Below are 47381 nucleotides of genomic sequence, written 5' to 3'. Positions count from 1 at the left end.
TTTCGCTTTAAATTGATTTTAACCGCTCTTTAACAAAAAGAGCGATAATTATACTAACTTTAGCTAAAGATTGATTGTAGCCCATTTTACGCCTTGTAGTTTAGGTAAGATTTAATCAAATCTTTAGCAAACGCTTTTAATTCATTAAGAGAATGATAGTCTCTCTTTTGACAATACCAATTCACTTTAGATTGTGTGGTTGCAATTTTTAGCGTTGTTTTTTTATGAAGAATGACTTTTACCTCCCTCTTTCAAAAGAGGGGGTTTTAAATTTAGCGGATCTTTAGCGGGTTTCAGTTGAGCTTTTGATGATTACGGTGTTGTAGTCAGGCTGGACGGGGCGTTGGTTGGGCGAATTTTTCATGCGTTTTTTGATTTCAGCTAATTGTTTGGCAGAGACTTCCAAAGGCTCTTCTATCACAAACCATGCCACTCCTTCTGTGCAAGGGGGAGCGGTGAGAGAGCCGTTAAAATGGTAGTAATTGATGGTTTTAGGCAAGAAAGCGTCTAAAGCCACGGCTTTAAGATCCTGTTTCTTTTGAATGCCTTCTAAAATCGGATCAAGGTTGGGGTTTTCTTTCCCTTCTTCAAAGCCAATCGCTAACACTAGCAAACGCCCTTTAGCGTCTTTATGTACGAAATGCGCGCTCAAAGGCCTGGTTTTACCATTAATTAAAAACTCCATAGGGGCGTGGAAATGCACATTATCCAGCACATAGTCATGCCCTCTATAATTGATATGATTAGTCGGCTCAAACGAAGCTTTTAAGGTGTGATGGGTGAAAAAGACCGCTTTAGGTTTGGAAGCGGCGTATTTGAATTGCAAATCAGCTTTATCTTGCGTGTGGTAATAATGCTCAATATTGATAGGAGACTGGCTCTTACCGCTTTTGCACACTTCAAAATCTTTGTGCAATTTGTCCCAGCGGTGCGGGCCATTTTCTTTATTTTTATAATCCCAATGGGCTTTTTCAGCGCCTATAAGAGAAGTTGCAAGCGCTAGAGCGATCAAAAAAGTTTTTTTCATTTTAATTATCCTTTGTTTTAAAATTCTATTAAAAAGCAATGATCTAATTTTAGCGCTTAATCAATAACGATTGCAGTTATAAAAAATAGATTGGTTAAAAGTTGAAAATGATTTTAAATTTTGTTTTACATGGTAACAATTCTATGAAATTAACGCGCCTACAATAGCGAATATAAAATATTTGTTTTTATTAGCCCGCAATTTACAAGCGATTAAAATTTTTGTCTTATGCTTTAAGTTTTCAAATTGAATGAAAATTTAACCCCTTAAGATTTAAATGATGATAACCAAACAATCGTATCAAAAATTCGCCTTAATGCGGGTTTTTGTGTTTTCACTTTCGGCGTTTATTTTTAACACCACGGAGTTTGTCCCTGTCGCGCTCTTATCAGACATTGCGAAAAGCTTTGAAATGGAGAGCGCAACAGTGGGGCTTATGATCACTGCTTATGCATGGGTGGTGTCTATTGGCTCATTGCCCTTGATGCTGCTTAGCGCTAAAATTGAAAGGAAACGCTTATTACTCTTTCTTTTTGCTCTTTTTATCGCTAGCCATATCCTTTCAGCGTTAGCGTGGGATTTTTGGGTGCTGCTAATTTCTCGCATGGGCATCGCTTTTGCCCATTCTATTTTTTGGTCCATCACGGCCTCTTTAGTCATTCGTGTCGCGCCAAGAAACAAAAAACAACAAGCCTTAGGGTTATTAGCGTTAGGGAGTTCGCTAGCGATGATTTTAGGGTTACCGCTTGGGAGGATCATCGGGCAAATCCTGGATTGGCGCTCCACTTTTGGCGTGATTGGAGGCGTTGCTTTGTTGATCATGCTGCTTATGTGGAGATTACTCCCGTCTTTACCGAGTAGAAACGCCGGCACGCTCGCAAGTGTCCCTATACTAATGAAACGCCCGCTTTTGGTGGGGATTTATTTGCTTGTGATTTTGGTTATTTCTGGACATTTCACCACTTATAGCTATATTGAGCCTTTTATCATTCAAATCAGCCAATTTTCTCCTGACATTACGACGCTAATGCTGTTTGTGTTTGGGTTAGCAGGCGTGGCAGGGAGTTTTTTATTCAGCCGTTTGTACGCGAAAAATTCAAGAAAATTTATCGCTTTTGCAATGGTTTTAGTCATTTGCCCGCAACTCTTGTTGTTTGTGTTTAAAAACTTAGAATGGGTGATCTTTTTACAGATTTTTTTATGGGGGGTGGGGATCACTTCGCTCACTATTGCGTTACAAATGAGGGTGTTGCAATTAGCGCCTGATGCTACGGATGTTGCAAGCGCGATTTTTTCAGGGAGCTATAATGTGGGGATTGGGGCTGGAGCGTTGTTTGGCAGTATTGTGATCCACCAATTAGGGCTAGGGTATATTGGCTTTGTGGGTGGGGCGTTAGGTTTGTTGGCGCTCTTTTGGCTTAGGTTTATTACGATAAAGTTTAAAAAAACATGAAAGGCGGATTGGCTAGAAAAAATCCTTTTTTGCGCTAAAAGATATTTTTTAAAATTTAACGATGCTGTTTAAATCCAAATGTGCAAGCCGATAAATTGTCTCTTTCTTTATGTTAAAATAACAAAATTTGTCTCAAATTTTTAAGCGGTGTGTGGTTTAAATGCTCAAAAAAAAGATTGATTTGCATAAAGATTCTATCAGGAAGCTCTTTTTTTATTACTTTATCCCTTTAGCTTTTTCTATGATTTCACTTTCCACTTATTCTATGATAGACGGCATGTTTGTGGGCAAGAAACTGGGTAAAGAAGCTATTGCAGCCGTCAATATCGCATGGCCTATTTTCCCGGCTTTAATAGCGTATGAATTGCTTTTTGGTTTTGGGGCAGCGAGCATTGTAGGGTATTTTTTAGGCCAAAATAAAACCCATAGAGCCAGGCTTGTGTTTAGCAGCGTGTTTTATTTTGTCGCTATAAGCGCCTTTATTTTGAGCATGATTTTACTGCCTTTTAGTGAAAATATCGCGCGTTTTTTTGGGAGTAATGACGCTTTATTAGGCATGTCCAAACGCTACATTGAAATCATTTTAATGGGCGCGGTTTTTATGGTTTTGCACCCTTTAGCGGATGTTTTTGTGGTGAATGACAAACGACCCATTTTAGCGATGGTGGCGATGTTGGTTGGCTCGTTAGCGAATATTTTTTTCAATTATTTGTTTATTTTTGTTTTGGAAGTGGGGGTTCAAGGCAGCGCGATAGCCACCGTGATAGGGCATGCGATAGGGGTTTTAGTCTTAGTGCAGCATTTTTGGTGCAAAAAAGGGCAATTGTATTTCATCAAACGATTTTCTTTGTCTTCGGTCATTTCTTCAGCTAAAAGCGGTGTGCCTCAAAGCACGGCGGAATTTAGCGCTTCTATTATGATTTTATTGTTTAATACCGCTATCATGCACACGGCTGGGGAAAGGTTTGTGAGCATGTATGGGATCGTTATGTATAATGCGATTATCTTTTTTACGACTTTATTTGCGATTTCTCAAGGCATCCAACCGATCGCGAGTTTTAGCTATGGGGCTAGAAATTTAGAGCGTGTGAAAGAGGTGTTTATTTTTGGTTTGAAAGCAGCGTTTTGTATAGGGATTGTTTTCTATGGCGTTTATTATTTCTTAGATGAATTTTTAATCAAGCTTTATTTGCAGCCAAGCGAACAAGACCCCCTTTTTATGCAAGAGACTAAAAGAGCGATGAATATTTATTATGTTGGCTATGTTTTTTTAGGCATGACTTTGTTGTGCGCGGTGTTTTTCCAATCCATCCAACGCACTAAAAGTTCGTTTATCATCACCCTTTCGCACACGCTGGGGTTTATAGTTATTCTATTGCCGATTTTAAGTCATTTCTATGGGATTAATGGCGTTTGGGTAACTTACCCTATCGCGCAATTTTTAGCGTTTTTAGTAGCGTTAGGGGTAACTTATTATGAAATCAAAAAAGGGGTTTTTACCGCTTATAAAGAGAAAAACCCTATCGCTTTGAAAACTTAACCAATAAATAAGGTAAAATTAAGACATGCATGCAGAATTTTTCACTTTCGCGCTCATCATGCTTTTAATTGTGATGGCTCCTTATATGTCTAGAATCTCTCGTTTGCCTATCACGGTTGTGGAGATTTTATTTGGATCTGTTGGGGCGTATGTGGGTTTTATTGAGTCAACTAAAGGCTTTGAAATCATGTCCGAAATTGGCTTTTTGTTTTTAATGTTTTTATGCGGTTTGGAAGTAGAGATTTACTTGTTTAAAAAATTAGGGGTTTCTCTTTTAAAACGCATTTTTGCTTATCTGTTGATTTTATACACGCTTTCATTCATCCTTACTTTTAGCCTTAATTTAGAGCCTATTTTTATGGTGATTTTCCCTATTATCAGTTTGGGCATGATCATGACTTTAGTCAAAGATTATCGTAAAGAGATTTTGTGGCTTGATTTGGTTTTAAAAGTGGGCGTTATTGGGGAATTGTTAAGCATTTTTGGTTTGGTGGTCGTGGATGGGGTGTATTCGCATGGTTTGGGCATGGATTTGATTAAAGATTTAGGCATTCTCATTGTTTTTTTAATCTTAATTATCGTGGCGTTTCAAATCTTTAAAACTTTGTTTTGGTGGTTCCCGCATTTAAAGCTTTTTGTGATGCCTAAAAGCAGTCAGTTTAACCAAGATGTGCGTTTTTCGCTCATGCTCTTTTTTTCCTTGGTTGCGATCGTGGTGTGGCTCAAAATAGAAATGGTTTTAGGGGCGTTTCTAGCGGGGTTAGTCGTTTCTACTTTTTTCCCCCATAAATCAGAATTGATCCACAAGCTCAATGATGTGGGTTTTGGGTTTTTTGTGCCTTTGTTTTTCATCCATGTAGGCTCTACTTTAGACTTAAAATTAGTATTTTTAAACCCGCATTTGATTCTCCAAGGGATATTGATTGTCATAGCGATGTTGAGTTTGCACTTAATCACTTCAACCTTATTGTGGCGCAAATACTTTAAAGAAGCTAAGCATTTATTTTCATTCGCCTTAGGGGCTTCTATGCCTTTAACTTTTTTAGTAACCACTGCAGCGGTAGGCTTAAAAGCGCAAGCGATCTCGCAAAACACCTACTACGCGTTGCTCATGGCGGCTATTTTTGAAGGGGTATTGTTCACGATTGCGATCAAAATACTCAACAAAAAAGCTTAAATGAAAGCTTTAAGCGTCTAAATATTTAGAATCGCTAAAGCTGTTCGCTTGGACATTATTAAACGCGTTTTCTAAGCTATCAAAGAAACGAGGGTGCAAGTTTTGCATTTCTTTTAAGAAATTTTTAGTGGCTAATCGCGCGATAGGGGGTTTATCAGAGGTGGGCTGTTTGGCCGGGCAATTGCAATCAGGGGCAACCGGAATATTTTGAGAAGTGACAAAATGAATGCTGCTGGCTTCTCGAACTTTAATCAAAGGGCGGATCACCAACAAGCCGTTTTCAGCCCTATAAATGGGGGGCATGCTCCTCAAACTCCCGTTATAAGTGAAATTCATAAAAAAGCTCTCCACCGCATCATCTAAATGATGCGCGATAGCGACTTTATTATAGCCTTCTTCTAAAGCCTTAGAATACAAAGTCCCTCGCCTCAAACGAGAACAAAACGAACAAAACGAGCTTTTTTCACGGCGTTTTTCGTTGATCGTGGCAGCGATTTGGGTGTAAATGATCTCATGCTCAATGCCTTGCTCTTGGCACAAATCGCTCAACCATTTCAAATCTTCGCCCAAACCATAATGCACGGTAACCGCTTTAAAATCAAATTTGAAAGGGGCATGTTTTTGCATCCTGGCTAAGATGCAAGCGAGCATGATAGAATCCTTGCCTCCACTCAATCCTAATAAGATTTTATCGCCTTCTTCTATGAGTTTGTAAGTGGCGTTGGTCTTGCCTACAATGTGTAAGACTTTTTTAGAAATTTCATAGGCCATTTTTGATCCTTAATTGTTTTATTTTCTAAAGTTTCGCGCTAAGCGAATGATTTCTTCTTCGCTAATGTGATCGGAATTATATTTCACAATAATGATTTCTTCGCTAATATTAACATACCATTCAATGATTTTGTCCCCTAAAATTTCAAATTGTTCCTCATTATAAGCGTCTAAGGGGAAATAGACATTTTTTTGCTTGGAAGGGTTATGGAGTAAAAAGAGCGATAGCCCCCAAATAAGCCCTAAAGCTACAACGATTAAGCTTGTGTTAGAAACGCCTAAATGATGATAGCTTAACCCCCCGCTCACGCCCCCAACAAAGCTCCCTAAATAGCCAAAAGTAGTGAATTGCCCTAAAACCTTGCCTTTTTCGTTTGCTTTAGCAAATTTAGACGCTAAAGATTGCATGATAGGCTCTAAGGTAGCAAAGCCAATAAAGAAAAACGCCACCCCAACAATAAAGAGCCATAAATATTTCCCCAAAAAGCTAGAGTCGGCTAAAAACAAGCACAAATAACTCATAATAAACAACAACACGCCAGAAAGCATCACCCCTTTAGGCTTGTTGTATTTTTCAGCCATAACGCTCGCTATCCCCATGCTTAAAACCCCTAATAAGGCTCCAGGCACATACACCAAGATCAAAAAACTTTCATCTTTATGGAATTCATTCACTAAGGCTAAAGGGATCAGCACAAAAATAAGCGTCATGAACGCTTTTTCAAAAAAAGAACTTAGATACAAAAGATACAAGGCTTTAGAGTTGGGTTGGTAAGCTTTTATGTTTTTGATTTGGTAAGAAATTTTGGGGGCATCTTTGACTTTTAAAAGCATCAACAAACTCAATAAAGTTAAGATCGCCGTGAGCAAGAAGAGCCATTTTGCCCCCCCAAAGAACGCCACAACCCCAGGGCCAATCGCCATGCTTATAGTGAAGCTAATGAAAATAAACGCCCCCATGATCGCCATGGCTTTGGTGCGCTCTTCTTCTTTCACTTCATCAGCCACCATCGCGCTAATAACCCCCCCTAAAGCCCCCATGCCTTGAATGAAGCGCCCGATAACGAGCGTAATAATATCATTCGCCATAAAGCACACTAACGAGCCAGCTAAAAACAATAATAAGCACACCATAACCACCACTTTACGGCCTATCTTATCGCTAAGAATGCCCATGGGGGTTTGAAAAACAATTTGCGTAAGATACGCTCCGCCCACAGCCAACCCCACGAGTAAGGGGCTGCTTGAATGGAAACTATCCGCATACAAACTGATGACCGGCAAAACAATAAAAAGCCCTAAAAACCGCAACGACGACACTAACGCTAATGGAAAAATTTTCTTAAACATGCGGGTTATTTTACAAGAAAATGCCCAACTTTTGTCATCAATTTGAGGAAGTAGGATTGATAATAAAAGTTTAATTTTAATGGATTTTTAAGAAAATTTTTTGTATAATCTTACTCTTTATTTTTTATAAAATCGCTTGTGTCAAGGTAGCTCAGCTGGTTTAGAGCGCTGGTCTCATAAGCCGGAGGTCGGGGGTTCAAGTCCCCCTCTTGACACCATGATTTTGATTTAAACTTCATTTAATATTCATTTAATCTTTTTTTTAGCAAACCTAAACTACAATAGCGTTGCATCTTTTAATTTCTTACATTAGGGATTTGACGATGATTTTTAGCTCTCTTTTTAGTGTTGTAGGGATGGCGGTGCTTTTTCTTATTGCTTGGGTGTTTTCTAGCAATAAAAGGGCTATTAATTATCGCACGATTGTCAGCACCTTTGTGATTCAAGTGGCTTTAGGGGCGTTGGCTTTATATGTGCCTTTGGGTAGGGAAATGCTGCAAGGTTTAGCCAGTGGCATACAAAGCGTGATTTCTTACGGCTATGAGGGGGTGCGTTTTTTATTTGGCAATCTCGCTCCAAACGCTAAAGGCGATCAAGGGATAGGAGGCTTTATCTTTGCGATCAATGTTTTAGCGATCATTATCTTTTTTGCTAGCTTGATTTCACTTCTATATTATTTAAAAATCATGCCTTTATTTATCAATCTCATCGGTGGGGCGTTGCAAAAATGCTTAGGCACTTCTAAAGCAGAAAGCATGAGTGCAGCGGCTAATATTTTTGTAGCGCACACCGAAGCACCCCTAGTCATTAAACCTTATTTGAAAAGCATGAGCGATTCAGAGATTTTTGCGGTCATGTGCGTGGGCATGGCTAGCGTTGCGGGGCCTGTGTTAGCCGGGTATGCGAGCATGGGCATTCCTTTGCCTTATTTGATCGCTGCTTCGTTTATGTCCGCTCCTGGGGGTTTGTTGTTCGCTAAAATCATTTACCCGCAAAACGAAACCATTTCTAGCCATGCAGATGTTTCTGCAGAAAAGCATGTCAATGCCATAGAAGCTATCGCTAATGGGGCAAGCACAGGGCTAAATTTAGCCTTGCATGTGGGAGCGATGCTTTTAGCCTTTGTGGGGATGCTCGCACTCATTAACGGGCTTTTAGGGGTTGTAGGGGGGTTTTTAGGCATGGAGCATTTGTCTTTAGGGTTAATTTTAGGTACGCTCTTAAAACCCTTAGCCTTTATGCTAGGCATTCCGTGGAGCCAGGCTGGGATTGCCGGAGAAATCATAGGCATTAAAATCGCGCTCAATGAATTTGTGGGTTATATGCAATTTTTGCCTTATTTGGGCGATAACCCTCCTTTAATCTTGAGCGAGAAAACTAAAGCTATCATCACTTTTGCGTTGTGCGGGTTTGCTAACTTAAGTTCAGTCGCTATGCTCATTGGAGGGCTTGGCAGTTTAGTGCCTAAAAAGAAGGATCTCATTATAAGGTTTGCTTTAAAAGCGGTGCTTGTAGGCACGCTTTCTAATTTCATGAGCGCGACTATTGCCGGGTTATTCATAGGACTAAACGCTCATTAAAAGGACAAAACATGCAAAAAAGAGTGGTAATCTTATTATTGGATTCTTTTGGTATAGGGGCTAGCGAAGACGCTAAAGATTTTGGCGATTTGGGGGCGAACACTTTAGGCAATATCGCTAAGGCTTGTTTCAATAACCTGGCTGATTCTAACGATCGCAATGGGGCTTTGAAACTGCCTTATTTAGAGAGTTTGGGTTTAGGTTTGAGTGCTTTAAAAGCCGCAAACGAATTGCCCTTAGGCTTTCAATCCCAACCTAATTTAATAGGGGCTTACGCTTACGCCAAAGAACTTTCTAGTGCTAAGGATACGATTTCTGGGCATTGGGAGATGATGGGCGCGCCCGTTCTTTTTGAGTGGGGGTATTTTAAAGACAAAAATGATTCGTTTCCTAAAGAAATTTTAGATGAAATCATGCACAAAACTAAGATTAAGGGCTATTTAGGGAATTGCCATGCATCAGGGACTGAAATCATTAAAGATTTAGGCGAAAAGCATTTAGAAACTTTATACCCCATTTTTTACACTTCAGCAGATTCAGTGTTTCAAATCGCTGCACATGAAGAAAAATTTGGGCTGGATAACTTATACGCTCTTTGTGAAGAAGTGTTTCAAATTCTAGAGCCGTTAAAGATTGCCAGAGTGATCGCGCGCCCCTTTATTGGCACAAATAAAGACAATTTCAAACGCACCGCTAAGCGCAAAGACTATGCGATAAAGCCCCATAAAAAATTGCTTTTTGAAACATTCATTGAAGAAAAGCAGGGCGAAGTCATTAGTATTGGAAAAATCGCTGATATTTACGCTCATGTGGGGATCACTCAAAAGTTCAAAGCCGGTAGTTTAATGGAGCTATGCGATGTTACTTTAGAGCGAGTCAAAAACGCCCCAAACAACAGCTTGATTTTTACGAATTTTGTGCATTTTGATAGCGATTATGGGCATCGGCGCGATATTAGCGGGTATGCTAACGCTTTAGAGTATTTTGATGCGCGCTTAAAAGAGATTTTAGAAAATTTAAGGGAAAACGATTTGCTCATTCTTTGCGCCGATCATGGGTGCGATCCCAGCTTTAAAGGCACCGATCACACACGAGAATACATTCCTGTTTTGTTCTACCACAAAGATTTACAACCAGCTTTTTTAGGCAAGAGCGAGTCGTTTGCGGATATTGGGCAGAGCATCGCTTATTTTTTGGGATTAAGCCCCCTAGATTATGGCAAAAACTTATTAAACTTTAAAGGACAACCATGACCCCTCACATTAACGCCAAAATCGGCGATTTTTATCCTCAATGCCTTTTATGCGGCGATCCCTTAAGGGTGAGCTACATTGCAAAAAAATTTTTACAAGACGCCAAAGAGATCACGAATGTGCGTAACATGCTAGGCTTTAGCGGGAAGTATAAGGGTAAGGGGATTTCTTTAATGGGGCATGGCATGGGTATTGCGTCATGCACGATTTATGTAACGGAGCTCATTAAAACCTATCAGGTTAAAGAGCTTTTAAGGATTGGCACTTGCGGGGCGATTAGCCCAAAAGTTGGCCTGAAAGACATTATCATGGCGATTGGAGCTTCAACGGATTCTAAAACCAATCGGATGCGTTTTTTAAACCACGATTTGAGCGCAACGCCTGATTTTGAATTGAGTTTAAGAGCGTATCAAACAGCAAAGCGTTTGGGTATTGATTTGAAAGTGGGTAATATTTTTTCAAGCGATTTTTTCTATTCTTTTGAAACGCATGCCTTTGATTTGATGGCCCAATACAACCATTTGGCTATTGAAATGGAAGCGGCAGGGTTATACGCCACGGCGATGGAATTGAACGCTAAAGCTTTATGCTTGTGCTCGGTTTCGGATCACTTGATCACTAAAGAAGCCTTAAGCCCTAAAGAAAGGGTAGAAAGCTTTGATAACATGATAATTTTGGCTTTAGAGATGATGAGTTAGCCTTTTTTGTTGCCCCCATAAGTTAAGGATAAAATTTTAAGGAAAACCCTTAAAGCTAAAAGCCTTAAGGGAACTTTGGAAAAACTAAAGCTATCGTTTTACAGAAACTTCGTTTTACAAAACTACCGCTTCAATAAAACAACAACTTTACACCCCAAAAACGAAATTTCAAGGTATAATGTTTTCCAAGAGTTTTTACCATTTTCTGTTTTCATGGCAAACTCCCATTAAAAATTATCCCCATAATTGCACTTATGGGGGTGTTTGTTTTACAACAATCTTTCTAAAACCAAATCCCAATCAATTAAAAACACTCTTAAAAGCTTGATTGAGTGCATCAAAACACCCTAAAACTTTTTTTTGAAATTCAATAAATTTGTGGTAAAATTAAACGCATTGTAAATAAGTTCTCATTTTGATACATTTTTACAATAAAACATTACTTTAAGGAACATCTTATGAAAAAAACGAAAAAAACAATTTTGCTTTCTCTAACTCTTGCGGCATCACTCTTGCATGCTGAAGACAACGGCGTTTTTTTAAGCGTGGGCTATCAAATCGGTGAAGCGGTTCAAAAAGTGAAAAACGCCGACAAGGTGCAAAAACTTTCAGACGCTTATGAAAACTTGAACAAGCTTTTAGCTAATCACAGCCATTCCAATCCAGAAGCGATTAACGCAAACAGCGCCACAGCGATCAATCAAGCGATTGGTAATTTAAACAAAAGCGCGCAAAGTTTAATTGATACAACAGACAATTCCCCTGCCTATCAAGCCACGCTTTTAGCGCTAAAATCCACGGTGGGGTTATGGAATAGCATAGCTTATGCGGTTATATGCGGAGGCTATACGGATAAACCCAATCACAACACCACAGAAACTTTTTACAACCAGCCAGGACAAGGTTCAGATTCGATCACTTGCGGTAGTAATGGTTTAGGGACTCTTCCAGCGGGCAAAAATTCTCATCTGTCCATTGAACAATTTGCAACGCTCAATAAAGCGTATCAAATCATCCAAGCCGCTTTGAAACAAGGTCTCCCTGCTTTAAGCGATACAAAAAAAACGGTGGAAGTAACCATTAAAACAGCAACCAACGCTCAAAACATTAATGTCAATAATAACAATAATAATGCTGCTGATGCTACAGTTAGCATCACTGATACTTATATTAACGATGCACAAAATCTTTTAACCCAAGCACAAACCATCATCAACACCCTTCAAGACAATTGCCCGATGTTGAAAGGGAAGTCTAGTAGCAATGGTGGGACTAATGGCGCAAACACCCCTTCATGGCAAACAAGCGCTAACCAAAATTCGTGTAGCGTTTTTGGCACGGAATTTAGCGCTATTTCAGACATGATCAGTAACGCTCAAAACATCGTTCAAGAAACCCAACAGCTTAATACTGCCCCACTAAAAAGCATCGCGCAACCCAATAACTTTAACCTTAACTCCCCTAATAGTATCGCTTTGGCTCAAAGCATGCTCAAAAACGCTCAATCTCAAGCAGCGGTTTTAAAACTGGCCAATCAAGTGGGGAGCGATTTCAATAGGATTTCTACAGGAGTTCTTAAAAATTATATAGAAGAATGCAATGCGAATGCTTCAAGTGAAAGCGTTTCTAGTAACACTTGGGGGAAAGGCTGCGCGGGCGTGAAACAAACCCTAACTTCGCTAGAAAGTAGCAACGCTTCTTTTTCTAGCCAAACGCCTCAAATCAATCAAGCTGAAACCCTAGCCAACACCATTGTTCAAGAACTCGGTCATAACCCTTTCAAACGGGTGGGCATCATTAGTTCTCAAACCAATAACGGGGCGATGAATGGCCTTGGGGTGCAAGTGGGTTATAAGCAATTTTTTGGAGAAAAGAAAAGATGGGGGTTAAGGTATTATGGTTTCTTTGATTACAACCACGCTTATATCAAATCCAGCTTTTTTAATTCGGCTTCTGATGTGTGGACTTATGGGGTGGGTAGCGATTTGTTGTTTAATTTCATCAATGATAAAAACACCAACTTTTTAGGCAAGAATAACCAGATTTCAGTGGGCGTTTTTGGAGGCATCGCCTTAGCAGGGACTTCATGGCTTAATTCTCAATTCGTGAATTTAAAAACCATCAGCAATGTCTATAGCGCTAAAGTGAATACGGCTAACTTCCAATTTTTATTCAATTTAGGCTTGAGAACCAATCTCGCTAGACCTAAGAAAAAAGATAGTCATCATGCGGCTCAACATGGCATGGAATTGGGCGTGAAAATCCCTACCATTAACACGAATTACTATTCTTTTCTAGACACCAAACTAGAATACCGAAGGCTTTATAGCGTGTATCTCAATTATGTGTTTGCGTATTAAAAACCCTCTTTTTAAAAAAGGGGGGGTTAAACTTCTAAAAAACCTCTAAAGCTAAAAATTTTCAAAAAAATAGTTATTAAACCTAAAAAAAGAAATTTTAAGGTATAATGTTTCCGCCATTTTTATTTTTCGTTTTTAGTTTTCCATGGCAAACTCCTTTTTAGAATTTATCCCCATAATCGCTCTTATGGGGCGTTTGTTTTGCAACAATCTTTTCAAATTTAAAAAACGCTCTCAAAAACCATTAAAGAGTGAAATTGCCTTACAAGATGAGCTTTTTTGCGGTTTTTATTAAAAAATTTTTTAGCGGAGTTTTTCTAAAAAAAGGGTTTTTTACTCACTTCTTTTGATTGAAACAACACAATCAAGCATCTTAAGGCAATTTAAAATAAAATAGCGCTAGCATGACCCCAAAGCCCCTTATTAAATTAATCTATACCAAATAGTAAGGAGTTATCTAACATGGGGTTTTTCAAGCTTAAAGAACACAACACGAACATTGCCACCGAGTTTAGAGCGGGTTTAACGACTTTTATCACCATGATTTACATCGTGCCCTTAAACGCTCTTATCCTTTCTCACGCCAACATGCCTTATGAAGCCCTTTTGAGTGCGACTGCCATTATCACTATCTTATCGAGCGTGTTTAACGGGTTATGGGCAAATACCCCCATCGCTATGAGCGTGGGCTTAGGGCTGTCAGCTTATTTTAGCTTTGGGTTGGTTCAGGGGCTAAAACTCCCTTGGCAGAGCGCTTTAGGCATCGTAGCGCTCTCTGGAGCGATTTTTGTGATTTTGTCTTTCACCAAATTTAGAAGTTGGGTCATGCGAAGCATTCCTAGCGATTTAAGGCGTGCGGTGAGCGCGGGGATAGGGGCTTTTATCGCATTTATTGGCCTTAAAGAAATGCATATCGTCGTTACCCATAAGGCTACGCTTGTAACTTTAGGCGATTTTGGCGATCCGCATGTGTTATTGGGGGTTGTGGGGATCGTTTTAACTTTTGCGCTCTACACGCTCAAAATCAAGGGTTCTTTTATTATAGCGGTCTTAATCACTTCCATTCTCGCATGGGTTTTAAAGCTGGCTCCTTACCCTAGCGAATTTTTTTCCATGCCCGCTAGCATTAGCCCTATCGCCTTTCAATTAGACTTTAAGGGCATTTTTTTTGATGCGAGTGGGGCTTTCACTTTAGCGTTAGTGCCAGTCATCATCACTTTTTTTGTAACCGATTTGTTTGATTCTTTAGGCACGCTTGCAGGGATTGGCCACAAGACTGATTTTTTCAATGATGAAGAAAAAAATAAGGAATTGGAAAAGACTTTGGAAGCGGATGCGGTGGCTTCTTTAGGGAGCGCGGTGGTGGGCGTTTCTACCACGACCGCTTTTATAGAGAGCGCGAGTGGGGTTGAAGAGGGGGGCCGCACAGGGCTTACAGCGGTTTTTACCGGATTATTTTTTGTTTTAACGCTCTTTTGCTTGCCTCTTTTAAAAGCCATTCCCAGCAATGCGATTTATCCGGTGCTAGTGGTAGTAGGGGTTTTGATGTTTAGCGTGTTAGAGGGGGTGAATTTTAAAGACATGGCCATTAGCGTTTCCACTTTTTTAACCGTGGTGATGATGCCCTTAACCTTCTCTATTGCCGATGGCTTAGCCTTTGGCTTTTTGTCTTATAGTATCATCAAATTGGTTCAAAAAGACTTCAAAGCGCTCAATTCAGGCATCATCATTCTCTGCATCATTTCTGTTTCTGTATTTATCTTTCGTTAAGCTCTTTTTAAGGGGCTTTGCATTTTTTACCCATTTCATGCCTCTTTTTCTTTATTTAGACAGATTATTATCTTAAAATAATTGTAATATCATTATTATTATATCAACTCAATAAAAAAGGAGAAGGTATGCAAAAAACTTCTAACACTTTGGCGCTGGGGAGTTTGACAGCGCTATTCTTTCTAATGGGTTTTATCACGGTTTTAAACGACATTTTAATCCCACACTTAAAGCCCATTTTTGACTTGACCTATTTTGAAGCTTCACTCATTCAATTTTGCTTTTTTGGGGCGTATTTTATCATGGGAGGAGTTTTTGGGAATGTGATCAGTAAAATCGGCTACCCTTTTGGCGTGGTGCTTGGTTTTGTGATCACAGCGACGGGGTGCGCGTTGTTTTATCCGGCGGCGCATTTTGGATCCTATGGGTTTTTTTTAGGAGCGTTGTTTATTTTAGCGAGCGGGATTGTGTGCTTGCAAACCGCTGGTAATCCCTTTGTAACCTTGCTTTCTAAAGGTAAAGAAGCCAGAAACCTGGTTTTAGTCCAGGCGTTCAATTCGCTTGGCACGACTTTAGGGCCTATTTTTGGGAGCTTGTTGATTTTTAGCACGACTAAAATGGGCGATAATGCAAGTTTGATAGACAAACTAGCGGACGCTAAAAGCGTTCAAATGCCTTATTTGGGCTTGGCGGTGTTTTCGCTTCTTTTAGCGCTCATCATGTATCTTTTGAAATTGCCTGATGTGGAAAAAGAAATGCCTAAAGAGACGACGCAAAAAAGCTTGTTTTCGCACAAACACTTTGTTTTTGGGGCTTTGGGGATCTTTTTCTATGTGGGAGGAGAAGTGGCGATTGGCTCATTCTTGGTGCTAAGCTTTGAAAAGCTTTTGAATTTAGACCCTCAATCAACTGCGCATTACTTGGTGTATTATTGGGGAGGCGCGATGGTGGGCCGTTTCTTAGGCAGTGTGTTGATGAATAAAATTGCCCCTAATAAATACCTGGCTTTCAACGCCTTAAGCTCTATCGTGCTTATCGCTTTGGCTATTCTCATTGGAGGCAAGATCGCTTTATTCGCTCTGACTTTTGTGGGCTTTTTCAACTCTATCATGTTCCCTACCATCTTTTCTTTGGCTACGCTCAATTTAGGGCATCTCACTTCTAAGGCTTCTGGGGTGATTAGCATGGCGATTGTGGGAGGGGCGTTAATCCCCCCCATTCAAGGTGCGGTTACAGACATGCTAGCAGCAACCGAATCAAATTTACTCTACGCTTATGGTGTGCCGTTGTTGTGCTATTTTTATATCCTCTTCTTTGCGCTTAAAGGGTATAAGCAAGAAGAAAACTCCTAAAAAAAAGGGGGGGGTTTCTTTCTTTTTTCCTTTCTTTTATCTTGTTTTAAAAATCAGTAATAAAGAACTTGACTTTAATCAAGCAAGCGCTCCATAAAAGGTTTTATTTGTCAGTATTTGATGAGAACAGAGCTTTTTTAACAACTTGAGACAAAAACACAAACAGGGTTTTTAAAATTTTTAAGATGCGATCAAAAACACTGCCAATGAATAAAAAAATCCCCTAACCACAAAAGATTAAGAGATTTTAAGAATGAAGCGAAGAATAAAGACTAGTAAATGGGTTTAGCGTCTTTGAATTTATATTCCGTAAGAAACCCAGTGCCATCAAAATTACCCACCAAAGAGATTTTTGCAATATCACCCACTTGACAATCCGTCTCTAAAATAAGATAAGGCACTTCATCTTTACCGATTAAAGTGATCACACGACCCTTTTTTTCACGACTTTGCTTGGGGAACTCTTTAGAATCAAGGCCTGTGGTATTATCGCCGGTTTGGAGCATTCTAAAAGCATAGCACATGCCATCATTGATTTGAGCGCTATAAATTTTGCCTTTTTTAACTTCTTTTTTAACCCCCGGTTTAAGCGCGATGCGTATTTCTGAGTGGATTTCAGCTTCTTGCATTTTGCCTTTATAATCTCGCACCTGCACCTTATGCACGCCATTAGGGTCTCCCTTTTTAAGCAGAGAATCTTCATAGCTGAATTTTTGAATGTCTAAATCCCCATCAACAAAACTCCTAGCGTCAAGCTGAACGCTCAAAAGCCCTAGCAACCCAACCAATGAAAATTTCAAACAACGCTTATGAAAATGACTCATCAACAAATCCTTTCAATGTAAAATCAAACAAATATATCTCAAAATGAAAAACAAAAAGATCACAAAACCGCTAATTTAGCAACAAAAACATGCTCTGTCAAGAAAACAAAGCCTAAAGAAATCATTCAAAAATAATTTCTTCCGGTTTGATTTCATCGCCATAAACAGGCTCTAAAGTTTCCTTGTAAGCTTCTTTTAAAAAGTCGCTAGAAATGAGGGAATCAATCTCGTTATTCAACCATTCTAAAAGCTTAGGGTTGCCCTTTTTAATCGCTGGAGCGATCACATCCTTATCGCCAAGGCTTGTAATGCCTAATTTAAACTCAGGGTGTTGTTTTATCCAAGCGAGCAATAAAGTGTTGTCATGGGCTAGAGCGGTAGCCTTATTGTTTAAAAGGGCTAAAAAAGTCTCTGTGTTTTGCTCAAATTTCAAAAGTTTGATATTGGGGTAATTTTTAGTGAAATAAAAATCCGCTGTCGTGCCTTTATTCACAATCAACTCTTTATCTTTCAACTCTTCTATATTTTTAATGACCCCATCTTTAGAAATTACCCCCAAAGCGACTTTCATATACGGCTTAGCGAAATCCACGACTTTTTCTCTTTCTTTAGTGCGCGTGAAATTAGCCATGATAATATCCACCTTATTGGCTTTTAAAAATTCCACCCTAGCTGAAGCTTCTACAGGAATAAACTCAATCTTATTTTCATCGCCCAATAAATCAAGGGCCATGCGTTTAGCGATGACTACATCATAGCCTTGATATTTCCCTTTAGAATCCACAGAGCCAAAAGGAGGCTTATCGCTAAAAACCCCCACTTTTAAAACCCCTCTTTGTTTAATGACTTCTAAAGCGTCCTTTTTTTCTTTATGGCTGTCAGAACATGCACTAAAGACTAAAGCGATTAACACTAAAAACAGCCCCCATACCTTAAAAAGCCCGTTTGTTTTCATAAAAACACCTTTTTTTGGAATTGAAATCATCTTTTTAGCAAACTTTATTTAACAGCTCCCTAAAAAATGGAAAGTTTCTAAAAATTTTTGTGCTCTTTGAGATTTAGGGTTATTAAAAAATTCTTTGGCGCTGTTTTCTTCAGCGATTTTACCGCTATCAAAAAACACGATTTTATGAGCGATTTTTTGCGCGAATTTCATTTCATGCGTTACAATCACCATGCTCATGCCCGTTGTGGCTAATTCTAAAATCACTTCTAAAACTTCTTTAACCATTTCAGGGTCTAAAGAGGCGGTTACTTCATCAAAGAGCATGATTTTGGGCCGCATGCACAAAGAGCGCACGATCGCTACTCGTTGTTTTTGCCCACCGCTCAATTCTTTAGGGTAAGCTTGTTGTTTATGCTCCAAACCCACTCGCTTTAAAAGCTCTACGGCTTGAGAAATGACCTCATCTTTGGATCGTTTTTGCACTTTTAAAGGAGCGAGTAAGATATTATCTAACACATTTAAATGCGGGAACAATTCATAATTTTGAAACACCATGCCTATTTTTTGGCGCATTTGATTCCAGTTAGTGGCTGGCGTATTAAGATTAGTGTTTTCAAAAAGGATTTCACCTCCATCAATCTTTTCAAGCCCGTTTAGGCATTTTAAAAAAGTGCTTTTCCCGCACCCGCTAGGCCCTAAAATCACTGCCACTTCACCCTTATTTAAAGTGAAATTGATGCCGTCTAAAACCAAATGGTTTTGATAGGTTTTTTTTAACCCTTTGGTTTCTAAAATCACGCTCATTTTACCCTCTAATGTGTTGGAATTTTTTTTCTAAATAGGAACTATACAGGCTCAAACTATAGCATAAACTAAAATAAAACATTAAGATAACGCCATAAACCACAAAGCTCGCATTGGGCATGCGTAAGAGGTTAAGCTCTATGATTTGCTGGCCCACTTTTAACAAATCAATCGCTCCAATGAGAGAGACTAAGGCTGTGGTTTTAATCATACGCGTGAACAAATTAAGGCTTGAGGGCAATAAAGACAAAAAGCTTTGGGGAAAAATAACATTAAAAATCACCTTTTTTGAATCCATGCCTAAGGCTAGAGCGCTTTCTACTTGGTGTTTGCTCACGGAAGTTAAAACCCCTCTAGTCAAATCCATCATTTCAGCGCCCCCCCACAAGCTAAAAACAATGATGCTTGCCAAAACCGCGCTAATATGCAAATCAAACCAGCTCGCTAACCCAAAATACACAATAAAAAGCCATGCTAAAAGCGGGATGATGCGAATGCTTTCTAAATACACACGACACGCCAAAACCATTATTTTAGAGCCAAACGCCATCAAACTCCCTAAAAGCATTCCAACAATGATTGAAATCATTGCAGAGCTAAGAGCGATCAAAAGAGTGGTTTCAAACCCTTCTAACAAACGCTTAAGGTTGTCTAATTCTAACAAAACTCCCATTTTAAGCCACTTTCTTTTTAAAGAAGCGCTCTAAGATCACAAACAAAACGCTTAAAGGGAGCAAAGCGATCAAATAAGCAACGCTTAACATCAAAAGGCTTTCAGTCGTTTTGTAATAAATGCCAATAAAATCTTTCGCCACAAACATAATATCGGTTAGGGCTATCGCGCCCACCACAGAAGTTTCTTTGAGTAAAAAAATCACATTCGCCCCTATAGAAGGCATAGAAACGCTTAAACTTTGAGGCAGAATAATATAATACATCATCTTCAAAGGGCTAAACCCTAAACTCAAAGCGCTTTCTTTTTGAATGGAAGCTAGGCTCTTAAACCCAAGCAAAAAACTTTGACTCATATACCCCCCACCCAAAAACCCTAACGCTAAAATCGCGCATTCTAAAGCGCTCAAACCGATTTCATTCAACCCATAATACAAAAAGAAAAGCTGGATGAGTAGGGGCGTGTTCCTAGCGATTTCGCCATAGATATAGATGATAGGAGAGATGAAGCGCATTTTAAAATACAAAATGATCGCGCACAAAAACCCCACCAAAAGAGAGAGCAAAATCCCAAAAAAAGAAATATAAAGCGTGAGTTTTAACCCCTTAAAAAACATAGGGATGGAGTGAAACATAAAATCCCAATCTAATGCCATAACGCTATACCTTAAAAATTAATGACGCTTTAAAGCATCATGTTTAAAAACAGCTCTTATTCACCCCAATTGTTAGAAGTTTGGAAAACCCAAGCCTTTAAGCGGGAAGTTTATGAGCTATTTTGCCACTATTCAAAGAAATTTTGGATTATAATAAAAAAACTGGCTGAAATTAACAACAATGATTAAACAATCATTAAATGGAGAGGACATGCAAAAAAGTTTAGTTTCTTTGGCTTGGGTTTTTACCGCTATTTTAGGGGCGATCTGTTTAGGGGTGTTAGCCTTACACAAGGGTGAGAGCATTAACACGCTATGGCTTGTAGTAGCGAGCGCTTGTATTTATAGCATAGGCTATCGTTTTTATAGCCATTTTATCGCTTACAGGGTGTTAAAGCTAGACGATAGCAGAGCCACGCCTGCATGCGTAAGGAATGACGGCAAGGATTTTGTGCCAACCGATAAAGCCATCACCTTTGGGCATCATTTTGCTGCTATTGCTGGGGCTGGCCCTTTAGTAGGCCCGATACTAGCCGCTCAAATGGGTTACTTGCCCTCTATTCTATGGATTTTGATAGGCTCGGTTTTAGGGGGTTGCGTGCATGATTTTGTGGTGCTTTTTGCTTCCATTAGGCGCGATGGCAAGTCTTTAGGCGAAATGATCAAACTTGAAATGGGTCAATTTGTAGGCATGATCGCCAGTCTTGGCATTTTAGGGATCATGCTCATTATCATTGCGATTTTAGCGATGGTGGTGGTGAAGGCTTTAGCGCATTCGCCTTGGGGCTTTTTTACGATCGCTATGACCATTCCCATTGCGATTCTTATGGGGCTTTACATGCGGTTTTTCAGGCCGCATAAGATTTTGGAAGTTTCTGTTATTGGCTTTATCCTATTGATTATAGCGATTTATGCGGGCAAATATATTTCTTTAGATCCTAAATTAGCGTCAATATTCACCTTTGAAGCCAGTTCTTTAGCGTGGATGATCATGGGCTATGGGTTTGTGGCTTCTATTTTACCGGTATGGTTTTTACTCGCTCCACGAGATTATTTAAGCACTTTTTTAAAAATTGGCGTGATAGGGGTGTTGGTTGTGGCTATTGTTTTTGTCGCTCCGCCTTTACAAATCCCTAAAATCACGCCCTTTGTAGATGGCAGTGGGCCTGTGTTTGCAGGAAGCGTGTTCCCTTTCTTGTTTATCACGGTGGCTTGCGGGACGATTAGCGGCTTTCATGCTTTAATTTCTTCAGGCACGACCCCTAAAATGCTCGCTAAAGAAAGCGACGCAAGGCTAGTGGGCTATGGCTCTATGGTGATGGAGAGCGTTGTGGCTCTTATGGCGTTGGTGTGTGCGGGGATTTTACACCCAGGGCTTTATTTCGCTATCAATTCCCCAGAAGTGAGCATCGGTAAAGATATAGCTGATGCGGCTTCGGTGATTAGCTCATGGGGGTTTAGCATCAGCGCTGAAGAAATCAGTGAGATGACCAAAAACATCGGTGAAAGCTCCATTTTGAGCCGCACCGGTGGGGCGCCCACTTTTGCGATCGGTTTAGCGATGATCGTGTATCACATTTTAGGGGATCCAAGCGTGATGGCGTTTTGGTACCATTTTGCGATTTTGTTTGAAGCTTTGTTCATTTTAACCGCTGTGGATGCTGGCACACGAACCGCTCGTTTCATGATCCAAGATTTGCTCGGTAATGTTTATAAGCCTTTGGGTAATCTTAGCTCTTATAAGGCTGGGATTTTTGCCACTCTTTTGTGCGTGGCAGGGTGGGGGTATTTCTTGTATCAAGGCACGATCGATCCTAAAGGGGGGATTTATACGCTATGGCCTTTATTTGGCGTGAGCAATCAGATGTTAGCGGGCATGGCGTTGTTGTTGGTTACGGTGGTGTTGTTTAAAATGGGGCGTTTTAAGGGGGCGATGGTAAGCGCCTTACCGGCAGTTTTGATTTTATTTATCACTTTTTATAGCGGTATTTTAAAAGTAATGCCAAAGAGTGATGATAGCGTGCTGAATAACGTTTCGCATGTGGCGCAAATGCAAATCATCAAAGAAAAAATCGCGCTCACTACCGATGAAAAAGCGCTAAAAACGCTCCAAAAATCCTTTTTTAACCATGCGATTGATGCGATTTTGTGCGTGTTTTTCATGCTCGTGGCACTATTGGTTTTAATAGTGAGCGTTAGGATTTGCTCAAACGCTTATTTTAAAAATCAAATTTACCCACCACTGGCTGAAACGCCCTATATCAAAGCCGCTTGAATAAAAAAGGGGTTTTAACCCCCTTTAAATCCATAGAAAAAAGTTTGACCTTGTTCGTGAAGCGTGCAAACACTAAAGACGTTTGGGATTTCTGCTTGGGTTTTTAAAAAGCTATCGTTTGCTTTAAATTAAAAATGAACTTGTATTTTGCTTAATGGGTATGATTTAACAAAGAGCTTTCGCTTGAAAAGAAATTTTACATATAGAGATTAGAGGAACAGCGTTAAAAAACGCCTATCATATCGTAGGAGACAGCATCAAAATAATGCCTACTATATTTTGTGATCATAGCATCAAAAAGACGCCTACCATATCATAGGGGGTAGCATCAAAAAGACGCTATTAGGGCTGTGTATAAAGCACTCCTGTCAGAATAAAGAGCCGGGAAGTTTTTAGGCACAGGCCCATTTTCACCCGGTTTAAAGCCTTTGTTGGTATGCACGCCATAATATGAAAGATCAATGCTGCCGCTCAAATATTCAGAGAATTTATACCCTAAAGAAAGCATCGCTCTCGCTTCCCAAGAAACCACAGAGGCGGAATATTGCGTGGCGAATTTCCATGTGAATTTTTTAGCAAAATGAGTGCCGCCGCAAGAAAGGAAAATCGTAGCGGCGTCTCTTTTAAGGGCTGTGCCTGTAAAACCCGCATAGACGCTGTTACTCCCCATGATCACACCGCTTGGATTCCCCATGTTGCCTATCCAACCATTAGCGTTTTGAAAGACTTTATAAAAGGCGATTGAAACATTGTAATTGTTGATGTCAAAGCGTTGGCGGATATAAAGGTTTTGCCCGTTTTGAGTGGCAGGCGTGTCGTATCTATAGACCGGGCTTCCATTGGCTTTAACGATCATCCAAGGGTAGTAAATGGGGAAAAACCCTATGATAGCTGTATCAGAGCGAAAGCCTGTGCCGCTAAAATTAGGGTTAGAGTCCCAGCCGATCTTAACGCCCGGAGCGTTAAAGATTTGAGGCGAAAGGTAATAAAAGCCTTCTATGAGGAAACGATGAGGTTTATAGGTGAGTTGCACCGCATGCGTGCCATAAAGCACCTTTCGCCCATGGCTATCATAACCTCCCTTATTGTTTTTGGTAAAGCCTCCGCTATAAGTGGTTCGTGCGGCAAACCAATCCATCAAAAACGAGCCGTAAGCGAACGCCCTCCCAAAAGAGCTAAACCAAGTCAAGCGCGCATGCTTGTATTGCCCAGAAACTTGAAAGCCTTGCGTTTGACCGCTTTTATAAGGCATAGTGGAGAGATAGCGTCCGGCTTTTATTTCAAAATAATTCTTATAAGCGTATTCTAAATACGCATCGCTAAAGACATAATTGCGGACATTTTTGTTGTGTTTCATGTTCTGTGTTTCAAGGCTATCGGTTTGTAAGATATTCGTATAGCCCCCCATGAACCCATCGTAATAACCAAAGAGGTTGTAAGCCACAGATCCATCTTCAAACTTCTTCGTGCCGTCATAGAAAATAGATCCGACCATGCCCCCTATTTTGCCTTTTAGAACATGGTCTGAAACCTTTTTGGGTAACAGGCTAAAACCAAGCCCTAAATAGCCCGCAATCGTTGCGAATTGCTGCATAGGGTAGATGCCTCTTTCTTTATTGATTTTATGCTGGTTAAAACCGATCGTGCTGGATTGATCCACAAAGCCGTTGAGCTTAGCTTCAAAACCTTGTAAAGAAGAGCTTAAAAATGCCCCAAAGAATAAAACCTGACTTGCCTTTTTCATGCATGCCTCCTAAAATAAGATTAGTAAATGCAAATATTTTTAAAGATAAATCTATTCTTTGATTTTTATTATTCTTAGCTTTGAAGTAATTATAATATGTAAAATAATGCATATGATGAGAAAGTCAAGCTTTTAAAAGCTAAAAACGATCAATTTGTAGAAATTTTACTCTCTTTAAATTCAAATAGCTAACACATGGCGCTAAAATCCGTTATTCTTAACGGATCATTGTGGATAGATCCATTAAGAATGAGATTATATTCTGTCGTAAAACAAACCTATTGGTTATAATTTTTATACAATTCTATTAAATGCTTGGTGGAGCTGTCAAAAAAAGCGTTGCTTTTATGCCCTTCTAATTCTTGCAAAATCGGCACGGCTAATTCTTTCCCAAGCTCCACGCCCCATTGATCAAAGCTGTTAATATCCCAAATGACCCCTTGCACAAAGACCTTATGCTCATAAAGAGCCACCAACGCCCCAATATTGCTTGGTGAAATCTTTTCTAATAAAAGGATATTAGAGGGGCGGTTGCCAAAAAACACCCTGTGGTGAGCCAAGTCTTTGGCTTCATCTTTGTCTAAGCCTTTAGAAAGCAATTCCCCAAGCGCTTCTTCATAGCTTTTGCCTTTCATGAAGGCTTGCGCTTGCGCTAAAACATTGCTGAATAAAATCTCATGGTGGCCTTTAGCGTTAGGCTTTTTATCCAAAGAGGCGATAAAATCAATGGGGATTAAATGCGTGCCTTGATGCAAGAGTTGGAAAAAGGCGTGCTGAGCGTTAATGCCCATATCGCCCCAAACAACAGGGCAAGTGTCGTAGGGGATGATTTCGCCTTTTTTGCTGATGCGTTTGCCATTACTTTCCATATCTAATTGCTGAATGAATTTAGGGAAATGCCTCAAATACTGATCGTAAGGAGCGATCAAGTGGCTTTTGGATTGGAAAAAATTGATATACCACACGCCAATCAGCCCCATTAAAACGGGTAAATTGCTTTCAAAAGGGGCGTTTCTAAAATGCTCATCCATTAGATACGCTCCTTTCAAAAGAGCGTTAAAATTTTTCTTCCCTAAATAGATCATAATGGACAAGCCAATAGCCGACCACAAGCTATAGCGCCCCCCTACAAAATCCCAAAATTCAAACATGTTATGCTCATCAATGCCAAATTGTTGCACGGCTTCTTTATTGGTGGATACCGCTACAAAGTGCTTAGCGATATGCTTTTCATCGCCGCTTCTTTCTACAAACCATTTTCTAGCGGTTAGGGCGTTGGTTAAGGTTTCTTGAGTGGAAAAAGTCTTAGAAGCCACGATAAAAAGCGTGCTGGCCGGATTGATTTTTTCTAAAACATCTAGAATCTGTGTGCCATCCACATTAGACACAAAATGCATTTTTAATCTCGGGTGGCCGTAGCGTTTTAAGGCGGTGCAAACCATTAAAGCGCCTAAATCTGACCCCCCAATGCCGATATTGACAATATCGGTGATCACTTGATTGGTATAGCCTAATCTTTTACCGCTCCTCACGCTATCGCTAAAGGCTCGCATGCGTTTTAAAACGCTCCGAACGCTTTTTAACACTTCCATGTTGTCTAGCAAGATTTCAGTGTCATTCAAGCTTCTTAAAGCGGTGTGTAAAACGGCCCTTTTTTCGGTGGTGTTGATTTTTTCGCCCTTAAACATCGCTTCAATCTTTTCTTTTAAAGAGCAGTCATCCGCTAATTCAAAAAGAAGCTTTAAGGTGGTATCGTTCAAGCGGTTTTTGGAATAATCCAAGCTCAAGCTTTCCAATTGCACGAAATAACGGCTCGCTCGCTCTTTGTCTTTAGAAAACCAATCGCGCATATGCGCTTCTTTAATTTCTTCATAATGTTTGAGTAATTTTGGATAAGTTTTTAATTGGGTTAGCATCAATACCCCTTAATGAAAAGATATAACGCTGTATTATAAGCTAGTTTTAATTATAATTTTCAAATGTTAAGGAAAAACATCTTAGCTTACTATGGGGCGAATTTTCTCTTGATCATCGCTCAAAGCTTGCCCCATGCGATTTTAACCCCCTTGTTGCTTTCTAAAGGGCTTAGTTTGAGTGAAATCTTGCTCGTGCAAACCTTTTTTAGCTTTTGCGTGCTGGTGGCTGAATACCCAAGCGGCGTTTTAGCGGATTTGATGAGCCGGAAGAATTTATTCCTGGTTTCTAATGTTTTTTTAATCGCTAGTTTTTCGTTGGTGCTTTTCTTTGATAGTTTTATTTTCATGCTTTTAGCGTGGGGGTTGTATGGTTTGTATAGCGCATGCTCTAGCGGCACGATTGAAGCTTCACTCATCACAGACATTAAAGAAAATAAAAAGGATTTGTCCCGTTTTTTAGCCAAAAACAATCAAATTACTTATTTAGGCATGATTATAGGGAGTTCTTTGGGGTCGTTTTTGTATCTTAAAATCCATGCGATGCTGTATATCGTGGGGATTTTTTTAATCATGCTCTGTGCGCTAACGATCATCATTTATTTTAAAGAAAAAGAAGAAGATTTTAAAAGCCAAAAAAGTTTGAAACTCCTTAAAGAGCAAGTCAAAGGCAGTCTTAAAGAGCTTAAAGATAACCCCAAGCTTAAAATTTTGTTAGTGGGGCATTTGATTACGCCCGTCTTTTTTATGAGCCATTTTCAAATGTGGCAAGCGTATTTTTTAAAACAAGGCGTTAAAGAGCAATACCTTTTTATGTTCTATATCGCTTTTCAAGTGATTTCTATCCTCATTCATTTTTTAAAAGCCAAAAATTACAGCCAAAAAATCGCCTTGAGTTCGCTTTTGGTGTTGCTTGGCGTTAGCCCCTTATTGCTTATGAATATCCCTTATTTATTTATAGGGGTGTATGCGCTCATGGTGGCGTTTTTCACTTACATGAGTTATTGCTTGGGGTATCAATTCTCCAAATTTGTTTCCAAAAACAATATTTCATCGCTCTCATCGCTTTTATCAAGCTGTGTGCGCGTGGTCTCTGTGCTAATCTTATCGCTCAGCAGTTTGGAACTGCGTTACTTCTCGCCTCTAACTATCATCACCATGCATTTTGCCCTAACGCTTATCATGCTCTTTTTCTTTTTGTATAAAGCTAAGCCGTTTGATGAGTGAGTTTGCTTTAAGATTGCAACCTTTTAGCGATTTCTACAGCAACATCATAGCCATGGTTTAAAGCGGTAGCGATGCTCGCTCCTGATTTGAATAAAATATCGCCCACGATAAATAAATTAGGGATATTGTTGCTCTCTAAATTTTCTTTCACCACAGGGATATTGGTGCTAGGATCTAATTCTAAAGAACAGCGTTTAAAAAATTCTAAAGGGGTAGAGCCGCCGATCGCATACAGCAAGCGATCAAAACTCTCGCTCGTGTTATCGGTGAAATTCACCTTAATTTGAGTGTTATCTTCTTCTAGGCTTTCAATATCCACTCCAAGCTTGCTTTTAAGCGTGTTATTGTTTAGGACTTCTTGCAAGTTTTTAGCGTTGTCTTCATTGATGCGGCTGAATTCTTTTTTGCGGTAATTGAGGGTGGTAGGGGTGGTTTTGCACAAAGCAATGGCGTATTCCACCGCTGAGTTGCCTCCGCCGATCACAAGGGTTTTTTCATTTTCCTTACAATCATTGATGCTAAAAACCACTTGTTTAGAGAGTGCAACAGGGATTTTATAAGTAGGGCGGTTTGGCTGGCCCATTTTCCCGATCGCAACCACCACAAATTTAGCATGATAGGTTGTGTTAGAAGTGGTGGTGATTGTAAAGTATTCGCCTTCTTTTTTCACGCTCTCAATATCGGTTTTATAGCTCGGCGTGATGCGGTGCTCTTTTAAAAGGTTAGTGAAATTCTCTAAAGTTTCTTCTTTAAAGCTGTCTTTAAAAGGGATATGCCCTTTAAGCTCTACGACTTGCTTTTTATAATCTTTATCAATCCTCTTACCGGCTTTATAAAACTTTTCCAACATGCCTGAATGGTTTTCGGTTTTTTCGCATAAAAGCACTTTTTTAACGCCGGCTATTTCGCATTCTACGGCCGTGGCAATGCCCCCAGGCCCTGCGCCCACTATCAACACATCTAAAATTTCTTGATTCATTCCTATCCTTTTATTTTAATTCTTTTTAATTCTTTTGGCGTTTTTCTCGTAAAATCGCTTCGTTCAAATCGCTCGTGCTGTCATACAACACGCTTTCAAGCATGCGTTTTTCATCGTCAAACTGACCGCTTTTAACCCCCCATAAAAACGCTATTAAGCCTATTAATCCCATAAGCACTGAGACAACTAACATGATGGTTAAAATTTCTGTATTCATCTCTATATCTTTTAGGTTATTAGGATAATGCCGTCATTATACTAAAAGATAGCGTTTAAATCACCAATAGGTTGAATAAGTTTGGATAACATGAAAATAAAAACGAATCAAAAGAGGGTCTTTTATGCAAGAAGCGTTGTTGCGTTTTCAAGAGGGTTTTAAGGAGTGGGGTTATCTTATTTTGTTTTTATATTCTTTAGGGGGTGGGTATGTGGGGATTGTCATCGCTTCTATTTTGAGCACTACCACGCACGCTTTGGATATAAAAATAACCATTCTTGTCGCTTTTTTAGGGAATATGGTAGGGAGTGGGGCTCTTGTAATCTTTGCCCGCTATCAAAAAAGAGAGTTTTTAAAGTATTTTCATAAGCATAGAAGAAAGCTTGCTTTAGCGAGTTTGTGGGTGAAACGCTACGCTTTTTTAATGATTTTTATCAATAAATATTTGTATGGGATTAAGAGCGTTGTACCTTTGGCAATTGGTTTTAGCAAATACCCTTTAAAAAGATTTTTATGGCTTAATGTTTTATCCAGTTTTTTGTGGGCGTTAATCGTGGGGAGCGTTTCTTTTCAAGCGAGCGATTGGGTGAAAACGCTGTATGAAAGGCTTTCTCATTACACTTCGTTTTTTGTCATAAGTTTTGTTCTTATAGCGCTTTTAATATGGTTTTTATTGAAACGATATTCGCGCAAAATGGGTTTTTAAGCAAGATTTTTAATTAAATGCGCTAAACTACGCCCACAAGCATTCGCTAAAAGCGGGTGCGTTAATATCTTTAAACACAAGGATTGAGAACATGGGAAAAATTGGTATCTTTTTTGGGACAGACAGCGGGAACGCTGAAGCTATCGCTGAAAAAATCAGCAAGGCTATTGGTAATGCCGAAGTGATTGATGTGGCTAAAGCTTCTAAAGATCAATTCAATAGCTTTACAAAGGTTATTCTAGTCGCTCCAACAGCTGGTGCGGGCGATTTGCAAACAGATTGGGAAGACTTTTTAGGCACACTAGAAGCGAGCGACTTTGCGAATAAAACCATTGGGCTTGTAGGCTTGGGCGATCAAGACACTTACAGCGAAACTTTTGCGGAAGGCATTTTCCACATTTATGAAAAAGCTAAAGCCGGTAAAGTGGTAGGGCAAACTCCCACTGATGGCTATCATTTTGAAGCTTCTAAAGCGGTAGAAGGCGGTAAATTCGTGGGTCTTGTGATTGATGAAGACAATCAAGACGATCTCACTGATGAGAGGATTTCAAAATGGGTAGAACAAGTTAAAGGTTCTTTCGCTTAATCTTTATAAGCCCTAAATTTTAGGGCTTTTTTAAACTTCTTTTTATATCTTTAATGCTAGGAATAGACAACCAAACTCCGCTAGAATCAGACTTTTTATTATTAGAAAAAATCGCAAGTTTTTTAGCCCCCACTCAAATCATTGAGCTTGTTTTGGTGAGCGATGAAACCATGCGAGAAATCAACAGGGATTTAAGGGGTTGCGATTACGCTACCGATGTTTTGAGTTTCCCTTTAGAAGCCATTTCTCACACCCCTTTAGGGAGCGTGGTGATTAATGCGCCATTAGCTCAAGAAAACGCTCTGAAATTAGGGCATAGATTAGAAGAGGAGATCGCTCTTTTATTCATTCATGGGGTGTTGCACTTGTTGGGCTATGACCATGAAAAAGATAAGGGCGAACAACGCCAAAAAGAGGGCGAACTCATTAAAGCTTTTGACTTGCCTTTGAGTTTGATTGAACGCACACAGGATTAGTTTCAGATTGCTTTAATGCTGACAAATAAAGCTTTTAATTTCTTTTAAAATGGGGCTTTAATTATTTTGTCTTATACTTTAAATTTTATTTTATGGTAAAGGGGGGATAAGAGGTAACATTTTCTCCTGCAACCCCCAACTAAATCCCACTAATCCCCTAAGATCGCATTATAAAAAACTATCTCTTGACTAGCGTCAAACTCTTTTGTATTGGATTATAAAAAATGATTTTAGTATTTTTTCAAAGCCCTTCATAATAATACGACTGCGTGATGCCTTTAATGAGAGTTAAGGGATCGTTGGTATTAGAACTCAAATGCTTTTTTAAAAGCGTTTTGATTTCCAAATCATTCACAGGACTCCTTTCCATTGCACTCAAATAAGCGGCTTTATCAATCCTATCCCAAAGCACGATTTTTTTCAATTCCTTTTTAAGCAACAAATCAAGCCATATCCTAGTCGCTCTGCCATTACCCTCCAAAAAAGGGTGAGCGATATTCATTTCCACATATTTTTCTATGATTTGATTGAAATTATTTTGCGGCATGCTCTCAATTCTGGGTAAAATCAAATCCAAATACAAGCAGTTAGCGAACCTGAAATTCGAAATATTTTTATCCCTGATTTTCCCGGCAAATTCATACAGCCCTTCAAACAAAAACCGATGGATTTCTTGCAAGCCCTTGATTGCGCCTACTTCTATGGTGTCAATCAGACCGCTTTGGATCAAATGCTTGGCTTTTTCTAAACTCTGTCTGTCTAAATGCATCGCGCTGATTTTTAAGAGTGTAATTTTTAGAGGCACATTTTTTTCACGCTTTCATGGCATGCTTTTATAAACGCTCCCCTAACCCCCTTTTTTTCTAAAACGCTCAAGCCTTCAATCGTTGCGCCTTTAGGGGTGCAAATTTGCTCTATAATCATCTCTGGGCGTTCTTTTTCTAAAAGCTTGGCAAAGCCTTTAAAACTCATTTTCACCAATTCTAAAGAATCTCTAGCGTTCAAGCCCTCTCTAATACCGGCGTCTTTCAAACTGCTCGCTACCAAGCTTAAAAAAGCGAGCGTGCTTCCGTTTGTCGCCACGCTAGAATCAACCTGCTCTTCATTGCCCACTCGCACGCAATTCCCAAAACTCTCAATAATATTCAAAGCCTTTTGGCTTATTAAGGGCATGGGCGATTTTTCGCACACCGCCGTAGAAGATAGGGCGAACTTGCTCGCAATGTTAGGCATGCATTTTAAGTAATGTAAAGAATTAATCGCATCGCTTAAAGCTTTAAAACCCACCCCAGCTAGTGCGCTCAAAACGCTTTTAGCTTGCCCTTGATAATTAAAATCCTTAAGGTTGTAAGGCTTAAAAAGTAAAAACACGAATTTTTGGTGTATGTCAATAGCGTCTTTGTAAGGCACGATTTGAGCTTGAATGTTTTTTTCTTGTAAAAAAGGGGCGATTTTTTCAGGGTTTCTTCCGGTGATCTCCAAAATAAAACGCTTGGATAAAATTTCATGAGAGCCTTCTAAAATCGCTTGAGCCATATTCCCATAGCCGATGAATTGTAAGATTTCCATGACGCGCCCTTTTTTAAAACCCCATGATGTAATTGATATAGAAAGTATAAAGCCTCCTATAGCTCACATCAGCCCCGGCGCTACTCAAATACGCTTGATTGATGAGAGGCACTTTGATCCCAAATTCCACGCTCTTTTGGCTGATGACCCCTTGATTGTGGAATTTCTCAGCAAAACGTTTAAACTCCGCAAAGTTGGTGCGCACCCCAAAATTCAGCGCCACTTGAAAATTCGTTGAATGGATGTCATTGGCGTTCCCCCAATTGTCAATGATTTGTTGCCTTAAAGAGCTAAGCCAAGTCGCACCGCCTAATTGGACCCCAGCAAATAGCCCAAAATTCAACGCTTTAGTGTTGTAAGTCCTCCTGAACAAGTTCCATAAAAAATCCGTGCCTACCCCATAAGCAAAGATATTCGCTTTCACGCTTTGATTGGCTACGCCTATTTCACTAAAGCCGTAATCAAAGAAAAAATAATGCCTAAGGCCTAATTTTCTCGCTTTACCAAAGAAATATTTATAGCCTATGCCAACCCCTAAGCCATTGCTCATGCCGTGTTGGGTGCTTTTAGCGGCCGCATACTGGCTTAAAACGGGTTGAGAGCCGTAGTTATTGGCTTGATTTTGCGCGTTTTGAACCTGATTTCTGGCGTTAATCATCGCATCAATGAGTTTTTGTTGCACCATGAAGAAGGTTTTATCCCCTAAAAGCTGCCGTAAGGTTTGCGAGAATGACTGAATGGTGGTGGTGTTAGAAGTGATTTCTTGGAGCAAGGTCAAAATCGCGTTAGGGCTAATGTCGTTTTGCAAGGCTTGAAACCCTTGAGAAATAGCGCTCGTAATGGCTTGAAAAGCGCTTGTAAGACTAGCATTACTGCTATTATTATTATTTTGGATAAACCCGGCGGTTTTAATGAATTCGGTGAGTAAATTAATTAAATTGTTCGTATCGCTCACCCCATTCGTGGGGATTGCCCCTAAAAGGTTGATAAGCCCACCAGAGCAAGCAGCACCACTACTACCACTACTACCATTACACAAACTACTGAGACTGCTACTATTATTTTTTAAGGCTTCAAAGAATTGTTTTAAGCCGTTTTCAACGCCTTTATTATTCCCAGAGCTGGCGATAATGTTGGCTATTTTTTGGGCGTCATTATAGACTTTTTGCAAGTTGGTTTCATTAGTGGTTGCGGTGGTGGCGTTTTGTTGTTTGTTGGGTTCATAACAATTTGTTTTATTGCTCCCGCTATTGCATGTTTGATAGGCATTATTAGCATAAGTCCCTAATTTCCCATCGCTGGCGTCTGTGAGCATTTGGTAGGCTGTGTTGATTTGACTAGTCCCATTCCCACTGCTTCCCCAATTACTGCCCCCATTAACGCCCTTAAGATTTGTGATAATTTGATTGAGCAAACCATTACTAGTGAGCGTGATTTGTTGGACATTGTAGGTGATGCTCTTCCCACCATTGTTCCCGCTTTGAGTTGTCGCTTGTGTTTGATACCCTAAAGCGCTTTGCAACCCGCTGTAATAAGCCTTAGAATCGGACCATTGCTGATAACACCAGTTGCTATTACTCTCATTCGTTCCGCTCGCACATGGATTATTGTTTGTTGCTCCGCTTGTTTGCTGGGTTTGTTGGCTTTGATTAATTAAAGCGCTCATGTCTGTAGGCACTTGCTGGTTAATCGTATTGATGAGCTGGTAGAAATTCGCTCTCAATTGGATGTGTAAATCTTGGTTATTGCTAGTAGTTAAATTTTGCGATTGACTCCCATTAGGGTTACTAGTGTTATAAAGCGCGTTCGCCCAAGCTTGGATATTACTTTCTTGGTTTTGAAAAGCGCTTTGAATGCTTTGCTGGAAATTATTGACATTTTGCAACACGGTGTTTAAAGCTCCCATCACCGTGCTGTTAGGAGATTGTGTGGTTGGCCCACTATTTTGAGCTAAATTGGCCGTTTTAGCTTCTTCTTCATTGTTCACCACCACCATCGCTTTCAGTTTGGAAGCGTTGCTTTTAGCTTGAGCGGTAGTGCTAGTCCCATTAGTAGAGCTTAAAATGTTTTGCAATTGGGCGTTCCCGCTGATACTCAAACCCCCTGAAGAGCTGGTATTGCATGAGCTTGTCCCGGATGGCGATCCATTAGTGCATAAAATATTGGCGTTTTTTTGCAAATTTTCTTCTGAAGTTTTTAAAGAGTTATAAACGCTCCACACTTGAGAAACCAAGTTGAAAGAATTCACGCCGATCTGCTCTTTGCCTCCTATGGTTTGGACTTTGGAGGTAGCGACTAAAGAATTGTCAAAGCTGTTTGTAGAGCCATTTGTGGAACTTGTGGAGCTTGTCGCTGAGCATGAAATCCCGCTAGAAGCATCGTTAGAAAGGCTTCCGGTAGCGCTTGCGCAATCATAGGCGCTGATATTTTGCCCTTGAGCGTTGGTAACCGTGCCGATTTGGTAGTTATTGGAAGTGTTTTTGAGCAAGTTTTTAGGCTCAGTAAAACTGATCCAAGAAATTTGTTTTAAAGCGTTATTGTATTGTTCTATCGTGCTTTGATAGGCTTGGAAATTCAAAGCGTTGTGCAAGTTGTTTAAATTATAGGTGGTGTTGTTGATCGCATTGTTGTCTAAAGTGTTGATAGCGACGCTTTGAAGCTTTTGAGCGATGGCTTGGACTTGCTGGTTGGCTTGGTTGTTTGAAGTGGGGGCTGCGGCTAAAGGGGCTAAATTTTGGATGAATTGCTCCAAACACTGGATTTGATTGGTGCAACCATTGGGGTTATTTTGATTATTAGCGCTTAATTCCCCTTGTAAGGTGTTCATTAAAAGGGTGTTGTTGTATTGTTGTTGGTTGTTGCTGTTTGAAGAAGTGGAGCCTAAAAGGGAATTAGCTGGATAAAATACGACTTGTCCCGGTGGGTTTAACACCACATGCGTTGAGGTTGTGGTGGGGAAAACCCCCACCCCTAAAGTGTTTAAAGCGTTAACAAGAGCGCTCACATAAGTGGTGTTATCGCTAGAGGCATTCACCGCATCGGTCAGATTGGAGAGTAAGGATTGCGCGTAAGTGGTGCTAGTGGTTTTAGTGATGCTGTGTTCAATTTGTTGCAACAATTCTGCCATGGATTGCGCGGTGCTTTGGAGCTGGGCTTTGACTTCTTTGGCGTTGTTGCTAGGATTAAGGCTGTTGATAGAGCTAATGATGCTAGTGCTTAGCGCGATGCCTTCATCAAACGCGCTCTGGGTGTTGGAAAGGAGTTTGGCTGTGATCTGTGAAGAGTGGGCTTTTAAGGGATCAGAGCTTCCTTTAAACCCTATGATTTGCTGGGAAATGCTAGAGATTTGACGGCTAGAATAAAAGTCTTTTCTTTTGCCAATTTGATTTAGGATATTAGAAATGCCCTCTAATTGGTTGCCCACGGTGTTACTCACGCCATAGCCTAAAGCGTCAATGACGCCTTGAGAGCTTAAAGTGATAAGGCCGGTAGTAGGCCCTGCAATGTTAATCGCGCTTTGGGTTACGCTGTTGATGATATTTTGATTTTCTAAAAGTTGTTTGTTATTGATAAATTGTTGCGTGCCGCCGATTTGATAGCCTACAGACATATACCAGCCATTGTCTTCAGCTAAGAGAGAGCCAATTAAAAAGAATGGTATGAATTTTCTAGCTTTTTTTATCATATTTTTCCCTTATTTTGTTTAATCAAAAGCCTATGTTGTAGCCCACATAAAAACTAAAGGCTCTTCTATACTTCGCTGTAACGCCTTCTGATTGGTAATAGGTGTGATAAAGCACCGGTATTTTAAGGCCAAATTCCACCCCTTGAGAAAAACGAGACCTTCTTTGCTTGGCGATTTTGGAAAAATTAGTCCTTATGCCTAGATCAAAAAGGAGTTGGAAAGAAGTGTCCTTAGGTTTAAGATGGTTGCCATCCACTTGATCTAAAAAATTCGTTTTCCAGGTTTGCCCTGCCAGTTGGATACCGGCAAAAAAACCGATATCTATCGCTTCAGTCCCTCTTTTTCGGGTAAAAACATTATAGAGAAAGTCTGTGCCTGCTCCATAGCTAGAGAGCGTGGCTTTCACTGCAGGAGAACCGGATCCAAATTGAGCGTAACCAAAATCATAAAAGCCATAATACCTAAGCCCAAACATGCGCTTTTTGCCAAAGAATTGCTTATAGCCCATTTTCACGCCAAAGCCGTTCATGTTATTAGAATTGGAGTTATGCTCCAAAAAATTCCTAGCAAAGCCCATTTGATAGACTTGATTCACTTTAGTTTGCATTTCATCAATTACCCCACCAATCACCTCTTTAGAGCGATAAAGCCCATAAGCCATTAAGGTTTTTGCCGTGGGGGAATAGGGGTTAGCTAAGATCTTGTCAATTTGTGCGGTGGTTGGGGCGTTTGTGGCTTGCTCCAGTTGGTTTATGATCACTTTTTGTTCTTGTTGGGCTTGTTGTGGGGTTAAATTGTTTTGTGGGGTTTGACTATTAGCGCCATTCAATTGCCCCCCATAATTAGGCAAGAAATTCAAACCTTTGTTATTTAAATCCAAATAGGGAGCGACCCAATTGGTGATAAAATCCCCATACGCTACGGTGTTACTAAGCAAGCTTTCCCCATAGTTGATCGCATCTTGCATCTGGCTATAGCTTGAAGTGCCTGTCAGTTTAGCGGCTTTATTGGCGAAATTTTGCATGCCTGAAAAAATCATAGAAGCGGTGATGCCATTAGCGATGATGCTATCCGCTAAATAATAGACTGCAGAGCTAGGGTGGTAGGTGTATTGGCCATTGCCTGATCCAATTGTCGCTCCAGCGGGTAATGCTTTTAAGGGCGCTTGTGTGGTGTTAGTGCCATTTTTAGTGTAATAACCCGGGCCGCTAAAGCTTTGGTAGCCTTGTTGGGAATCGCTGCCATTAGGGGCTTTATTATAAGTGAAGCCAAATTGCTTTTCATTGGCTAAGCCCCCTAAAATCCCTGCTTGCATTAAAGCCTGGAAGATGTTTTGGGCGTTTTGAGCGATAGATTTAGCTTCGTTAGTGGCGGTGCATTGGTTTTGAGTGCTGCAAATGGTTTGATTGTTGCTTGCTGTGGCTAAGCCGTCTTGTAAAAGGTGTTGCAAGACTTCAGGGCTAAAATTCACGGAATTACCGCTATTAAAAGATTTATTCGTTAAGGTTTGGTTATACCAGAGCGTGGTTAAAGCGTTGGTAATATCATTGTTTAAAGCGTCCATGGTATTGGCTAGACCCTCAGGCAAAGCAATAACAGTGCTTTGATTGCCAAATTTGACATTAAAGACTTTGGCGTTAGAAAGATTTTCAGGGTTACGGATTAAAGTCTCGCCGATGAGTTGGGTGAGCTTGTTTAGATTATTGACTAAAGATTGCATATCAAAGGTGGCATTGACATTGCCTCTTGGGGGGTTGTTGCCTGTATCGCCATTTTGGGCGTTTTGTTGATAGCCCCCCGCATAGAGCAAACATCTTTTAGAAGGATCAGGGCAGAGCATTTGCATTAAAACTCTGGTTTGTTGGCCCATCGCTTCTAAATAATAGGCTAAAGGCACTGCCGCAGATTCTAGAGCGATAGCGTTTTGGCGGATGTAGGTGGATGCGTCTTGACTGGCGTTAAGCCCTGAGTTATCCACCCTTTGAACGGCTAGAGAAGTTTGATAACTCACCCCCATAAAAAACCCATCATCTTCTGCCGCTAAGGGATTAAGAAAAAATAAGGGGAGTAGGCTAGAATAGATAAGCCATTTTTTATTAAAAACAAAGTTTTGCAAGGGGTTATCCTTTTCTTTTTAAAAGATTTGAGCTATCCTAAATTTTATCTTATTTATCGCTTAAGTTTAATGGTTAGTCGCTTAATTGTTGATTAAAATGGGCTATTTTAAGCGCTTAAGATCCTTTCAATAATGGTTTTTGCGCCGTCTTTAGCGATTTTTTGTTGCAATTTAGTGCTGATAGTGGTGAGATTTTTATTGCCTTGATCGTCTTTTTGGTTGAGCTTTCTAATGACTTCAAAGAGTTTTTTAGGCAATAATTCATTTTGAGGCACGACATAGCACAAGTTTTCTTTTTCAAATTCTAAGACATTGTAATACTGGTGGTTATTGCTCGCAAAAGGGTAGGGGATAAAAATCGTGGGTAAGCCATTGGCGCACAATTCCCACACGCTGCTAGCACCCGCTCGGCTCACGCACAAATCCGCCCTATGCATGACTTCTATGATATTGTTGTGGAAAGCGAACAATTCTATCTTGTCCAATAGCCCTAATTCCTGGTAAAAAAAACGCACTTGTTCATAAGAATTGGGGCCGCAAATGTGCGTGATTTTAATCCCTTGTTTGGTGAGTTTGGGAGCGTTTAATAGGGCAAATTCGTTGATCGCTTTTGCCCCTTGCGAACCGCCTAAAAATAAAATATTCTTGATTTCCGTGCGAGTCCTAGCGTGATCAAAAAAAGCGTTTTGCACGGGATAGGAGGTTAAAACATGATTTCCCTTATCTTTAAAAGCGTAGCTTGAAAACACCGCCTTAGCTTTAGGGGAAAGGTAGCGGTTAAGAGAGCCTTTAATCGCATTTTGCTCATGGATATAAAGGGGTATGTGATCAAGCAAGCTTGCAAAACTCGCCGGCCCTGCACTAAACCCTCCCACGCTAATGGTGTGCGTGATCTGGTGTTTTTTTAAAATTTCTTTAGCCTTAAAAGCGGCTTTAGCTTGCAAGAATAAAGAGCCTATTTTTTTAAAAAAGCTTTTATTGACCACGCCTTGCGTGTTAAAAAAATAGCGTTCGCTAAACAGGGGGCTATTTTCAAACCATTCTTTATCTTGCCCATAGGTTGAGCCTAGATAAATGGTCTCTATGCCTTGCTTTTCTAATTCTATGGCTAAGGCTTTAGCGATAGAGAGATGCCCCCCTGTGCCTCCCCCTGTAAGAGCGAATTTCATGCTAAAAACCCTTAAGCTCGTTCTCTTTCTTTAACCACAAAGCTTTTTAAAGGATCTCTAAAGCCAAAATCCGGATAATCCATCATAGAAAGCGCGACTTGAGCACCAAAGCCATTTTTGGAATTAAACACTAAGGGGGCTAAGAAATTAACCATAGAATCTTCTAAATTTTTTTGCAACACGACCACGCAATACACCTCCACTTTGGAATGAGAATCTAATTCTAGCAGTAATTCTATGTATTTGGGTATCACAAAGCTGTATTCCCTCAAACAATAAGGATTCACTAAGACCATATCCAACGCCATGGGCGAGTTCGTTTGACTAACCAATCGGCTGAATAAGGAATCAATTTTTTCCAAACGCACTTCATTGATATGCTCAAATCCTAAAATAGGGGCTTTTAAAAAGTAATTCACTGGACTATCCTTTTTAATTTAAATGCTTTGTTGTATAATTTTAAAAAAATACGCAACAATTAAAAGCGTAAAAGCAAAAGGCGTTCCAAAAACCAACCATTTTTGAAAGAACGCTCTATTTTAGGATAATAACAATAATGAAACAAGAACCCACCACCTACCAGCCAAAAGAAATAGAAAAAAAGATTTATGAAATTTGCTCTCATAGGGGGTATTTTGAAATTGATGGCAATGAAAAAATCCAAGAAAAAAACAAGCGATTTTGCTTGATGATGCCCCCTCCTAATGTGACCGGTATCTTACACATAGGGCATGCTTTAACTTTAAGCTTGCAAGATATTTTAGCGCGTTACAAACGCATGGATGGGTATAAGACTTTGTATCAGCCAGGGCTCGATCACGCCGGCATTGCGACGCAAAATGTTGTGGAAAAGCAGCTTTTAAGTCAAGGGATTAAAAAAGAAGATTTAGGGCGTGAAGAGTTTATTCAAAAAGTGTGGGAGTGGAAAGAAAAGAGTGGGGGAGCGATTTTAGAGCAAATGAAGCGTTTAGGCGTGAGCGCGGCCTTTTCTAGGACTCGTTTCACGATGGATAAGGGCTTGCAAAGAGCGGTTAAATTAGCGTTTTTGAAATGGTATGAAAAAGGTCTCATCGTTCAAGATAATTACATGGTGAATTGGTGCACTAAAGATGGGGCGTTAAGCGATATTGAAGTGGAGTATGAAGAGCGTAAGGGGGCGTTGTATTATATTAGATATTATTTAGAAAATCAAAAAGATTATTTAGTGGTGGCCACCACACGCCCTGAAACTTTGTTTGGCGATAGCGCGCTTATGGTCAATCCTAACGATGAAAGATACAGGCATTTAGTGGGGCAACAAGCGATCTTGCCTTTAATCAATCGCACAATCCCTATTATCGCTGATGCACATGTGGAAATGGAGTTTGGCACAGGGTGTGTGAAGGTTACCCCTGGGCATGATTTTAACGATTATGAAGTGGGCAAACGCCACCATTTAGAAACGATTAAAATCTTTGATGAAAAAGGGATTTTAAACGCGCATTGCGGGGAGTTTGAAAATTTAGAACGATTAGAAGCTAGAGATAAGGTCGTAGAAAGATTAAAAGAAAACGCCCTATTGGAAAAAATAGAAGAACACACGCATCAAGTGGGGCATTGCTATCGTTGTCATAATGTGGTAGAGCCTTATGTGTCTAAGCAATGGTTTGTCAAGCCTGAAATCGCTCAAAGTTCTATTGAAAAAATCCAACAAGGTTTGGCGCGATTCTACCCTTCTAATTGGATCAATAATTATAACGCTTGGATGAGGGAATTACGCCCTTGGTGTATCAGCAGGCAATTGTTTTGGGGGCATCAAATACCGGTGTTTACTTGCGAGAATAACCACCAGTTCGTAAGCCTTGATACCCCTTTAAATTGCCCTACTTGTAAGAGCGAAAAACTAGAGCAGGATAAAGATGTGCTAGACACATGGTTTAGTTCAGGGCTATGGGCGTTCTCTACTTTGGGGTGGGGGCAAGAAAAAAGCGGTTTGTTTAATGAAAGCGATTTGAAAGATTTCTACCCTAACACCACGCTCATTACCGGGTTTGACATCCTCTTTTTTTGGGTGGCCAGAATGCTCTTTTGCAGCGAATCGCTTTTAGGCGAATTGCCCTTTAAAGATATTTATCTGCACGCCTTGGTTAGGGATGAAAAGGGTGAAAAAATGAGCAAGTCTAAAGGCAATGTGATCGATCCTTTAGAGATGATAGAAAAATACGGTGCGGATAGCCTGCGTTTCACTTTAGCCAATTTGTGCGCTACGGGCAGGGACATCAAGCTTTCTACTACGCATTTAGAAAATAGCAAGAATTTTGCCAACAAGATTTTCAATGCGGTGAGTTATTTGAAACTCAAACAAGAAGCTTTCAAAGACAGAGAATATTTGAACGAATACCAAACGCCTTTGGGGCGTTATGCGAAATCGCGCTTGAATCTTGTTACTAAAGAGATTCGTAACGCTTTGGATAATTATCGTTTTAATGACGCCACGACTTTGTTATACCGCTTTTTGTGGGGGAAATTTTGCGATTGGTTCATTGAATTTTCTAAAGTGGAAAATGAAGCGATAGATGAATTAGGGAGCGTGTTAAAAGAAGCTTTAAAACTCTTGCACCCTTTCATGCCCTTTATCAGCGAGTCTTTATACCACAAGCTCAGTAACACTCAACTAGAAAACACTCATTCTATCATGGTCATGCCTTACCCTAAAGATTTGGCACAAGATGAGCCATTAGAGCATGAATTTGAAGTGATCAAAGATTGCATCGTGTCTTTAAGGCGTTTAAAAATCATGCTAGAAACCCCACCGATTGTTTTAAAAGAAGCGAGCGTGGGATTAAGGGAAAAAATAGAAAACACAGAGCGTTTGCAAACTTACGCCCAAAAATTAGCGAGGTTGGAAAAGGTCAGCGTGATAACTTATAAGCCTTTAAAAAGCGTGAGCGATGTGGGGGAATTTTGCCAAACTCATGCGAATTTAGAAAACCTTGATTTAAGCCCGCTTGTTGCGCGTTTAAAAAAGCAGTTGGAAAAACTGGAAAAAGAAAAACTAAAACTCAATTTGCACAATGAAAATTTTGTCAAAAACGCGCCTAAAAGCGTGCTAGAAAAAGCCAAAGAGAGTTTAAAAACGCTTTTAGAAAAAGAGGGTAAGATTAAGCAAGAATTGGACTTGTTAGAACAACCATAATAAAAGGATAGAAAATGTTTCAAGCGTTAAGCGATGGGTTTAAAAACGCGCTCAATAAAATCCGCTTTCAAGATGATGAAAAAGCGTTAGATCGGGCGTTAGATGAATTGAAAAAAACGCTCTTAAAAAACGATGTGCATCATAAAGTGGCTAGAGAATTGCTCAAAAAAGTGGAAAGCCAGACTAAACTTAGCGGCATCGGTAAGCAGCAATTTTTAGACGCTTTAGAAAAGAGTTTGTTAGAAATTTTAAGCGCTAAAGGGAGCAGTGGTTTCACTTTTGCTCAAACGCCCCCCACCGTGGTTTTAATGGCCGGTTTGCAAGGGAGCGGTAAGACAACCACGACCGCCAAACTCGCTCATTATTTAAAAACCAAAAATAAAAAAGTGCTTTTATGCGCATGCGATTTGCAACGCCTAGCGGCAGTGGAGCAATTAAAGGTTTTGGGCGAACAGGTGGGCGTGGAAGTTTTTTATGAAGAAAATAAAAGCGTGAAAGAAATCGCTAGCAACGCTTTAAAACGGGCTAAAGAAGCGCAATTTGATGTCTTGCTCGTGGATAGCGCGGGGCGTTTAGCCATTGATAAAGAGCTTATGCAAGAACTAAAAGAAGTTAAAGAAGTCTTAAACCCCCATGAAGTGCTGTATGTCGCAGACGCCTTGAGCGGGCAAGATGGGGTCAAAAGCGCGAACACCTTTAATGAAGAAATAGGCGTGAGCGGGGTGGTGTTAAGCAAATTTGACAGCGATTCTAAAGGGGGTATCGCCTTAGGCATCACTTACCAATTAGGCTTACCTTTGCGTTTTATTGGGAGCGGAGAAAAAATCCCTGATTTAGACGTGTTTGTGCCTGAAAGGATTGTGGGGCGTTTGATGGGGGCTGGAGATATTATCTCGCTCGCTGAAAAAACCGCTAGCGTTTTAAACCCTAATGAAGCCAAAGATTTGAGCAAAAAACTCAAAAAAGGGCAATTCACTTTCAACGATTTTTTAAACCAGATTGAAAAAGTGAAAAAATTAGGCTCTATGAGTTCTCTGATCTCTATGATTCCAGGTTTAGGGAATATGGCAAACGCGCTAAAAGACACGGATTTAGAAAGCTCTTTAGAAGTGAAAAAAATCAAGGCTATGGTCAATTCCATGACTAAAAAAGAGCAAGAAAACCCCGAGATTTTAAACGGCAGCCGAAGAAAAAGGATCGCTTTAGGGAGCGGCTTAGAAGTGTCTGAAATCAATCGCATCATCAAACGCTTTGATCAAGCGAGCAAAATGGCGAAACGCTTAACCAATAAAAAGGGTATTAGCGATTTGATGAATCTCATGAGTCAGGCTAAAAATCAAATGCCCCCTAAAATGCGCTAACTTTTAAGCATGTTTTAGGCGCTTTTGTTGTATAATCCCAAATTTAATACGAATATTTTAGGAGATTTTTGTAATGACAGTCATTAGACTCACTCGCATTGGGAGAAAGAAAAAGCCTTTTTATAGAGTGGTGGTAACCGATTCTAGGAAAAGAAGGGATGGAGGTTGGATTGAATCCATTGGGTATTACAACCCTTTGAGCGAGCCTAAAGATATTAAGATTGATAAGGAACGCTTGAATTATTGGAAAGGCGTGGGGGCTAAAATGAGCGAGAGAGTGGAAAAACTTTCTCAAAAAGCCTAAGGTTTTGTGAGGCTAAATGTGCGAATTAGATCCTTTGAACACGCCTTTTTCTCAAGCTGAGTGTAAGGACTATTCGTATTGCGTGGCAACTTTTTTAGAAAAATATTTAAAAAAGGTTGTTTCTTTTCCGCAAGCTTTGAGCGTGGAGCACACGCTTTTAGAAGATAAAGTCAAACAAATCACTATTTATACCCACCCATCAGACATGGGGCATGTGATCGGTAAAGAGGGCAAAATGGTGAGCGCGATTAAGGCGTTTGTTTCTGGTGTGAAAGCCAAAGACGGGTTTTCTTATAAAATCGTTGTTTTTGCCAGTAAAAATAGCGATCAAAATCCCCATGTTTTAGGCGATCAAACGCCTTGAATGGTTTCTATGCTTTTAGTGGGCAGAATTGGTAAAAGCGTGGGGCTTAATGGGGGGTTGAAGCTTCATTTAGAGAGCGATTTTCCGGAGTGCTTAAAAAAAGGCGTTAAGGTGGGCGTTGCTCCCTTGAATGCTTTCTCTTTTGCTTCTTCTTTTAAAGAATATACAATCCATTCTTATGAACATGCTAAAAACCTGTTGTTTTTAGAAACGATCCAAACGCCTGAAAAGGCTAAAGAGCTGACTAATTTAGGGCTTTTTATGAGCGAAGCAGAGAGTAAAAAACTCTGTGTTTTAAAAGAGGGCGAGTTTTTTTATTGCGATTTAGTAGGGCTTAGCGTGGTGGAAGAAAACGAGATTCTAGGAAAAGTCATAGAAATCCAAAGGATTTCTCAAATAGATTATTTTCTAGTTGAAACCACGAGAAGTTTGGTTGAAAAAGGTTTGGCTAAGATTTTTTTAATCCCTTATAGGGATTTTTATATCCAAGAAATCCTTTTGCAAGACAAAAAAATAACCACCCATAACGCTAAAACGCTTTTAGAGAATAGTTGAGTGAAATTTAGCGTTTTAACCCTTTTTCCGCAACTTGTATGGCCTTATTTTGAAGATTCTATTTTAAAAAGAGCGTTAGAAAAAAATCTTTTTGAATTGGAAGTGTTAAACCTTAGAGATTTTAGCGCTAATAAATATCAAAAAGCGGATCACACGCTCATTGGTGGGGGTGCAGGGCAGATTTTAAACCCTGAGATGATAGAAAACGCGCTCCATTCTGTTAAAAACCCTAAACACACGATTTTTTTAAGTGCAGTGGGCAAGCCTTTTAAGCAAATAGACGCGATGCGTTTGGCTCAAAAAAAGCATGTCGTTTTGGTGTGCGGGCGTTATGAGGGCTTTGATGAACGCTCTATTGAACTTGACGCTGATGAGGTTTTTTGTATAGGCGATTTTATTTTAACAGGGGGCGAGCTTGGAGCGTTGTGCTTGATAGATAGTATCGCTCGCCACATTCAAGGGGTTTTGGGTAACGCTCAATCTTTAGAAAATGAGAGCTTTGAAAACCATTATTTGGAAGCCCCTAATTTCGCTAACGCTGTTTTTAAATCCAAAGAAATCAATAAAATCCCTGCACCTTTAGAATATTCTAAAGGAAATCATGCTAAAATCAAGCAACTAAAACTTGATTTGTCAAAATTAAGGACAAAATTTTACCGCCTTGATTTATTCAAACAGCACAAATCATGAAATTGACATTAAGGAAAACACATGAAAAACCGCTACATTCAGCAGTTTGAAGACACTCAATTAAAAGACAAGACCATGCCAACATTTAAAGCCGGCGATACTTTGAAGCTTGGTATCACCATTAAAGAAGGTGAAAAAACACGAACTCAGTATTTTGAAGGCGTGTGCATTGCGATTAGAGGCAACGGCGTGGATAAGACTTTTTGCGTGCGTAAAATAGGGGCTAACAATATCGGCGTGGAGAAAATTTTCCCTTTCTATAGCGAAAGTTTGGCGAGCGTTGAGGTGTTGCGTGTGGGTAGGGTGCGTCGCGCGAAGCTCTACTATTTGCGCGATAGAAGAGGTAAGGCAGCAAGGATTAAAGAAGTCCGCCATTAACTTTAAGGCTTTTTATCAATCATGCTTCAATCAATGCCGATGGGTAAAACACTCTTTAGGGGTTGAAATCCGTTTTCTAACCGCTTTTTTTAAAAATAGGGTAAGACTTTTTCAATGGATTGGATTGGCTTGAAAAAGAGTTTTTTAATCCCTTTTTAGTTTTACCACCAACTTTTTTAAAACTCTAAACTCTTTTTAGCGTTGGTGTTCGTTTTTTTCAAGGCAAAGCTTTAATCGCTTCTTTTCTAGCTTGCTGTTTGTTAAACTGAATTTTTGGCTCTGTTTTTTAATGGGGCGTTGGTTGTCAAATTTTAAAAAAGGTTAAAAAGCGTTTTTTACCATCAAAATACAAAAAGCTTGACGCAAGTTGAACGATAATTCCTTGAAAAATCGATCAGGTTAAGGGGGATTTAAAGGGTTTGAAAGAACATTAAAGCGCGAAATATCCCCTCATATTCTCAAGAAAGTTTTACTATAAAGTTTTTAAAAAATGAAAGAAATTAATTAAGGCTTTTGGTGTCTGTTTGATGAGAACAGAACCTTTATTTTATTTTAAAAAACAAGGCATGTTTAAATCCCCATGCTATACTCAACCCTTATGGCAAAATTCATATTTTGGGAGAAAGCATGGAAAAAACTGAAACCACGATTTTTGTGGATTGGGAAAATCTTCTCGCCGATTTGAAAGCAATCCAAGAAACGGATGAGCGTTTAAAAGAGCCTAATTTTAGTTTCAACAATCCCGATCAACTCTTAGCACTAATCCGTTCGTTTTTGGAGCCTGAAGAGGAATTGAAGCGGATCTATTTTTATGTATTTGAGCCTTTCACAGAAGTTGAACCTAGAATCAAGAGCAATAAAAAAGAAGAACTTGAGGAGTATAAAAAGAATAATTTTAAAGAATATGAGGAAAAAGTGAATAAATCAGGGATTATCCAATCTTTCAACCATGCGATCGCCCAACAAAATCAAGTGAAATTACGAGTCGGGCGGGTAAAGTTCAAATTCGTATATAAGTTCGAAGACAAAGAAGTCTGTAATGGTCTAGAAGCCAAGATTTTCATACCTTACTTAAAGTTGCGTCAAAAACAAGTTGATGCGCTGTTGGCGCACGATATTACCAAGCTGTATTGCACCAAACAAGGAGGGTGTATTTTGCTGTTCAGCAGGGATACCGATTTTGTGCCTGTGTTAGAAGCCGCTTGGGAGAAAGGCTTTGAAGTCTTTATCGCCAACATTCAAGAAAGCCTCAATTCTGTCCCTTCAGACTTGAAGAAGTCTTGCAATGTGAGAGAACGCAGTGTCGCTGACATTGTAGATAACTTGCCAAAAAATCAGTACACCCCCAAGAAAAAGAACTTTTCCCCCAACGAGCTTTTTAACAACCCATTTAAAGACCAACTCTTTAAGAAGAACTAACACGATCCCCCCACCAAGGGGACAAAAAAGCACCCAATTTAAAAGGGTTAGCTTAAGCGGATTTTTCTAATCCATGATTTCATTTTTTGCTCTCTATTATGGAGTGATTTTTGAAAACAGAGATAAATTAGCGCTTATAATAGTGGTTTCATGGGGAATGCGTGCGTGTTTTTGGCGGTATTTAGATTTCTCAAAACCCAATCGTTTTAAAATTTTAACTTACTCTGTCAAAAATTTTTA

General features: G+C 39.8%; 41 protein-coding genes and 1 tRNA gene. 24 read left to right on the top strand and 18 right to left on the bottom strand.

Translation table 11 applies throughout. The features are described 5' to 3' along the window. Positions 1 to 283: 283 nt before the first annotated feature. Entirely contained in the window at positions 284 to 1027 is a 744-nt protein-coding gene (locus tag QU01_RS06230; RefSeq protein WP_033762908.1) for a carbonic anhydrase, read from the bottom strand. A 277-nt stretch (positions 1028 to 1304) separates the two neighbouring features. On the opposite strand from QU01_RS06230, the gene QU01_RS06225 reads away from it, so the two are divergent. The 3 genes from QU01_RS06225 (at position 1305) to QU01_RS06215 (ending at position 5197) form a co-directional block, all read left to right on the top strand. Then, positions 1305 to 2480 carry a sugar transporter gene (locus tag QU01_RS06225; protein WP_033762910.1) on the top strand — a complete coding sequence of 392 codons (1176 nt, stop codon included), beginning with the start codon at positions 1305 to 1307 and terminating at the stop codon, positions 2478 to 2480. 160 nt (positions 2481 to 2640) lie between these two features. After that, entirely contained in the window at positions 2641 to 4020 is a 1380-nt protein-coding gene (locus QU01_RS06220; RefSeq protein ID WP_033762911.1) for an HP1184 family multidrug efflux MATE transporter, read from the top strand. A 25-nt stretch (positions 4021 to 4045) separates the two neighbouring features. Further along, on the top strand, positions 4046 to 5197 hold the full coding sequence (locus QU01_RS06215) for a cation:proton antiporter (RefSeq protein WP_033762912.1): 1152 nt from the start codon (positions 4046 to 4048) through the stop codon (positions 5195 to 5197). A 9-nt stretch (positions 5198 to 5206) separates the two neighbouring features. Here the strand turns inward: QU01_RS06215 and QU01_RS06210 are convergent, their stop codons facing one another. Beyond that, complete coding sequence (locus tag QU01_RS06210) at positions 5207 to 5968, bottom strand: tRNA 2-thiocytidine(32) synthetase TtcA (protein WP_000312858.1); 762 nt, start codon at positions 5966 to 5968, stop codon at positions 5207 to 5209. Between the two features lie 18 nt (positions 5969 to 5986). Continuing rightward, positions 5987 to 7279, bottom strand: coding sequence for an MFS transporter (locus QU01_RS06205; protein ID WP_324286956.1), 1293 nt, complete (start codon positions 7277 to 7279; stop codon positions 5987 to 5989). Positions 7280 to 7458: 179 nt separating this feature from the next. Between QU01_RS06205 and QU01_RS06200 the strand changes: the two genes are divergently transcribed. From QU01_RS06200 to QU01_RS06170, 8 genes are all read left to right on the top strand, one after another. Then, positions 7459 to 7536 (top strand) — tRNA-Met (locus tag QU01_RS06200). A gap of 105 nt (positions 7537 to 7641) precedes the next feature. After that, positions 7642 to 8898 carry a NupC/NupG family nucleoside CNT transporter gene (locus tag QU01_RS06195; RefSeq protein ID WP_033763550.1) on the top strand — a complete coding sequence of 419 codons (1257 nt, stop codon included), beginning with the start codon at positions 7642 to 7644 and terminating at the stop codon, positions 8896 to 8898. 11 nt (positions 8899 to 8909) lie between these two features. Beyond that, on the top strand, positions 8910 to 10151 hold the full coding sequence (locus QU01_RS06190) for a phosphopentomutase (protein ID WP_033762919.1): 1242 nt from the start codon (positions 8910 to 8912) through the stop codon (positions 10149 to 10151). Next, complete coding sequence (deoD, locus tag QU01_RS06185; RefSeq protein WP_033762921.1) at positions 10148 to 10849, top strand: purine-nucleoside phosphorylase; 702 nt, start codon at positions 10148 to 10150, stop codon at positions 10847 to 10849. The genes QU01_RS06190 and deoD overlap by 4 nt, the downstream gene beginning before the upstream one ends. Positions 10850 to 10982: 133 nt before the next feature. Beyond that, positions 10983 to 11177: a hypothetical protein gene (locus QU01_RS08405; RefSeq protein ID WP_080248382.1), complete on the top strand. Its 195-nt coding sequence runs from the start codon at positions 10983 to 10985 to the stop codon at positions 11175 to 11177. A 130-nt stretch (positions 11178 to 11307) separates the two neighbouring features. Continuing rightward, on the top strand, positions 11308 to 13209 hold the full coding sequence (locus tag QU01_RS06180) for an outer membrane protein (protein ID WP_033762923.1): 1902 nt from the start codon (positions 11308 to 11310) through the stop codon (positions 13207 to 13209). A gap of 462 nt (positions 13210 to 13671) precedes the next feature. Continuing rightward, entirely contained in the window at positions 13672 to 14979 is a 1308-nt protein-coding gene (locus tag QU01_RS06175; protein ID WP_033762924.1) for an NCS2 family permease, read from the top strand. Between the two features lie 128 nt (positions 14980 to 15107). Further along, on the top strand, positions 15108 to 16331 hold the full coding sequence (locus tag QU01_RS06170; protein ID WP_033762925.1) for a sugar MFS transporter: 1224 nt from the start codon (positions 15108 to 15110) through the stop codon (positions 16329 to 16331). A gap of 272 nt (positions 16332 to 16603) precedes the next feature. Here QU01_RS06170 and QU01_RS06165 read toward each other — a convergent pair whose 3' ends face one another. From QU01_RS06165 to QU01_RS06145, 5 genes are all read right to left on the bottom strand, one after another. Further along, positions 16604 to 17155 (bottom strand): hypothetical protein, encoded by a 552-nt coding sequence (locus tag QU01_RS06165; protein WP_033762927.1) that lies wholly within the window; start codon positions 17153 to 17155, stop codon positions 16604 to 16606. A 121-nt stretch (positions 17156 to 17276) separates the two neighbouring features. Further along, positions 17277 to 18110 carry a transporter substrate-binding domain-containing protein gene (locus QU01_RS06160; protein ID WP_033762929.1) on the bottom strand — a complete coding sequence of 278 codons (834 nt, stop codon included), beginning with the start codon at positions 18108 to 18110 and terminating at the stop codon, positions 17277 to 17279. 48 nt (positions 18111 to 18158) lie between these two features. After that, entirely contained in the window at positions 18159 to 18905 is a 747-nt protein-coding gene (locus tag QU01_RS06155) for an amino acid ABC transporter ATP-binding protein (protein ID WP_033762932.1), read from the bottom strand. 1 nt (position 18906) lies between these two features. Next, positions 18907 to 19578 (bottom strand): amino acid ABC transporter permease, encoded by a 672-nt coding sequence (locus tag QU01_RS06150; protein ID WP_033762934.1) that lies wholly within the window; start codon positions 19576 to 19578, stop codon positions 18907 to 18909. 1 nt (position 19579) lies between these two features. After that, positions 19580 to 20233 (bottom strand): amino acid ABC transporter permease, encoded by a 654-nt coding sequence (locus tag QU01_RS06145; protein ID WP_033762936.1) that lies wholly within the window; start codon positions 20231 to 20233, stop codon positions 19580 to 19582. A 211-nt stretch (positions 20234 to 20444) separates the two neighbouring features. Between QU01_RS06145 and QU01_RS06140 the strand changes: the two genes are divergently transcribed. Further along, positions 20445 to 22508 (top strand): carbon starvation CstA family protein, encoded by a 2064-nt coding sequence (locus QU01_RS06140; protein ID WP_033762938.1) that lies wholly within the window; start codon positions 20445 to 20447, stop codon positions 22506 to 22508. Between the two features lie 328 nt (positions 22509 to 22836). Here QU01_RS06140 and hofH read toward each other — a convergent pair whose 3' ends face one another. Both hofH and pgi read right to left on the bottom strand, forming a co-directional pair. Then, positions 22837 to 24252, bottom strand: a complete 1416-nt coding sequence (gene hofH, locus QU01_RS06135) for an outer membrane beta-barrel protein HofH (protein WP_033762940.1) — start codon at positions 24250 to 24252, stop codon at positions 22837 to 22839. 278 nt (positions 24253 to 24530) lie between these two features. Next, on the bottom strand, positions 24531 to 26168 hold the full coding sequence (gene pgi / locus QU01_RS06130; protein ID WP_033762941.1) for a glucose-6-phosphate isomerase: 1638 nt from the start codon (positions 26166 to 26168) through the stop codon (positions 24531 to 24533). A gap of 63 nt (positions 26169 to 26231) precedes the next feature. On the opposite strand from pgi, the gene QU01_RS06125 reads away from it, so the two are divergent. Then, positions 26232 to 27392 carry an HP1165 family MFS efflux transporter gene (locus tag QU01_RS06125; protein ID WP_033762942.1) on the top strand — a complete coding sequence of 387 codons (1161 nt, stop codon included), beginning with the start codon at positions 26232 to 26234 and terminating at the stop codon, positions 27390 to 27392. 7 nt (positions 27393 to 27399) lie between these two features. Here the strand turns inward: QU01_RS06125 and QU01_RS06120 are convergent, their stop codons facing one another. Next, a complete protein-coding gene (locus QU01_RS06120) occupies positions 27400 to 28371 on the bottom strand; it encodes an NAD(P)-binding domain-containing protein (RefSeq protein WP_033762944.1) in 972 nt (323 codons plus the stop codon). Positions 28372 to 28396: 25 nt separating this feature from the next. Next, positions 28397 to 28588 (bottom strand): cbb3-type cytochrome oxidase assembly protein CcoS, encoded by a 192-nt coding sequence (gene ccoS / locus QU01_RS06115; protein WP_033762945.1) that lies wholly within the window; start codon positions 28586 to 28588, stop codon positions 28397 to 28399. A 124-nt stretch (positions 28589 to 28712) separates the two neighbouring features. Here ccoS and QU01_RS06110 point away from each other — a divergent pair, with 124 nt between their 5' ends. From QU01_RS06110 to ybeY, 3 genes are all read left to right on the top strand, one after another. Further along, positions 28713 to 29294 (top strand): DedA family protein, encoded by a 582-nt coding sequence (locus QU01_RS06110; protein WP_033762946.1) that lies wholly within the window; start codon positions 28713 to 28715, stop codon positions 29292 to 29294. 91 nt (positions 29295 to 29385) lie between these two features. Then, on the top strand, positions 29386 to 29880 hold the full coding sequence (locus tag QU01_RS06105) for a flavodoxin (RefSeq protein ID WP_000516035.1): 495 nt from the start codon (positions 29386 to 29388) through the stop codon (positions 29878 to 29880). A 53-nt stretch (positions 29881 to 29933) separates the two neighbouring features. Continuing rightward, a complete protein-coding gene (gene ybeY, locus QU01_RS06100; RefSeq protein WP_033762949.1) occupies positions 29934 to 30356 on the top strand; it encodes an rRNA maturation RNase YbeY in 423 nt (140 codons plus the stop codon). A 241-nt stretch (positions 30357 to 30597) separates the two neighbouring features. Here ybeY and fic read toward each other — a convergent pair whose 3' ends face one another. From fic to fliW, 6 genes are all read right to left on the bottom strand, one after another. Continuing rightward, on the bottom strand, positions 30598 to 31125 hold the full coding sequence (gene fic, locus QU01_RS06095; protein ID WP_033762972.1) for a protein adenylyltransferase Fic: 528 nt from the start codon (positions 31123 to 31125) through the stop codon (positions 30598 to 30600). A gap of 26 nt (positions 31126 to 31151) precedes the next feature. Then, positions 31152 to 31925, bottom strand: coding sequence for a pyrroline-5-carboxylate reductase (proC, locus tag QU01_RS06090; protein WP_033762951.1), 774 nt, complete (start codon positions 31923 to 31925; stop codon positions 31152 to 31154). A 13-nt stretch (positions 31926 to 31938) separates the two neighbouring features. After that, a complete protein-coding gene (gene hopL, locus QU01_RS06085) occupies positions 31939 to 35610 on the bottom strand; it encodes a Hop family outer membrane protein HopL (protein WP_033762952.1) in 3672 nt (1223 codons plus the stop codon). 22 nt (positions 35611 to 35632) lie between these two features. Beyond that, complete coding sequence (gene hopI, locus QU01_RS06080) at positions 35633 to 37726, bottom strand: Hop family outer membrane protein HopI (protein ID WP_033762953.1); 2094 nt, start codon at positions 37724 to 37726, stop codon at positions 35633 to 35635. A 107-nt stretch (positions 37727 to 37833) separates the two neighbouring features. After that, positions 37834 to 38895, bottom strand: coding sequence for an undecaprenyldiphospho-muramoylpentapeptide beta-N-acetylglucosaminyltransferase (murG, locus tag QU01_RS06075; protein WP_033762955.1), 1062 nt, complete (start codon positions 38893 to 38895; stop codon positions 37834 to 37836). 11 nt (positions 38896 to 38906) lie between these two features. Next, the gene (gene fliW / locus QU01_RS06070) at positions 38907 to 39314 is read right to left on the bottom strand and encodes a flagellar assembly protein FliW (protein WP_001105859.1); all 408 of its coding nucleotides are present in this window, start codon (positions 39312 to 39314) and stop codon (positions 38907 to 38909) included. 137 nt (positions 39315 to 39451) lie between these two features. Between fliW and valS the strand changes: the two genes are divergently transcribed. From valS to QU01_RS06030, 8 genes are all read left to right on the top strand, one after another. Next, the gene (gene valS, locus QU01_RS06065) at positions 39452 to 42070 is read left to right on the top strand and encodes a valine--tRNA ligase (protein WP_033762957.1); all 2619 of its coding nucleotides are present in this window, start codon (positions 39452 to 39454) and stop codon (positions 42068 to 42070) included. Positions 42071 to 42084: 14 nt separating this feature from the next. Further along, positions 42085 to 43431 carry a signal recognition particle protein gene (ffh, locus tag QU01_RS06060; protein ID WP_033762959.1) on the top strand — a complete coding sequence of 449 codons (1347 nt, stop codon included), beginning with the start codon at positions 42085 to 42087 and terminating at the stop codon, positions 43429 to 43431. A gap of 73 nt (positions 43432 to 43504) precedes the next feature. Next, the gene (rpsP, locus tag QU01_RS06055; RefSeq protein WP_000216125.1) at positions 43505 to 43735 is read left to right on the top strand and encodes a 30S ribosomal protein S16; all 231 of its coding nucleotides are present in this window, start codon (positions 43505 to 43507) and stop codon (positions 43733 to 43735) included. A gap of 16 nt (positions 43736 to 43751) precedes the next feature. Further along, a complete protein-coding gene (locus QU01_RS06050) occupies positions 43752 to 44099 on the top strand; it encodes a KH domain-containing protein (RefSeq protein ID WP_033762961.1) in 348 nt (115 codons plus the stop codon). Next, the gene (rimM, locus tag QU01_RS06045) at positions 44100 to 44654 is read left to right on the top strand and encodes a ribosome maturation factor RimM (protein ID WP_033762963.1); all 555 of its coding nucleotides are present in this window, start codon (positions 44100 to 44102) and stop codon (positions 44652 to 44654) included. After that, complete coding sequence (gene trmD / locus QU01_RS06040) at positions 44655 to 45344, top strand: tRNA (guanosine(37)-N1)-methyltransferase TrmD (protein WP_033762965.1); 690 nt, start codon at positions 44655 to 44657, stop codon at positions 45342 to 45344. Positions 45345 to 45365: 21 nt separating this feature from the next. After that, the gene (rplS, locus tag QU01_RS06035; RefSeq protein WP_033762968.1) at positions 45366 to 45722 is read left to right on the top strand and encodes a 50S ribosomal protein L19; all 357 of its coding nucleotides are present in this window, start codon (positions 45366 to 45368) and stop codon (positions 45720 to 45722) included. A 627-nt stretch (positions 45723 to 46349) separates the two neighbouring features. After that, positions 46350 to 47141 (top strand): NYN domain-containing protein, encoded by a 792-nt coding sequence (locus QU01_RS06030; RefSeq protein ID WP_033762970.1) that lies wholly within the window; start codon positions 46350 to 46352, stop codon positions 47139 to 47141. Positions 47142 to 47381: the final 240 nt, after the last annotated feature.

It is taken from the genome of Helicobacter pylori SA221C, from assembly GCF_000476855.1.
Taxonomy (GTDB): Bacteria; Campylobacterota; Campylobacteria; order Campylobacterales; family Helicobacteraceae; genus Helicobacter; species Helicobacter pylori_DK.
This window is presented reverse-complemented; position numbering and strand designations above follow the sequence as displayed.

What these genes read in the sequence shown, in the direction of transcription:
- QU01_RS06110 (WP_033762946.1), top strand. Translation starts at nt 28,713, where the DNA reads ATGCAAGAAGCGTTGTTGCGTTTTCAAGAGGGTTTTAAGGAGTGGGGT.
- QU01_RS06170 (WP_033762925.1), top strand. Translation starts at nt 15,108, where the DNA reads ATGCAAAAAACTTCTAACACTTTGGCGCTGGGGAGTTTGACAGCGCTA.
- rimM (WP_033762963.1), top strand. Translation starts at nt 44,100, where the DNA reads ATGGTTTCTATGCTTTTAGTGGGCAGAATTGGTAAAAGCGTGGGGCTT.
- QU01_RS06225 (WP_033762910.1), top strand. Translation starts at nt 1,305, where the DNA reads ATGATGATAACCAAACAATCGTATCAAAAATTCGCCTTAATGCGGGTT.
- QU01_RS06175 (WP_033762924.1), top strand. Translation starts at nt 13,672, where the DNA reads ATGGGGTTTTTCAAGCTTAAAGAACACAACACGAACATTGCCACCGAG.
- QU01_RS06165 (WP_033762927.1), bottom strand. Translation starts at nt 17,155, where the DNA reads ATGAGTCATTTTCATAAGCGTTGTTTGAAATTTTCATTGGTTGGGTTG.
- QU01_RS06180 (WP_033762923.1), top strand. Translation starts at nt 11,308, where the DNA reads ATGAAAAAAACGAAAAAAACAATTTTGCTTTCTCTAACTCTTGCGGCA.
- ybeY (WP_033762949.1), top strand. Translation starts at nt 29,934, where the DNA reads ATGCTAGGAATAGACAACCAAACTCCGCTAGAATCAGACTTTTTATTA.
- ccoS (WP_033762945.1), bottom strand. Translation starts at nt 28,588, where the DNA reads ATGAATACAGAAATTTTAACCATCATGTTAGTTGTCTCAGTGCTTATG.
- rpsP (WP_000216125.1), top strand. Translation starts at nt 43,505, where the DNA reads ATGACAGTCATTAGACTCACTCGCATTGGGAGAAAGAAAAAGCCTTTT.
- QU01_RS06155 (WP_033762932.1), bottom strand. Translation starts at nt 18,905, where the DNA reads ATGAGCGTGATTTTAGAAACCAAAGGGTTAAAAAAAACCTATCAAAAC.
- hofH (WP_033762940.1), bottom strand. Translation starts at nt 24,252, where the DNA reads ATGAAAAAGGCAAGTCAGGTTTTATTCTTTGGGGCATTTTTAAGCTCT.
- hopL (WP_033762952.1), bottom strand. Translation starts at nt 35,610, where the DNA reads ATGATAAAAAAAGCTAGAAAATTCATACCATTCTTTTTAATTGGCTCT.
- valS (WP_033762957.1), top strand. Translation starts at nt 39,452, where the DNA reads ATGAAACAAGAACCCACCACCTACCAGCCAAAAGAAATAGAAAAAAAG.
- QU01_RS06120 (WP_033762944.1), bottom strand. Translation starts at nt 28,371, where the DNA reads ATGAATCAAGAAATTTTAGATGTGTTGATAGTGGGCGCAGGGCCTGGG.
- proC (WP_033762951.1), bottom strand. Translation starts at nt 31,925, where the DNA reads ATGGAAATCTTACAATTCATCGGCTATGGGAATATGGCTCAAGCGATT.
- ffh (WP_033762959.1), top strand. Translation starts at nt 42,085, where the DNA reads ATGTTTCAAGCGTTAAGCGATGGGTTTAAAAACGCGCTCAATAAAATC.
- QU01_RS06195 (WP_033763550.1), top strand. Translation starts at nt 7,642, where the DNA reads ATGATTTTTAGCTCTCTTTTTAGTGTTGTAGGGATGGCGGTGCTTTTT.
- QU01_RS06210 (WP_000312858.1), bottom strand. Translation starts at nt 5,968, where the DNA reads ATGGCCTATGAAATTTCTAAAAAAGTCTTACACATTGTAGGCAAGACC.
- QU01_RS06140 (WP_033762938.1), top strand. Translation starts at nt 20,445, where the DNA reads ATGCAAAAAAGTTTAGTTTCTTTGGCTTGGGTTTTTACCGCTATTTTA.
- QU01_RS06030 (WP_033762970.1), top strand. Translation starts at nt 46,350, where the DNA reads ATGGAAAAAACTGAAACCACGATTTTTGTGGATTGGGAAAATCTTCTC.
- QU01_RS06050 (WP_033762961.1), top strand. Translation starts at nt 43,752, where the DNA reads ATGTGCGAATTAGATCCTTTGAACACGCCTTTTTCTCAAGCTGAGTGT.
- QU01_RS06215 (WP_033762912.1), top strand. Translation starts at nt 4,046, where the DNA reads ATGCATGCAGAATTTTTCACTTTCGCGCTCATCATGCTTTTAATTGTG.
- QU01_RS06150 (WP_033762934.1), bottom strand. Translation starts at nt 19,578, where the DNA reads ATGGGAGTTTTGTTAGAATTAGACAACCTTAAGCGTTTGTTAGAAGGG.
- QU01_RS06160 (WP_033762929.1), bottom strand. Translation starts at nt 18,110, where the DNA reads ATGAAAACAAACGGGCTTTTTAAGGTATGGGGGCTGTTTTTAGTGTTA.
- deoD (WP_033762921.1), top strand. Translation starts at nt 10,148, where the DNA reads ATGACCCCTCACATTAACGCCAAAATCGGCGATTTTTATCCTCAATGC.
- pgi (WP_033762941.1), bottom strand. Translation starts at nt 26,168, where the DNA reads ATGCTAACCCAATTAAAAACTTATCCAAAATTACTCAAACATTATGAA.
- QU01_RS06190 (WP_033762919.1), top strand. Translation starts at nt 8,910, where the DNA reads ATGCAAAAAAGAGTGGTAATCTTATTATTGGATTCTTTTGGTATAGGG.
- QU01_RS06145 (WP_033762936.1), bottom strand. Translation starts at nt 20,233, where the DNA reads ATGGCATTAGATTGGGATTTTATGTTTCACTCCATCCCTATGTTTTTT.
- QU01_RS06230 (WP_033762908.1), bottom strand. Translation starts at nt 1,027, where the DNA reads ATGAAAAAAACTTTTTTGATCGCTCTAGCGCTTGCAACTTCTCTTATA.
- rplS (WP_033762968.1), top strand. Translation starts at nt 45,366, where the DNA reads ATGAAAAACCGCTACATTCAGCAGTTTGAAGACACTCAATTAAAAGAC.
- murG (WP_033762955.1), bottom strand. Translation starts at nt 38,895, where the DNA reads ATGAAATTCGCTCTTACAGGGGGAGGCACAGGGGGGCATCTCTCTATC.
- QU01_RS06220 (WP_033762911.1), top strand. Translation starts at nt 2,641, where the DNA reads ATGCTCAAAAAAAAGATTGATTTGCATAAAGATTCTATCAGGAAGCTC.
- QU01_RS06125 (WP_033762942.1), top strand. Translation starts at nt 26,232, where the DNA reads ATGTTAAGGAAAAACATCTTAGCTTACTATGGGGCGAATTTTCTCTTG.
- QU01_RS06105 (WP_000516035.1), top strand. Translation starts at nt 29,386, where the DNA reads ATGGGAAAAATTGGTATCTTTTTTGGGACAGACAGCGGGAACGCTGAA.
- fic (WP_033762972.1), bottom strand. Translation starts at nt 31,125, where the DNA reads ATGCATTTAGACAGACAGAGTTTAGAAAAAGCCAAGCATTTGATCCAA.